Raw genomic sequence first — 56,035 nt, forward strand, 5'->3', positions numbered from 1 at the left:
CTGCAGCGCAAGGAAAGCCTGTGGACCCCGCAATACCGCGCCGCCTTTGAGAACAGCGAACAGCAGACACGCAGCCTGTTGATCGACCTGCTGCAACAGAGTAGCCCGGCCCAGCGGCAGTATCTTGAGCAGCGGCTGGCCAAGGTGCGTACCGACTTCAGTGAGCTCAAGTGCCTGAAGGGCTAGGCAGGCAGCCCGGCAACCCGCCTCAGCGCCCTTTGCGCCGATACGGGAACACATCGATCACCTTGCCTTCGCGGATGGACGCCTGCAGCCCCTTCCAGTAGTCCGCGTCGTACAGTTCCCCATGCAACTTGCTGAATAAACGCCGCTGGCCCATATCGGCAAACAGAAACGGCGGGAACTCCTCCGGGAACACATCGTGCGGCCCGATCGAATACCACGGTTCCCCCGACATCTCGTCCTCCGGGTAGCGCGGCGGTGGGATATGGCGAAAATTCACCTCGGTCAGGTAGCTGATCTCGTCATAGTCGTAGAACACCACACGACCATGGCGGGTAACCCCGAAGTTCTTCAGCAGCATGTCCCCCGGAAAGATGTTGGCTGCGGCCAGCTGCTTGATGGCCAGGCCATAGTCCTCCAGCGCTTCGTGTACCTGGGCTGCGCTGGCCTGCTCCAGGTAGAGATTGAGCGGGATCATGCGCCGTTCGGTCCAGCAATGGCGGACCAGCACCGTGTCGCCCTCCACGGTCACGGTGGACGGTGCCACCTCCAGCAGCTCGGCCAGGCACTCTGGCTCGAACTTGCCCCGGGGGAAACGAAAGTCGGCGAATTCCTGGGTATCGGCCATGCGCCCGACCCGGTCGACACTCTTCACCAGGCGATACTTGTCGATCACCGTGGCGCGGTCGACCGTCTTGGAGGGCGAAAAGCGGTCCTTGATGATCTTGAATACGGTATTGAAGCCCGGCAGGGTAAACACACTCATGACCATGCCGCGCACACCGGGTGCCATGATGAAACGATCGTCGGTACTGGCCAGGTGGTTGATCAGGGCGCGGTAGAATTCCGACTTGCCATGCTTGTAGAAGCCGATCGAGGTATACAGCTCGGCAATGTGCTTGCCTGGCAAGATGCGCTTGAGAAAATTGACGAACTCCGCCGGCACCGGCACGTCGACCATGAAGTACGAACGGGTGAAGGAAAAGATGATCGACACCTCGGCCTCGTCGGTGATCAGCGCATCCGCTTCGATGCCATGGCCGTCGCGGTGCAGCAGCGGTATCACCAGGGGCCACTGCTCATCGCTGTTGTACAGCCGGCCCACCAGGTAGGCACCCTTGTTGCGGTACAGCACCGGCACGAACAACTCAACGGCCAGCGCCGGGTCCTTGCACACCCAGTCAGGCAGGCAGTCGCGCAACTGCTCTTCAAGGCGTGACAGGTCGCTCTCCAGGTCACCGTAATCGAACGCATAGGCGCAGAAGATAGACCGCAACAGGCCCTTGAGGCTGCCGTCGGGTCTATAGGTGTGGGTCTGTGCGGCGCGCTCGTGGCTGCGTATCGAAGGCCGGGTGGTATGGATGAACATGCAGCCGTCGTTGATCTGATCATGGCTGAACAGGCTGCAGAACAAGGAGTTGTACCAGGTCTCCGACAGCTCATCGTCCAGCCGTGGGTCGATCAGGCGTATATAGGCACTTTTCACCAACGGCCACTGCTCGACCTCCAGCAGCACCTCCTCGTCGAACCCGTCCCGCAGCCAGCCGTTGACCTCACCGACCTTCTGCTCGTAGAGGTTGATCCGCGCCGCTGCTGCCCGCTGGATATCCTGCCAGCGCGCCTGCTCGAAGCGCTCGCGGGCGCCCAGGGTGATGCGGCGAAAGTGTTCGCGGTAGTCATCGAAGCCATCGAGGATCATTCGGGCGATTTCGCCGGCCGGCCAGTGCTGGGTCATGCAGGACACCTCGGTGCGGGGTGAGATAGACAGCTTAGCCGCCGGTGGAACTTTGCGACGCCTCTACCGGCTTACAGCGCAAGAAAGGACAAGAACAGCCCGAGCGCCATCGCGTACACTCGCGCCCTGCCCTGTACCCGGAGACCACCGTGAGCCCCATCGCCCTGACCCGCCTGCTGACCCTTGCCGCCGTCTGGGGGGCGAGCTTTCTGTTCATGCGCATCATCGCACCTGAACTGGGCACCGTACCTACCGCCTTCTTTCGCGTCTCCATCGCCTGCCTGGGCCTGATCGCCATACTTGCAGCAGCGCGCGTACGCTGGAACTTCGAGGGCAAACTCGGCGCTTGCCTGGTGCTGGGCATGATCAACTCAGGCATCCCCGCCACCTTCTATTCGGTGGCAGCCCAGGTACTGCCGGCAGGCTATTCGGCGATCTTCAACGCCACCACGCCCCTGATGGGTGTGCTGATCGGCGCACTGTTCTTCCGCGAGGCCATGACCCTGCCCAAGCTGTGCGGCATCTTCCTTGGCCTGTTCGGTGTCGGCATTCTCAGTGGCGCGGGCCCGGTGGCGCTGGACCTGGCACTGCTGCAAGGCGCCCTGGCCTGCCTGGCGGCAACCACCTGTTATGGCTTCGCAGGCTTTCTGGCGCGGCGCTGGATCAGTGGCCTGGACAGCCGCCTGTCAGCGCTCGGCAGCATGCTCGGTGCCACCCTGATGATGACGCCCCTGTTTGCCTGGAGTGCGCTGACCCAGCCGCCTGCCAGCTGGGGCGGCTGGCAGGTATGGCTGTCGCTGCTGGGCCTGGGCCTTGTGTGCACGGCCTTCGCCTACATCCTGTATTTCCGTCTGCTGGCCGAGATAGGGCCGGTCAAGGCCAGTACCGTGACCTTTTTGATTCCGGTTTTCGGTGTGCTGTGGGGTGCGTGGCTGCTGGACGAATCGCTGTCGATGGGCCACCTGTATGGCGGCGTGCTGATTGCAGCCGCCCTCTGGCTGGTCCTCAAACCCACGCGCCGCGCCCAGGCCTGAGAAAGAGCTACTGCCTTGCTCAACTTCTAAAAGTTGGCGCGATCCCGGTGGGAACAGCTGTCTTGCTCAACCTCTAAAAGTAAAAGCTGGCGCAATTCAAGTGGGAGCCGGCTTGCCGGCGATGGGCCGCAACGCGGACCCAGATGCTCGCTGGCCCAGTCGAGCGCGCTCGGGGTATTACAACTCCGCTATGGGGGCTGCTGCGCAGCCCATCGCCGGCAAGCCGGCTCCCACCTCGATCGCGCAGCTCTTCAGACCTGCGCTTTACCTGTGGAAGCAACTGTCTTGGTCAACTGCTAAAAGCTAGCGCGATCCCGGTGGCAGCCGGCTCGCCGGCGATGAACGCAACACCGTTTCACCTGTAAAACCACACAGTTTCACGTTACCGAAAATGCCCGGCAACTACGCACGAAGCCAACTCATGCGCAGTTGCTGGGCATTTTTGTGCCACATAGAAAACTACGTTTCATATATAAAACAAAGCAAAACATATCAGAAATTCGCAACTCATTAATAAATAAACACTTTCATATTTAACTTTGGAAATTTCTCACCTGGCATTGTTCATGCACTAAACGGCGTATCACCTATAAAACAGACCAGAGACCGCGCCCATGGCTGTGAAAGAGATGTACGCAATCGCCCCGCAATGGCATGAACTGCAGCGCAACGAACACCCGGCCCCCACGGAAATCGAATTCCGCAATGTCGGCAAGGCGTTCCCCGCCAAGGGCCAGGCCGATGCCCCGTTCGCCATTCATGGCGTGAACTTCCAGATCCGTCGCGGCGAAGTGGTGTCGATCATCGGTCCTTCAGGCTGTGGCAAGAGCACCATCCTCAACATGGGCTCGGGCCTGTACCGGCCCACTGAAGGCGAAGTGCTGGTCGGCGGTGAAGCCGTCAACGGCCCGGTCCCGAAAGTCGCCTTCATGCTGCAGAAAGACCTTTTGATGCCGTGGCGCAGCATCCGCCGCAACGTCGAGCTGGGCCTGGAAATCCAGGGCATGCCTGCCAGCCAACGCAAAGCCATCGCCGAGGATCTGCTCAAGCGCTGCCACCTGCAAGGCTTCGCCGACCACTACCCATTCCAACTGTCAGGTGGCATGCGCCAGCGCGCCGCGCTCGCCCGCACCCTGGCGATCGACCCGCAGGTACTGTTTCTCGACGAACCGTTCTCGGCCCTTGATGCGCAGACCAAGATGATCCTGCAACAGGACCTGGCGCAAATGCTGTTCGAGGAAAACAAGACCGCCCTGTTCATCACCCACGACCTGGTCGAGGCCATTGCGCTGTCCGACCGCCTGCTGGTGATGAGCGCCCGCCCCGGCACGATCATCGAAGAGATCGAAATCGACCTGCCCTATCGCAACAACCCGCTGGAACGCCGAAAGCTGCCGGAAATCGGCCCGCTGGCCGGCCGCCTGATGGATCTGCTGAAGGTCGGCGAAGACCTCGACCTGCACTGACCGACGCCCCACTCACCACTCGGGAGTTAGCATGTTCACCACACACCTCAAGCGCATGGCTCATACCGCCCTGGCAGCCTTGGCACTGAGCCTGGCAGCCCAGGCCCAGGCCGAGCCGACAAAGGTCACCTACCTGCTGCCTGCACCACCCAGCCTGCCAGCGTTCGCGCCGTGGATCATCGCCAAGGAGAAAGGCTACTACCAGGCCCAGGATCTGGACCTGACTTTCATCGCCGCCAAAGGCGGCGTCGACGTGGCCAAGCAGATCGGCGCCGGCAACGCCCTGGTTGGCGGCGCCATCGGTGATACGCCGATCATCGTGCGCCCCAATGGCATCCCGGTACGTGCAGTGGCGGTGCTCGGTGGCGGCGGGGTGACCATGATCGCGACCAACGCCGGCGAAAACATCCACTCGGTCAGCCAGCTCAAGGGCAAGACACTGACGGTGATGTCTTACTCCGACACCACCTACTACGCCCTGCTCGCTTCGTTGCGCAAGGCTGGTTTGAGCAAGGACGATGTGGATATCCAGGCAGCCGGCCCCTCGGGCGTGTGGCAACTGTTCTCGGCCAGCAAGGCCCAGGCCATGGCCGGGGTACCGGACTGGGTGGTCAACGCTGAAGACGCCGGGCTCAAGTACGCGCTGATTCCACGCGAGCAGGTGTTCGAAAGCATGGCCCAGGCGATCCTCGCTTCAGACGATGCCATCGAACATCACCCGCAGATCGTTCGCGGTGTGGTTCAGGCCACCCTGCGCGGCCTGCAGGACATCATCGATGACCCCAAGGCCGCCGCCGCCACCTTCGCCCGTGCAGTCCCGGCTTACGCCGGCAAAGAGGCCTCGCTGGAAAAGACCCTGCGCCTGTACGTGGAATACGTGTACGCCGGCCAGCCGGTACTCGGCCGCATCGACCCGGTGCGCCTGGACACCGTGCGCAAGTTCTACGTCAGCGAGGGCATCGTCAACCGCGAACCCAAGCTCGAAGAGCTCTACAGCAACCAGTTCATCGAAACCCGAACCGCGGCCCAATGACGGCCCGGCAATGACAAGGTAAGCGCCCGATGAGAAAGCTCAACCCTTCCGTGGCCGGCAGCATCGCCCTGCTGGTCTTGTTCCTGGTGCTCTGGCAATGGGGCCCGGGGCTGGTCGGCATGCCCGAGTTCGTCATGCCGCAACTGAGCCGGGTGGCTCAGGAAAGCGTGCTGATGTGGCATTCCGGCGGCCTGCTGGAACACACCCTGATCACCGCCTTCGAAATCATCGTCGGCTTCGCCCTTGGTGCTCTGCTGGGGGTCGCTATCGGCGTCTCGCTGGGGCTGTCGCCCTCGGCCGAAGCGATGCTTTCACCTTACATCCTGGCGCTGCAGATCGCGCCCAAGGTGGCCTTCGCCCCGCTGTTCGTGATGTGGTTGGGCTACACCATCTACCCGAAGATCCTCATCGCCATCCTGATCGTGTTCTTCCCGGTGATGATCAACGTGCTTTCGGCCATCCGCACCGTCGACCCCGACATGATCAACCTGGTGCGCACCATGAACGCCAGCCGCTGGCAGATCTTCCGCCTGGTGGAGTTCCCTTCGGCCATGGCCGCGTTGTTCTCCGGCCTGCGCATCGCCTCGACCCTGGCCGTGATCGGCGTCACCGTCGGCGAGCTGGTGGGCGGCAACCAGGGCCTGGGCTTCCTGCTGGTGGATGCCGAAGGCCAGGGCAACACCGCAGGCGTGTTCGTCGCCATCGTCATGCTCACGCTGATCGGCGTACTCGCCTACGGCGCCGTGGTGTGGGCCGAGAAGCGCGTCCTGCACTACCTCCCCAAAGCCATGCTGAGTAGCCAATGATGAGCAGCTTCAACAACCTTCTCCAGGGCCGCCGCGTGCTGGTCACAGGTGGTGCCCGCGGGCTGGGCTATGCCTTTGCCCAGGCCATAGCCCAGGCCGGCGCACGGGTGGTCATCGCCGATGTGCTCGCCGGGCGTGTGCAACAGGCTGCCTGCGAGCTGAGCGGTATGGGCCTGGATGTCAGCGGCGTCAGCCTGGACCTTGCCAGCCCCGAGTCCATCGAGACCTGCATCGAGCGCACGGTCAAACGCCTGGGCGGCCTGGACGGCCTGGTCAACAACGCCTCGATCACCAATTCCGGCGGCAAGAGCTGCGAGGAACTGGACATCGAGACCTGGGACCAGGTCATGCAGGTGAATGTGCGCGGCACCTGGCTGATGACCCGCGCCGCCCTCCCGGCACTGCGCGAAAGTGGCCGTGGCGCGGTCATCAACCTGGCGTCCGACACCCCCCTGTGGGGTGCACCGAACCTGCTGGCCTATGTCGCCAGCAAAGGGGCGGTGATCGCCATGACCCGCAGCCTGGCCCGCGAGCTGGGCAACGCCAACATCACCGTCAACGCCATCGCCCCCGGCCTGGTGCTGGTCGAAGCCACCGCCTATGTGCCCGAGGCCCGCCACCGCCTGTACACCGAACAACGGGCAATCCAGCGCCCGCAACTGCCCGACGACGTCAGTGGCGCGGTGCTGTTCGCCCTGTCCGACTTGTCGCGCTTCATCACTGGACAAACCCTGCCGGTCAACGGCGGGTTCGTCATGCCCTGAGCAAAGGAGACCTTCATGACCGACCTCTCTGTGCAACACGACGCCCCCAAGACCTGGGACCGCCCCGCCGACGCCGACCTGGCCAGCTGGATGCAGACGCGCATCGCGCGCTATGAAACGCGCCGCTACGACTGGGATGCGCTGAAGTTCCAGGCCGACTACGACCCCAAGTACCGCCGCGCGCAGATGCGCTACGTGGGCACCGGCGGCACGGGCGTTGGCAGTGACATGAACACTATTGCCTCCGAGCACTTCACCTTCTCCACCATGGTCATCCCAGCCGGCCACGAAGGCCCGCCCCACCTGCACACCGACGTCGAGGAAGTGTTCTTCGTGCTGCGCGGCAAGCTCAAGGTGATCATCGAAAAAGACGGCGAGCGCTTCGAAACCATCCTCACCGACCGCGACCTGATCTCGGTGCCGCCAGGGGTGTACCGCGAAGAGATCAATGTGGGTGACGAGGACGCACTGATGTGCGTGATGCTCGGTGCCAAGAAGCCGTTGACCCCGACCTATCCACCAGCGCACCCGCTGGCCTCGATCAAGCGCGGGTAAGCCGATGATGCCGATCACCCTCATCGCCCCCTTGCTCAGCCTGCTCGAACAGCGCTTCGCCGAACGCCTGCTACGCCTTGGCCAGGGCCTGCAGGCAGTACGTGAAGCGGGCAGCGGCGCTGCCATCGTGCTGCTGCATGGCATCGGCTCGGGCGCGGCCAGCTGGTTGCAAGTGGCCTTGAACCTGAGCGAGCGGGCACGGGTGATCGCCTGGGATGCCCCCGGCTATGGCCAGTCCACGCCACTGCCCAAGGCTGTGCCGGGCGCCAGCGACTATGCCGGGCGCTTGCTGCAGACACTCGACGCCTTGGGCATTGAGCGCTGTGTGCTGGTCGGCCATTCCCTGGGGGCGCTGACTGCCGCCGCGTTCGCCCAGGCCCACCCGCAGCGGGTCAAGCGCCTGGTACTGCTCAGCCCGGCACGCGGTTACGGCGCGCAACCGGCGCAAGGGCTGGCCGTGCGCAGCAAACGCCTGCACAGCCTGGCGCACCTGGGCATCGGGCAAATGGCCCGCGAGCGCAGTGCACATTTGCTCTCGCCAGACGCAGGTGCCCAGGCGCTGGCCTGGGTGCAGTGGAACATGGCGCGGCTACAGCCGCACGGCTACCGCCAGGCCATCGAGCTGCTGTGCGGCGACCAGCTGTTGCGCCACGCGCCGCTGGCAGTGCCCTGCGAAGTGCACTGCGGCAGCGCCGACAGCATCACCCGCGCCGACGACTGCCAGGCCTTGGCCGACGCTCTGGGCGCCCCTTTCTACCTGATACCCGGCGCTGGCCATGCCTGCGCCATCGAACAACCCGACACGGTGACGGGCCTGCTGGCCCGCGCCCTCGACGCCTCTCTCACAGGTAGCGCGCTATGAACGAAATGGATCCGTCGAAGGAAAACCAGGACAAGTACATTGTCCCGGGCCTGGAACGCGGCCTGCTGCTGCTGTGCGAATTCAGCCGGCAGAACCGTACCCTGACCGCCCCCGAGCTGGCCCGGCGCCTGTCGCTGCCGCGCTCGACCATCTTCCGCCTGCTGACCACCCTGGAAACCATGGGCTTCGTCACCCGCAGCGGCAACGAATACCGCCTGGGCATGTCGGTGCTGCGCCTGGGCTTCGAATACCTGGCCTCGCTGGAGCTGACCGAACTGGGCCAGCCACTGCTGGCACGGCTGTGCGATCGCCTGAACTACCCAAGCAACCTGGTGGTGCGCGACGGCCGCTCGATCGTCTACGTGGCCAAGGTTTCACCGCCCTCGGTGTTCTCCAGCGCAGTCACCGTCGGCACACGCCTGCCTGCCCATGCCACGGTGCTTGGGCGCATCCTGCTGGCCGACCTGAGCCTGAGCGAGTTGCGTGAGCTGTATCCCGAAGAACACCTGGAGCAGTTCTCGCCGTGCACGCCCAAAACCGTGCTGGAGCTGTTCGACCTGGTCCAGGCCGATCGCCTGCGCGGCTATGTCAGTGGCGAAGGCTTCTTCGAGTCGACCATCTCCACGGTGGCTGCCCCCGTACGTGATGACAGCGGACAGGTAGTCGCCGCGCTCGGCCTGACCATCCCGACCGTGCAGATCGGCCACGTCAATTTCGACAACCTGCTGGGCCAGGTACGGGGCAGCGCCGATGAGTTGTCGCGGTTGCTCAACTACACGCCCAACACCGGTCACCACCGCGTCACCGCGCTGATGAGGGACTGAGATGAACCCCTACCCACTTCAAGACAGCACGGTGATCGTCACCGGCGGCTCGTCCGGCATCGGTTACGCCTGTGTCGAGCTGCTGCTCGAAGCCGGCGCCCGCGTCGCCTTCTGCGGGCGCAATGAAGACCGCCTGCGCAGTGCCGAAACCCGGCTGCGCCAACGCTTCCCCGAGGCAGGCCTGCTGGCCCAGGTGTGCGACGTGCTCGATGCCGAGTCGGTACGGGCCTTCGCCGCCGCCAGCCAAGCCGCGCTGGGCCCGGCCCAGGCGCTGGTCAACAATGCCGGCCAAGGCCGTGTGTCTACGTTTGCCGACACCACCGACCAGGCCTGGAACGACGAGCTGCACCTCAAGTTCTTTTCGGTCATCCACCCGGTACGCGCGTTCATGGCGCAACTGCAGGGCCAGCCCAACGCCTCGATCGTGTGCGTCAACTCGCTGCTGGCCAGCCAGCCCGAACCGCATATGGTCGCCACCTCGGCCGCCCGTGCCGGGCTGAAGAACATGGTGCGTTCGATGGCGTTCGAATTCGCCGAACACGGCATCCGGGTCAACGGCATCCTCATCGGCCTGGTCGAGTCCGGGCAATGGCGCCGCCGCTTCGAAGCCCGCGAGGAGCGCGACCTGGACTGGTCGCAATGGACCGCACAGCTGGCGCAACGCAAACACATTCCCTTGGGCCGCCTTGGCCTGCCGAAGGAAGCGGCGCAGGCGATCCTGTTCCTGGCTTCGCCTCTGTCGGCCTACACCACTGGCAGTCATATCGATGTATCCGGAGGCCTGTCCCGTCATGCGTAACGAAAATACTGTCACCGTCGGTGCCGTCATCACCGCGTTCCTGGAGCAATGCGACGTCAGGGCGGCGTTCGGCGTGATCTCGATTCACAACATGCCGATCCTCGATGCCTTCGCTGTGCGCGGCAATATCCGCTTCGTCATGGCCCGCGGCGAAGCCGGGGCGACCAACATGGCCGATGCCTATGCCCGCAGCATCGGCGGCCTGGGCGTGTGCCTGACCTCCACCGGTACGGCTGCCGGCAACGCCGCCGGGGCCATGGTCGAAGCGCTGACCGCCGGTACCCCACTGCTGCACATCACCGGGCAGATCGAAACCCCCTACTTGGACCAGGAGCTGGCCTACATTCACGAGGCCCGCGACCAGCTGACCATGCTCAAGGCCGTGTCCAAGGCAGCGTTTCGCGTGCGCAGCGTCGAAACCGCGCTGAGCACCTTGAAGCTGGCCGTGCAGACCGCACTGACCGCCCCAACCGGCCCGGTCAGTGTAGAGATCCCGATCGATATCCAGTCAGCTTTCATCCCCATGCCGACCGACCTGTCGCCACTGCCTATCCCGGTCGCCGCACCTGCCGCCGAAGCCCTCGACCTGGTTGCCGAACGCCTGGCCAGCGCCACCCGCCCACTGCTGTGGCTGGGCGGCGGTGCCCGGCATGCCGGCGCGCAGGTCAAGCGCCTGCTGGACATGGGCGTCGGCGTGATCACCTCGACTCAAGGCCGTGGCGTGGTCAACGAAGACGATGAGCGCTGCCTGGGAGCCTTCTCGCAGAACAAGCTGGTCGAAGGCTTCATGCAGACCTGCGATGCCCTGGTAGTAGCGGGCTCGCGCCTGCGCAGCAATGAGACCTTCAAGTACGCCCTGAAGCTGCCGCGCACGACCCTGCGCATCGACGTCAACCCGGCCATCGAAGGCCGCAGCTACCCCAGCGACCTGTTCATCTGTGGCGACGCCGCGCTGGCCCTGCAGGGCCTGGCCGACCGCCTGCAGGGCCGCCTGAACATCGACCCAAGCTTCCTGCCCGAACTCAAGGCCGTGCGCGAGCAGGCACGCAAACAGCTGGTCGCCGACCTGGGCCCGTACGCATCGCTGGTGGAGCAGTTGCAGGCGCAGACTGGGCGCAACTTCACCTGGGTGCGCGACGTGACCCTGTCCAACAGCATCTGGGGCAACCGCCTGCTCAACCTCTATCACCCCCTGTCCGGTGTGCACGCGCTCGGCGGTGGCATCGGCCAAGGCCTGGCGATGGGCATCGGCGCTGCCGTGGCGGCGGCGCAAACGGCACCGGAGCGCAAGGTGTTCGCCCTGGCTGGCGATGGTGGCTTCATTCTCAACCTGGGTGAGCTGGCGACCCTGGTGCAGGAGAACGCCAACGTGGTCATCCTGCTCATGAACGACCAGCGCTATGGCGTTATCCGCAACATCCAGGACGCCATCTACGGTGCCCGCCACGCCTACGTCGAACTGCACACGCCGAACTACAGCAAGCTCTCGGAATCGCTGGGCCTGCGCCATGGGCTGGTCAGCGACCTGAAGCAGTTCGGTGAGGTGCTCGAAGGCGCGCTGGGCGCGCAAGGCCCGTTCCTGCTGGAAGTGGACATGCTCAGCGTGGGTGGCTTCGCTACCCAGTTCGCCGGCCCGCCCAACAGCGAAACCAAGGCGCAGAAGGCCACGGCCTGAGGACCCCGCCATGTTGCATATCACCATGATCGGCTGCGGTGCCATTGGCGTCGGTGTGCTTGAACTGCTGGAGAAAGACCCGCTGCTGTGCGTCGATGCGGTGATTGCCTCGGCCGGCTCTGAAGCGCTGGTACGCCAGCGACTGGCGAGCTTGCGCCGGCCACCGCAGGTCCTCACCGCCCTGCCGGCCGACGCGCGCCCTGACTTGCTGGTCGAATGCGCCGGCCACAAGGCGATCGAAGAGCACGTGCTGCCAGCGCTGGAGCGCGGCATCGCCTGCCTGATCGTCTCGGTTGGTGCACTGTCCGAGCCTGGCCTGGTCGAGCGCCTGGAAGCGGCAGCGGCACACGGCAACACGCGAATCGAGCTGCTGCCCGGCGCCATTGGCGGCATCGACGCACTGTCGGCCGCCAAGGTCGGCGGCCTGGACGCAGTCAGCTACACCGGCCGCAAACCGGCACAGGCCTGGCAAAACACACCCGCCGAGCAGGTCTGCGCGCTGGACGCCCTCACAGAAGCGACCGTGATCTTCGACGGCAGCGCCCGTGAGGCGGCGCGGCTGTACCCGAAAAACGCCAACGTCGCGGCCACCCTGTCACTGGCCGGGCTGGGCCTCGACCGCACCCGTGTGACCCTGATCGCCGACCCGCTCAGCGAAGAAAACGTGCACAAGGTCGAAGCCCGCGGCGCCTTCGGCCGCTTCGAAATGAGCCTGCGCGGCAAACCGCTGCCGGCCAACCCGAAGACCTCGGCACTGACCGTCTACAGCGTGGTACGCGCCCTCGGCAACCACGCCCATGCCATTTCCATCTAGGGGACTGCCAATGACTCTGGAACAGACCTTACCGATCTGCATCGCCGGCACCTGGCGCCTGGGCGGCGGCGAGCGTTACGCCTCGTGCTACCCGGCGACCGGTGAGCCCGTCGCCTGGCTCAATGCCGCCAGCCTCGAGGATGTCGAAGCCGCCGTACAGGGGGCCCACCAGGCCTTCCTGCACAGCGGCTGGGCCCAGCGTAAGCCGCACGAACGTGCCGCGGTGCTGTACCGCATCGCCGGCCTGATCCGCGAGCGCGCCGAAGAGCTGGCGCAACTGCAACGCCAGGACAACGGCAAGCCGATCAACGAAACCCGCGCCTTGGTCGCCAGCGCGGCAGGGACTTTCCAGTTCTTCGCCGCGGCCTGCGAAACCCTGGAGGAAACCATCACCCCATCGCGCGGCGATTTCGTCAGCATGAGCGTGTACGAGCCGATGGGTGTAGTCGCGGCGATCACGCCATGGAACTCGCCTATCGCCAGCGAGGCGCAAAAGGTCGCCCCGGCCCTGGCCGGTGGCAATGCAGTGGTGATCAAGCCGGCGGAAATCACCCCGCTGCTGGCCCTGCAGCTGGCCCGCATCTGTGAAGACGCCGGGCTGCCCAAAGGCCTGGTCAGCGTGCTGCCAGGCAAGGGTTCATTGCTGGGTGACGCATTGACCCGCCACCCGCTGGTCAAACGTGTGTCCTTCACCGGCGGTACCCGCACCGGCAAACACATCGCCCATATCGCCGCCGACAAGATGATGCCGGTGTCGCTGGAGCTGGGCGGCAAGTCGCCGACCATCGTCCTTGATGACGCCGACCTCGACCATGCCGTTGCCGGTGTGCTGTACGGCATCTTCAGCTCCTCGGGCGAGGCATGCATTGCAGGCTCCCGGCTGTTTGTCGCCCGTGCCCTGTACGAGCCGTTCATGGCCCGGCTGACCACTGCCGCCGCGCAACTGCGCCTGGGTGACCCGGCTGACGAGCGCACGCAGATGGGCCCGCTGATCAGTGCTGGCCACCGCGCGTCGGTGGAGCGCTACGTGGCCCTGGGCCTGGCCGAAGGTGGCCGCCTGCGCCTGGGCGGTGAGCGCCCGAGCGGCGGCCTGTACGACCAGGGTTACTTCTACCCGCCGACCATCCTCGAAGGGTTGGGCAACCACCAGCAGGTATGTCAGGAGGAGATCTTTGGCCCGGTACTGGTGGCCCTCCCGTTCGACAGCGAAGAAGACCTGCTGGCCCAGGCCAACGACAGCCTGTACGCCCTTGCCGCCGGTATCTGGAGCCGTGACTACAAGCGTGCCTGGGCGCTTGGCCGCAAGCTTCAGGCCGGTACGGTGTGGATCAACACCTACAAGCAGTTCTCCATCTCGACGCCGTTCGGCGGCTGGCGGGACAGTGGCCTTGGCCGAGAAAAAGGCCGCCTGGGCATCCTGCAGTACATGGAACAGAAAAGCCTCTACTGGGGCATGAACCAACAGCCGCTGGCCTGGGCCGGCGTGGAGGCAGGGCAATGAGCGTACTGGGCATCGACGAAGTCACCTATGGCGTGGAGGACCTCGCCACCTGCGTCCGCTTCTTCACCGACTGGGGCTTGAGCAAGGTCAGCGATCAGCCTGACGAGGTCATCTTCGAAACCCTCAATGGCTGCCGCGTGGTGCTGGCCGCCCTCGACAAACCCGGCCTGCCGCCAGCCATCGAGCCCGGTTCGACCGTGCGTGAAGTGGTGTGGGGAGTGGCAAGCCAGGCGGACCTTGCCCTGTACAGCCAGCGCATCGCCAACGACCCGGGCTTTGTCGAAGGCAATGGCCGCATCGGCTGCACCGACCCCAACGGCCTGGCGATCCGCTTGCAGGTCACCCGCAAACGCACGCTGGACATCGAGTGCAGCGGCCACAACACCTGGCAGACCAAGGGCCGGATCAACAAACCGGCGCCGATCTACGACCGCGCCACGCCCATCGAAGTGGGCCATGTGGTGTTCTTCGTCAAGGACGTGAACGCCTGCGAGGCTTTCTACCACGAACGTTTCGGCTTCCAGGCATCGGACCGTTACCCCAACCGCGGCGCCTTCCTGCGCACCGCCGAGGAAGGCGGCCACCACGACCTGTTCATGCTCCAGCTGCCAGCCCCGCGCGCCGGCCTCAACCACGTGGCGTTCACCGTACGTGACCTGCACGAAGTGTTCGGCGGCGGCATGCATATCTCCCGCTGCGGTTGGGCCACCGAAATCGGCCCGGGCCGCCACCCGGTTTCATCGGCATTCTTCTGGTACTTCAAGAACCCGGCCGGGGCGCTGGTCGAGTACTACGCCGACGAAGACCAGCTGACCGGCGACTGGCAGCCACGCGAGTTCGAACCCGGCCCGACGGTGTTCGCCGAATGGGCGATTGCCGGCGGCATCGACGGCAACACCCGGCGCCAGCAGCACGCAGAAGCACCGCAAGGCAAATTCCTCACCGACAAGCCCAAGCACAACTGAGGTCGATCCCATGAGCACACCCGAGGTTTACCTGCAGCCGCATCAGGCACGCAAACGCCCCAACACACCGTTCGAGGACCTGCTCGGCGACTCCATCGAGCGCGCCTACGGCAATGGCGTGAGCGAGCTGGCGCAATTGCTCGCCCACCTCAACCTGGCCGGCCCGCCTTGCCCGCTGACCAGCGGAGAGTGGACTGAAGACGCCTTTGTAACCCTGATGGCACGGCTGGGCGAATGAGCCTGCGGAGAAGAACAAGATGAACATGCATATAACCGTCGACCCTGTTGAACAACACTTGGCCAATGGCCTGAAAGACCTCTGGTTCCCGGTGCTGCCATCGGAACTGTTGAACGAAAAACCCCTTTCCATCCGTCGCCTGGGCTACAAGATCGCCCTGTGGCGCGACAACGATGGCCAGGTGCACGCGCTTGAGGACCACTGCCCGCACCGTGGCGCGCCGCTGTCCCAAGGGCCGGTGCTGAGTGATCGCCTGCAGTGCCCGTACCACGGCATCGAGGTGCGCTGCGACGGCACTGTCACCAAAGTGCCCGGTAGCCCAGGCTGCAAACTCGAAGGCAGCCGCCCTACACGGATGTTCCACACCCGCGAGGCTGCAGGGGCGATCTTTCTGTTCAACGCCGCCGACCCGCACCTGGACACACCACCAGAGCTGGTATTGCCCGAGCAGCTGACCTCGCCCCAGTGGAGCAGCTTCCTTTGCTACACCGAATGGAAAGGCGACTACCGCTACGTGCTCGACAACGTCATGGACCCGATGCACGGTACCTACTTGCACAAGATGTCCCATTCCATGAGCGAGGGCGAAGCCACCGCCAGGTTCGTCACCCGCGATACCGAACAAGGCTTTGTCTTCGAGAAAGAAGGCCAGCGCGGGGTCAACTTCGACTGGACCGAATTCCTCGACAATGGCTGCCACTGGCTGCGCCTGGAAATCCCATACCCCAAGACCGGTGGCCCAGGCGGCAACTTCACCATCATCGGCAGCTACACGCCGAGCAGCCGAGCGTTGTCGGCCGTGTTCCACTGGCGCGCGCGGCCGCTGACCGGCTGGCAGCGCGACACCTGGCGCTTCCTCTACAAGAACCGCCTGGAAGCGCGCCACTGGGCGGTGCTGGAGCAGGACCGGGTGCTGCTGGAGTTCATGGAGTTCGACGCCAACCAACGGGAAAACCTCTACCAGCACGACCTTGGCGTGGTGCGCCTGCGCCGCTACCTCAAGGGCAAGGCCAAGGAACAGTTGGCCCTGATCGAAACCCAGCAACTGGCCTGAGGTGCCCGATGTCCAACTCCTCAACCATCAGCGCACGGGTGCACACCCTGCGCCATGAAGCCGAAGGCATCATCAGCGTCGAGCTGCGCCCCTGGGGCGACACGGTGTTCGCGCCGTTCGATGCCGGTTCGCACATCGACCTGCACCTGCCCAATGGCCTGGTACGCAGCTACTCGCTGCTGAACGCGCCAAGCGACCAGGGCCGTTATGTGGTCGGTATCCTGCGTGACCGGGCCAGCCGCGGGGGGTCGCGCTATGTGCACGAGCAACTGCGCGTGGGCACGCAACTGCAGATCTCCCAGCCACGCAACAACTTTGCCTTGGACACTCGCGCCAGCCACAGCGTACTGGTGGCGGGTGGCATCGGCATTACGCCGATCTACTGCATGTTCCGCCAGTTGCTGGCGCTGGGGCGCTCGGCCGAGCTGATCTACTGTGCACGCTCGCGTGCCGAAGCCGCACTGCTGGAGGAAATCAGCGGGCTTGGGGCAAAAGTGATCTACCACTTCAACGACGAAAAAGGCGGCCTGCCGGACCTGGCCGGCTACCTGGACGGGCGGCCTGCAGACACGCACTTCTACTGCTGTGGGCCGACGCCGATGCTCGATGCCTTCGAGCAGACCTGCGAACGCCTGGGTTACCCCCATGCGCATATCGAGCGCTTTACCGCAGCCGAGGTGACGGCCTCGGACGATGCCCAGGCCAGCTACAGCGTCGAGCTGAGCCGCTCAGGCAGGACGGTCAGCGTCGAACCTGGGTTGAACCTGCTGGATGTATTGCTCGAAGCCGGTTGCGATATCGAGTACAGCTGCCGTGAGGGGGTGTGTGGCTCTTGCGAGACACGGGTGCTGGAGGGGGATGTGGACCATCGGGACGGGGTGCTGACCAAAGCTGAACGGGCAACGAACCAATCGATGATGGTGTGTGTTTCCGGGTGCAAGAGCCGGCGGTTGGTGCTTGACCTGTGAACCGAGCATTTGCTCACGCGTAAACTTGACCGGCCTCATGGGCCGGTTTTTTTTGACCTGATTTTATTACGGTTCATTCCTTATCGGCGATTTGCCAGCGACAAGGCAGCTACTGATACAACCCAAGACAAAATAGTGCACCGACGCACAGTGCCTGGGCATAACAGTAACCAAACTTTCAGCCTGTTCCAGATACGGTACAAACAAGGCCGTTTCAAATATAAATAATTGTTATTGATACACTTTTATTTAACAAGAGAACTTGGCACAGAACCTGCTCCATCTCCTTCGTCAAACAACATCTCACCCATAAAACAAAATACCCGCAGACCGGGCGACGCTCCCCTTTTGCCTGCGGAAAACTTCCCAACCTTGCAGGGCATGGCATGAAAAGATATGTGATAAGCCTCGGTCTGATTCTCGGCAGTTGCGCAAGTTTCGCGTCCGAACCCGGCCCCGCCACCCCGGACCAGCCACCCACGGCGAAAAAGCCTTTCCCGCACATCGCCTGGCGCAGCGAGGACGGCCAGAGCAGCCTGGATATCGGTGGCGCCCTGCGCGTCAACTACCGCGACGAACACTGGGACACCACCGAAAACGACGGCCGCTTGCTGTTCGATACTTTCCGCCTCGACGTGCAGGCCAGTCATCGCCAGCTGTTCAGCGATATCGGCTACTGGTTCCAGGACGACGGCAAGCGTTCGATCGACCGTGGCTACATCGGCTACCGCTTCAGCGCCCAAGCCAACCTGCAAGTCGGGGCGCCGTTCAAACCGTTCGGCCTGGAGCCGTACCCACAGTTTGGCTGGAGCTATCACATACCGTTCTTCATGGGTTACGGCGTCAGCGCAGGCACAGGCCTCAAATACAGCTACAAGGATGCGCAGTGGGATCTGCAATTGGGTTACTTCCCGCGCATGCTGCCTTCAAGCCTGCGCTACTCACCAGAAGTCGGGCGTTATGCCGACCTGGACGACAATGCCGTGCCGTTTAGCCAATCGCGCCAGGACAACGAGAAACACAACCAGGTCAACGCCCGTGTCGCCCGTACCTTCAGCGGTGATGGCTGGAAGACCGAAATGGGGGCCTCGCTGGCGGCTGCCGAGCTGTACAACGCCACCACCCATGACGATGGCGATTACTGGGCAGGCGGGGTCCACGCGCTGCTCAACACAGGCCCTTGGACGATCACGGGCCAGGCGATCCGTTATGAGTACGATCCGAAGAACCCGGCGGGCGTCAGCAATGACGCAGTGCTGATGGGCGGTAACGGCCTGACCCCTGCCTACCTGATCGCCGCCAAGGCCACCCTCGCAGCGGTCAACGTCGGCTATGACGTACTGACCCCGAAGCTTGGGCAGCTTAAGAAAATCAAGCTCTATACCGACTACAGCCGGATGATGAAGGATGAGCATGGCTGGGATGATTCGCAGATGTTCACTGTTGGCGCGCAGTTCCTGGCCATGCCGATCATGGCCTGGGTCGACCTGACCTGGGCGCGCAACGCCAACCCGTTTGGTGGGGCGGAAAATGGCACAGGCTGGACCAGCATCAGCTCGGTGGGCAGCAATGACTGGTATTACCGAACCAATATCAATATCGGCTATTACTTCTAACCGCCTTGGTTGCCTGCGCCGGCGATGGGCCGCAAAGCGGCCCCAGATGCTCGCTGGTCCCATCGAGCACGCTCGGGGTATTACAGCTCTGCTAGGGGGCTGCTGCGCAGCCCATCGCCGGCAAGCCGGCTCCCACCTCGATCGCGCAGTTCTTCGGGTCAGCGCTTCAACTGTGGAAGCAACTGTCTTGCCCAATTTCTGAAAGCTGGCGCAATCCCGGTGGGAGCCGGCTTGCCGGCGATAGGGCCAGTACAGACAACACCGCCAAAGGGCATTACGATAAGCAGCCCTCAAGACACGTAATGCCCATGCCCCCCGAGCAAACCCCAGCCTACAAGATCGTGCTCTGGCGCCTGGAGCAGGATGCCCAAGGCTATCCACCCGCATCGGTCGAAGGCCTGTGGGCAAAACGCACCGCGGCTGGCTACCAGGTCGACAGCCTCCCGTTCTATGCCTACGGCATCGCACCCGGCGATACCATCAGCATCAGCGAAGAGGGCGAGCAATCCTGGTTCGAAGGCTTGCTGCGCAGTGGCGGCGCTTCGGTATTTCGCATTCTTGTGAAAACAGCCGGCGACCTTGAGCAGGTGCGTGCAGCACTCGAAGAGTTCGGCTGCACCAGCGAAGTCGAAAAAGCGGTCAGGATGCTGGCCGTCGAAGTCCCGCCCTCGCGCTCACTCGACACCCTGCTCTACTACCTGCTGACACAGCGCGAGGCCGGCAACCTGGACTTCGAGGAAGGCGTGCTGCGCCACCCCATCCCCGAAGAGTTTCGCTGACGGCCTAGGCTCGGGCCAGACGACTGGCAGGCTTGCCGAACACGAACAGCAAACCGACCACGATGAGCCCCATGCCCAGCAGGCTGAGCGGTGCCAGGCGGTTGCCGAAAATCAAGAAATCCATCACCGCAGTAACCGCCGGCACCAGGTAGAACAGGCTGGTGACATTGACCAGGTTGCCCTTGGCGATCAGCCGGTACAGCAGCAAGGTCGCCAGCAGCGAAACCACCAACCCCATCCACAGCAGCGCACCGATAAAACTGCTGGCCCACTCAATGTGCAGCGGCTGCAACGGCGCGAACACCGCACACATGGCAAACCCCGCCAGGTACTGCAGCGGCAGGGTGCCCATGGGGTTGTCGGTGATGCGCTTCTGCAGGATCGAGCCGAAAGTCATGCTGGCCAGCGCCAGCAAGGCAAACAGCATCCCGGCCAGCGACACGCCGCCGAGATTGATGCCCTGATAGACCACCATCACCAGCCCGCCAAGCCCAAGGCCCAGGCCAAACAGCCGGCTCCACGAGCGCTGGCGCTCCATCAGCACGACGGTGAGAATCGGTTGCACACCCATTACCGTGGCCATCACACCAGGGGTGACATGGGTATTGAGCGCCAGCAGGTAGAAGATCTGGTAGGCACCAAGCAGCACGCAGCCGGTGCCCAGGGCCCGCAACATCGCCCCCCCGGTACGCGGCCAGCGCAGGCCCAGCAACGGGCCGATCAGCAACAACCCGGCCAGGGCCAGCGCCGAGCGCAACAGCAGGAAGGCGAAAGGGCTGGCATGGGCCAGGCCGAGTTTGGAAACGATGGCGCCACTGCTCCACAGCAGGACGAACAGGCTGGTAGTAGCCGCAGAGGCCACGCTAGCTTTGGAAAAGACAGACATGGTTGCACCTGTATTCGGGCAAAGAAGCCGAACGGTGGGCGTGAACTTCAGCAGGGAAGTAGCCGACCGTGTTCAGTGGGTTGCGCGTGTGAAGGGATGCGGCCAGAAGCCGATCAGCCCAGCACGACCACGCAAGGAGGCGGAGCTACGCCGCCTAAGACGCCACTTACAGGTGGTGGGTAATGACTGATCATGGCCGGCTGCTGGCTGCCACGCACGACCGTGCCCGCGACTGGCGCGAAGGCAAAGCTTGTGGTGGAAGGGGTGGCTGGCATTACCGGATCTTCAAAAGACATTGACGAACTGGACTATAGCCCGGCGCTTAGCGGCTGACAATTGCTGCCTGATCTTTCGTAGAACGCGCGGTACTCCTCCTTTTCCTTCCACAGTGAATAGCGAAGCAGCCTGAGACCCAGGCTTTGCTCGCCGAGCCTTATGTCATCGATTGAGTGACCTTCACCTCTGAACGCCAAGTTAATTAATTAAGTGCAATAAAATAGCGCAAAAAAACTAGCATTTTTGCCAGTTGGCGCAGATTCAGCGCAGTCCTAGCATGGGCCTCAGTTTCAAAAACCGGGATGGAAACCGCTATGAAAGACATGAAAACCGGGTTTGCCTCGGCCGTTATAGTACCTCTGTTTTTCTTTACCACAATTGCTGACGCTGCGACATGCGAAGGTGTTGCCAGGGAAATTACTAACTGGTATTCCGACACAAGATCGACGTGCGGTGTAGATCCGGCAGTCGACTGCAGTGGCGTCATGTTAAGGGCTACTCATCGATGGGATGAAAGGTCAGGTAACCCTGAAAAAATCCCCGCGCCCACGGATCCACTTAAATACTACGTTTGGAATCCCAGCCCCGCATCGGTGCAATCCGGAGGCGTATCGGTGTCCTGGATGCGGAGTGACCGTATCGCCTTTAAAGATCCGGGCTTGAGCGCAAATAACGGGATCATATTTACGCCACGCCAATTCGTTAACGATAGGAAAAAAAAATTGAATGTAGTCTGTGCGTTTCCGATCGACGCCTGGACAGACTTTCGAAGTGGAAGAGGATGCTTGGATAATTCGCGCACTGTAGAAGTGGAAGATAGCTGCCAAGCGCTGGGGGTCAACAATGCTACGAATTGGACCCAACACTACAATTCATTAAACGCGAGTAGCCGCAATTCGCGGCATAGAAAACAATGTGGCTTTAGCCTGCACAGGAACCTGACACGTGCACAGCGCACGCAGGCGTTTGAACACTTCATTGCTGCCCGCCAAGCAATCGCCGATACCCCAGAGGCGAAGGAGATACAGACAGAGTTGCGCGTTGTCACCTGGGAAAAGGACAAAGCTCCAGTAGCAGCCTTTTTCTACAGCATTCAAACTGGGAAAAAGCAAGCAATGAAAAACCAGTTTGACTATTACCAGCAGACCGGGCGATGGGTGCCGGTAATCAAAATGGACTTCCCGCGGGACGCAAATAGCAGAGCGGGGTTCTCCTGCGAGGCTGACGCGCAGCATCGAGACCTGCCGCGACCGATCAACAAGACTTCTCCCGCGGGCTACATTCAGAGCGCAACATGGATCCAGCGTGACGATCCTCATTTGGGTAATGGCGTCTGGACGCTATCGGTTACCCCCACGGCGCATGCACGAACCATAGGAGCGGATGAAACTGAAGCCATGTATGCAGAACTGCTGAGAAAATATGGTGATGATCCACGTTGGAGCGGTGACAAGTATGGTGGCGGCATGCGCAGGCAACTGGTCTGTCATTTGGCCGGTACTAACAACGGTCGACCAATACGAAATAAACCAACATATAACCTGGAGCCGGTGCGACCCGATGCCAGCCATCGGCAATCTATAGCTGAAGGGTGCAATACTTGGCCGGCAGTCCCCTACCTGTAATAAATGCCGGAGCAAGGCATCAAGCCGCTAACGAACATCTCACTACACGCGCCAAGGAGTCGAAGATGAGTCCTGTATTGCTGCGAACCTGCGGCTTAGCCTTGCTCTGCCTGTTCACTCTTGATACCTGGGCCATGAGTGGTGCCGAAACCGCTGATGCGCTCAATTTACGCCTGGCCGATACACCCGAGCAATGCGCGGCCAATCAACCCGATTATGCCTGCAGCGGGGTACTGGCCCGGCCTTTGCCGCAAACTCATGCGCAAAACTTCTGGGAACACGATGCGGCAGCCAGCCAGCGGGGCAGCGAAACATTCAACTACCTGCGCAGTGATCTGCCCGCGGCATCGCTGCAGGAGAAAACCGGCTTTATCCTGATGAATCGTTTTGAAGCGATGGCTCAGGAAAAAGAATATGACGTGCATGCAAGACCGCAACCGGACACCGTAGAAGTGCGTAACTGGGATGCTACGGTGCCAGGGAAAGTAGCCATCCAGGCGTTGTATTACCGGTTAGGTGCACCGGGCGCATTATGGCGCGGGCAAAGGCACCAACTGGCGTGGTACCAGGCAACAGGGGAGTGGCTACCGCTACTTCGCTATTTGCCGGACGACACGCTGACGCCGTTCGGTTTTGCCCAACGAGAACAGCTATTTGAAGGCTATGAAGTGGCGTCACGCATCAATGCGCGCTTCGCTGATACAGCACCCACCTGCGACGATGGTACGAGCCGCTATAACTGCAATGGGGTGTGGGTTCGTGCGACGGGTCTGGGGAATTTCAGGGCGTGGAATCCGAGCCCTGATTCAATCAGGGGAAACGGGGTATCTTTTAGTTACTTTGCCGCCGACATGAATGTTACTCACGTTTTATTCCGCCAAGGTTTCATATTGTTAGCCTCTGGTACCCCGACGCAACAACGGGTTTCATTACGCTGCATTTACGCCAACAACAACAGCACTACGAACTCGGCAGACAGGTGTACATTTAGAGGCACTTGCGCCGCCCAGGGAATTGCAACTGCTCAACAATGGCTGAATCGGTATCGTAATACTAAGAACTATGCGTGTGCTTTCGGAACAGACGCTTCCTCATTTCAAACCATCGCCGATATCAGGGCGAACTACAACATGCCTGGGGGTACCGCGTGGAATGAAGCGCTGATGGCAGCCTGGCCTAGCAATGTTCCTGCCAGCCTGCCATTGGAAGCCTTTTTCTCAAGATTGGATGAGGGCCTGGAAGGCGGAAGGCGTTATCAGCGCGAATACCATGCAGATACCGGCACTGGGTATCTGCCACTGCTTCGAATTAATGGGGCGGCTCCAAATGGGGAATTGGTTACCTATCGACCTGAAGATCAGTACTTCGAATAACAACCCGCAATAGGTTAGCGCTAGTCGTCTCAAAGATGAACAGTGAGCACAAAGGCGTCTATCCCTTGCAAACTTTCATATCGACGCCACCCCTACATTACATATCTCATGCAACGGCTGAGGAATAGGGTAATGACTGACACGACTACCGAAAATGGCCTCCAAACTGATATCGATGATTTCATCGAGTACCTGAGAGGGCTTGACCCCAACAACGTGACTGCAGGAACGCTGAGCCATATCTACATTCCGGACGCTGTGCGACCGCTCAAGACCAGGGGCGCAGAAGTGGGTGTCAGTGGTGATCTGATAAACGAAGGCAGTGCCGGCCTGCCGGTGGTTGTCCAGGCGTATCCGAACATGCAGGTGCGCGATGTCATCAAGGTCTACTGGGGTGACGATCTGGTCGGGACTGACACGGTCAGTGAGCCCGGCTCTCCACTAACGCTGAACATCCCGCCAGAAAATATCCCAGAGGGCATCAATGAACTGCACTACGGCCTTACGCGCACAGGCACCGATAGCGAAGAACAGTCCGCACGCCTGAACGTGCTGGTGCGGTTCAATTATCCAGGTGAAGATGCCGCCAATTCGGATGAGCTGGCGGCGCCCCAGGTGTCCCATACCACGATCGAGTTGGATAGCAGAAACGTAAAAGTAACGATTGCGCCCTACACCAAGATGCGTCGACACGACCGCATACACCTGAGCTGGTCGGGGCACGAGCTTGGGCACGAGGTCAAGCCCAACGAAGTTGGCAGAGCGGTGGTCATCGACATTCCCCAGGATGCGGTCGAGGGAGCCTCGGATGCAAACGTGCAAATCAGCTATTACGTAGTTGACGAGGTGGGTAACGAGTCCGCTGACTGGTCGGCCGACACGGTCATCCCGAACGGTCAGGTAACAGGGTTGCCAGCGCCCTTCGTAGTCAATCCGCAAACGGGAAGAAACGTCTTGCGCCTCAGGTCGGGCGAACCTGGCAGTAGCGGGCTGAGTGTGGAGGTAGACCCACCTGCAGAGGGTTTTGAGCCGGGTGCGCAGGTCCACATGACCTGGACGGCAGAGACCGCACAAGGCGTGATCACCGTGGTCGACCTGGGCACACAGTGGGTGGTGCGGCGCAACCGTACGTTGGTGTTCGACCTGCCTGCCGAGCACCTGCAGCCGTTATGGGGCGGGCGTGGGACGGCCAGCTACGAAGTCATCCAGGGCGGCCAGGTGGAGCGCTCCAGGCGCACCCGGGTCAACTTCGTAGGCGCCCCACTCCGTTTGCCGCCGCCACAGCTCAACGGCATCAGCCAAGGCTATGTGGACGCCGACCTGGATCCGGTCATCGTGGTGATTCCAGCAGCCGCGCAACTGCAGCCCAACGATATAGTCAACCTGACATGGCGCGGTATGCGGCCAGACACCACACTGCTGCTGATACAGCGCACTGCGTTGCCTATCAGCCGGGCCGGGGAGGATGTAGAGTTCCGGCTCGACAGGGCAACGGCGCTGCTGCCGCTGGATGGCGGTACGCTGGACATTTCCTATACCGTGACCCGAGGCAACGCGCGCCTCCCGTCCGAGTCGGCTTTACTGGATGTCGGTGAAACGCCAGAAACCCTGGCGCCGCCATCACTCGATCCAGCGCCCGAAAATGGCGTGCTTGACCCGTCACTGCCGGAATATGCCGCAGGCGTCGATCTGGTGGTGACGCTACCCGGTACAGTCGCCGTACCCTATGATGTGGAAATCGAATGGAGCACATCCAGCGGCGGGTTCCACCACGACACGCAACGCGTTAGCGACGCGAACGCCACTAGCATAAGGTTTCGGATTCCGCGGGCCCAGCTCGTGGGTGGCCTGACCCAGGCCGAGGACGTGACAGCCTACTACCGCATCGTACGGCCCAACCAACCCGACCAGATCTCGTACGATCTCGAACTGGTGCTGGGCGCACAACCGCAGTTGGACCTGGCGCTGCCTACTGTCAATGAGCTGCAACAGAGCACGCTCGACCCTTCCACCCTCACCCATGGCGCGACAGTGACCATCCCGGCGTCCGCGGGCCTCGCTGCCGGTGACAAGGTGGTGGTCTACTGGGATGGCGATCACGCGAACAGTGTGACCGAGGTACATGACTCGGTCGCCCGCGGAGAGGAAGGCAGGCCGCGCACCTTGCCGATTGACCTGAGTTATGTACTTGCCAGTGAAAACGGCGAAGTGGATGTTCAATATGAAATTATCCGCTTCGATCGCAGGCGCCCTTCGGACTGGTCGGGCGTGGTCACCTTCCGGGTACAACGCGGTCCTTTGCCGTTGGCCGTGATCAATGAGGCGATGCAAGACAATATCAACCCATTCGACCTCCAAGGCCAGGCGACGGTCGTCATTGCCGCAGCTGCCAGGCTGGCCCTTGGCGATATAGTGGTGGTGCAGCTGGTAGGGCTGGTTTCCAATCATGTGGAACACTTCACTCACCCCGTGCAAAGTGGCGAGGAAAATCGAGCCTTGCATGTGGTGGTCCCGACCGCCGTCATCACCGCCAACCTCAATCAAGGTTTGAAGCTCAGTTACCGCATCATACGCTCCCTGGATGGTCGGGAGGAGCAATCAGCCGAGCGACTGTACTCGGTCAACCAGGAGATCAGCGCTGCACCGTTGCGGGTCATGGGCGCGCGTTACAACGTCGATGGAAGGGCAGATATCACACCCCCACAACGGCTTACTGCGGTCCATGCGTCGACATCGGTGCCGTTACTCGCCGAATGGCGCTACAGCGGAGATGCCGATTGGACGCCTGGGCAGACTTGGCGCGATACGCAGCCTGAACGGCTGCTCGAGGTCCGCAGCCGCGCCAACAGTGTAGTGCTTAACGTCGCGAACGTGATAGGCAATGCAGATGGCGTCACGGCCCTGGCCGACACATCGACCCCGGGTGCCTACAGCGCCCATTCCTGGGGGAGCATAGGTGTTGCACCGGTGCTCGATGACATAGTCGATCTATCCGTCACTCTCTTGGCGAGGGCAGCCAGGCGGCTCAACGGTGCGATTACGTGCTGGGGACACGCGGGCTACGGCGGCACCATGAGGCCTGAAGACATCGCCAGGCGGGACTTCCTCAAGGTGCGCTCCAACCACGGTGCTTTCGTCGCGTTGTATGGCAGTGAGGCTGGCGAACGTCGCCTGACCGGCTGGGGTCAGCCGACGCGCGGCGGGAGGATACCGCAACAGATTCTCGACCTGCGCGATGTGACTGACGTAGCCGCGAGTTCGTATGCTGTCGCAGCATTACGCAGTAATGGCCGTCTGGCTTGCTGGGGGCATCCGGATTATGGCGCTGTTCTTCCCCAAGCCTACGCGGCATTTGACGATGTGGTCGAAGTCCAAGGCAGTAGCAGAGGTTTCATTGCCCGGCGAGTGACAGCGGATGGGCGCAAGAAAGTGTTCTCCTGGGGTAACGTATCCGGCGCTGGCAACATGCCCGCCGCCATCCAGCAGCGGGAGGACATCGAGTCGATCGAAGCGCATGGCTATTATGCATACTGCCTGTTGACCAGTCAGGGTCAGGTCCTGGCGTTCGGACACGCAGGCCATGGCGGTGCGGTACCTGTCGAAATAGCCAGGCTGACCGACATCGTAGAAGTGACGGCCACAACGACCGCCTTCTGTGCTCGCCGTAAAAATGGCCACATCGTAGCGTGGGGGCACCCGTCCAACGGGGGCACCCTTCCAGCCGACATCGCCAGGCGTGCAGATGTGATTCAGGTCACCGCTAGCGGTAGGGCATTCGCGGCCCTGTTTGCCGACGGCTCGGTCAAAAGCTGGGGGAATGCAGCGACAGGTGGCAACTCAAGCGCTGTGACGGGGCAGTTGATCAACGTCAGGGCTATCTATGCCACCTACTACGCGTTCATCGCCCTGACCGACGATGGCAGGGTTGTGACCTGGGGCGACAGCCGTTATGGCGGCAACAGCCTGCCTTTACAGGCCCAGCTGGTGCAGAAGCTGCGCGCTCAACGTAGGTAACAGGGCCAACAACAAGGCCGGCGCTTCAAAGAAAGCGCCGCGGCCTCAACAGGAGACACCGCATGAGCAACCTCAACGCGCCAAGTTCCCAACACACCGTCGCCGGCTGGCTGGACCCTGAAAGGTTGCCGCCGCAGGGCGCTGCGATCGACATCCAGCTCGACGCTGAGTATGCAGGCCAGGAACTCACCGTAGTGTTGGCCAAAGCAGATGGGACGCAACTGGCAAGCAAAAGCCTGCCGGTCAACCATAACGACCAGGCCATCACCCTGCGCTTTGCCAACCAGTATTTCACCCGGGGCAGCGGTAGGCTGCAGGTCTATTACACGGTAGGCCAGGATGGCCCAAGCGCGCCCTTGAACCTCGACATCAGTGACGGCTTTTCCGGTGTCCACGCGGTGGATCTGTCAGCCCAGCGTTTGCCGGTTTTCTATCACAATGGCGTGATCAAACTGCCCCAGAACCTTCCCGCGCAAATGCATTTTGCCCGGCCGCTGACGGGTGCCACTGGCTACACGAGCAGTAACGCGAGCGTCGCGACGGTAGACAGCGCGGGCAATGTCAGCGTGTTGCGCAATGGGAACACCACCATCACCGCCACCCTAGCGGGTGGCGTCACGAGGCAGTACGCGTTGAGCGTAGCCGGCCTTGTGGGGCTTGAAATGCTCGCTAGCAGTGCGACCTTCAGCAGAGCTGAGACACTGTGCAGGGGGCTGGGTATGCGTGTACCGAGTCAGTCCGAGTTGGCGTTGTTCAAAAGCACATACGACAGCCAGATGAGCCAGTGGCTACCTGATCTGGCCATCTGGGGGCAGGCAATCGGTGCTAACACCGCATGGACCTTCCACCCACATACCGCCGTGATCACGGGCGAATCGACCGCCACGGGCACCCTACGGCAGGTAGCGGGCATGAGCTGAAGCATGCTGGCTGGCCGGCGCCGATGAAGGCGCGCCGGCCAGCAGGAGACGGTCCCAGGCTTACTCGTTGAAGGCTCAGCTGGAACAACGGGGCACCACGCCCCTGAGGCCAGCCTCAGAACAACCAGTGATACAGCAGGTAGGCCACCACCACCGCCAGCACCGGCCGCAGGATGCGGTAGGCCTTGGGGTTGGCGCGTTTGAACTGCTTCACGCGGGTGCTGATCTTGTTGCTGAAGCGCTTGCTCCAGGCATACGCCTGGTTGATCCCGCCCACGCGCTCGTCGTCGGTGTTCTGCGGCGCGGTGGCGCGGCCGAGGAAGGCACTGACCTTGCGGTTGATGCGGGTCATCAGCGGGCTGCTGAGCGGGCGCTCGATGTCGCAGAACAGGATCACCCGGGTGACGTCGGTTTCGTTCTTGACCCAGTGCACGTAGGTTTCGTCGAACATCACGTCTTCGCCATCACGCCAGGCGTAAGCCTGGCCGTCGACGTAGATGCGGCAATTGTCGGAGTTCGGCGTGGACAAGCCCAAGTGATAACGCAGCGAACCGGCGAAGGGGTCGCGGTGCGGGTTGAGGTGGCTGCCGCCAGGCAACAGGGCAAACATCGCGCCTTTGACGTTGGGAATGGCGCTGACCAGTTCGACGGTCTTGGGGCACAGCGCCTCGGCCGACGGCAGCGGTTTGTCGTACCACTTCAGGTAGAAGCGCTTCCAGCCCTTCTTGAAGAACGAGCCGAAGCCTGCGTCGTTGTCTTTTTCAGCAGCGCGGATGTAGCCCTCATCGAACAGGCGCATGGCCTCCTCACGGATCTGCTGCCAGTTGTCCTTGAGCACGTCCAGTTCAGGGAAGCGCTGGCGGTCCAGGTAGGGCTTGGACGGCACCCCGGAGAACAGGTACATCAACGCGTTGTAGGGGGCGAACAGCGCGGAATGGTTGACGAACTGGCGCAGGACCGGCAACCGAGCCTTGCCGCGCAGGTGAACGAACAGCACGCTGCCGAAAAAAACCAGCAGGACACCTGCCTTGGCGACGAAGGAAAAGGTCATGCAACACTCCTTGGAGAGGGCGCAGGCCAGCGCTGCCTGCCCCCAATAAAAATCATCCGGCCATCATAAACCCATCACGCCCAGGTAAAAACAACCCGGGCGAGAACTCACTCATGAAGATTTTGCAATAAACGAAAGCTGCAAGCTGCAAGCCGCAAGCCGCAAGCCGCAAGCCGCAAGCTTCAAGCTTCAAGCTTCAAGCCTCAAGCGAAAGGCCCCCACAGTCCGCTTTAGCTTGCAGCTTGCCGCTTGCCGCTTACTGCTGATTCTCCTGCTCGCTGAACATGTCGGCGAACAGCATGCTCGACAGGTAGCGCTCACCGGAGTCGGGCAGGATCACGACGATGGTCTTACCCTGCATCTCCGGCTTTTCCGCAAGCCGCACCGCCGCCGCCATCGCCGCGCCACAGGAAATGCCGCAGAGGATCCCCTCCTCCTGCATCAGGCGGATGGCCATCGCCTTGGACTCGTCATCGGTCACGGTCTCGACCTGATCGACGATCGACAGGTCAAGGTTCTTCGGCACAAAGCCGGCACCGATGCCCTGGATCTTGTGCGGGCTGGGCTTGAGCTCTTCGCCGGCCAGGGTCTGGCTGATCAGCGGCGAGGCCACCGGCTCCACCGCCACCGACAGGATCGACTTGCCCTGGGTGTGCTTGATGTAGCGCGACACACCGGTAATGGTGCCGCCCGTGCCGACGCCGGCCACCAGCACGTCGACAGCGCCGTCGGTGTCGTTCCAGATTTCCGGGCCTGTGGTCTTTTCATGGATGGCCGGGTTGGCCGGGTTGTCGAACTGGCCAGGCAAAAAGTACTGCGCCGGGTCCGAGGCAACGATCTCGTTGGCCTTTTCGATCGCGCCTTTCATGCCTTTGGCAGGCTCGGTGAGCACCAGTTCGGCACCCAGGGCCTTGAGCACCTTGCGCCGCTCCAGGCTCATCGACGCCGGCATGGTCAGGACCAGCTTGTAGCCACGGGCGGCGGCAACGAATGCCAGGCCGATACCGGTGTTGCCCGAAGTCGGCTCGACGATGGTCATGCCGGGCTTGAGCTTGCCGCTGCTTTCGGCGTCCCAGACCATGTTCGCACCGATGCGGCACTTGACCGAGTACCCAGGGTTGCGCCCTTCGATCTTGGCCAGGATGGTCACCCCGCGCGGGGCGATGCGGTTGATCTGCACCAGCGGCGTATTGCCGATGGAATGGGCGTTGTCTGCGTAGATACGGCTCATGGCAGGGTCCTTGGCATGAAGTGGCAGGGAAAGACTTAAAGGGTAAGCCTGCCCCGTTGGCCCGTAAAGTCCGTTCGAACTCGCCCAGGCGGCGTGCGGTCAACCGCACCACCCGCCTTGGAGATTGCTGCGATGAAAGCGCGTTATCGCTGGCCACTGGTCGGCCTGGCCAGCCTGGTCGTGCTGTTGGTGGCACTGCACCTGGCGCTGCCTTACCTGGTGCGCGACTACCTCAACGACAAGTTGGCAGATATGGGTGAGTACCGTGGCCAGGTCACGGACGTCGAGCTGGCCTGGTGGCGCGGTGCCTACCAGATCAATGGGCTGAAGATCGTCAAGACCAGCGGCAAAGTCCCGGTGCCGCTGCTCGATGCGCCACTGATCGACCTGTCGGTGAGCTGGCACGCGCTGTGGTACGACCATGCCGTGGTGGCCGAAGTCACCTTCCTACGCCCCGAGCTCAACTTCGTCGACGGCGGCGACAAGCAGGACTCGCAGACCGGCCAAGGTACCGACTGGCGCCAACAGCTGGAGAAGCTGCTGCCGATCACCCTCAACGATGTGCGCATCGATGACGGCACGCTCACGTTTCACAACTTCAACTCCAAGCCGCCGGTCGATCTCAAGGCCACCCGGCTCGACGCCACCATCCGCAACCTGACCAACGTACGTGACGAAAAAGGCCGGCGTGACGCCAGTTTCGAAGCCAAGGCCCTGCTGCTGGGCGACGCCAAGGTCGAGAGCCGCGCGACCTTCGACCCGTTCAGCGACTTCGATGATTTCGAATTCCGGCTGCGCGCAACTGGCATGGAGCTGCGCAGGCTGAACGACTTCGCCAGTGCCTATGGCAAGTTCGATTTCAATGCCGGGCACGGCGATGTGGTGATCGAGGCCCAGGCGGAAAACGGCCGGCTCAACGGCTACATCAAGCCATTGCTGCGCGACGTGGACGTGTTCAACTGGCAGCAGGACATAGAGGACAAGGACAAAGGCTTTTTCCGCTCGGTGTGGGAAGCACTGGTCGGGGCCAGCGAAACGGTGTTGAAGAACCAGCCGAAAAACCAGTTCGCCACCCGTGTGGAGCTCAGCGGCAGCGTGCACCAGCAGAACATCAGCGCCTTCGAGGCGTTTTTGCAGATTTTGCGCAACGGCTTCGTCCAGGCGTTCAACGCACGCTATGAGCAGCCTGCGCCTAATTCCGACTGAGCAGGCGTGACGAGCCATTCAGGGACTGAATACCCGGTCTGCGTTTGCAGCCGCCTGGGGCCGGGGTATAGTCGCTGACAAACGATAAACATGTGTTGCCTGTACTGGCCCTATCGCCGGCAAGCCGGCTCCCACAGGAGCCTCCCTGAGCTCAAGGGCGATGGGTACCTGTAGGAGCCGGCTCGCCGGCGACAGGGCCTCAACAGGCACCCCGCAGAGGACATTCCCGATGAAGTTCGAAGGCACCCGCGACTACGTCGCCACAGACGACCTGAAACTGGCGGTCAACGCGGCCATCACCCTCGAACGCCCATTGCTGGTCAAGGGCGAGCCAGGCACCGGCAAGACCATGCTCGCCGAACAGCTGGCCGCCTCGTTCGGCGCGCGCCTGATCACCTGGCACATCAAATCCACCACCAAGGCCCACCAGGGCCTCTATGAGTACGACGCGGTCAGCCGCCTGCGCGACTCGCAGCTGGGCACTGAAAAAGTCCACGACGTGCGCAACTACCTGAAGAAGGGCAAGCTCTGGGAAGCCTTCGAGGCCGAAGAGCGGGTCATCCTGTTGATCGACGAGATCGACAAGGCCGATATCGAGTTCCCCAACGACCTGTTGCAGGAACTCGACAAGATGGAGTTCTACGTCTATGAGATCGACGAAACCATCAAGGCCAAGCAACGCCCGATCATCATCATCACCTCGAACAACGAAAAAGAGCTGCCCGACGCGTTCTTGCGCCGCTGCTTCTTCCACTACATCGCCTTCCCGGACCGCGACACCCTGCAGCAGATCGTCGATGTGCACTACCCCAACATCAAGCAATCGCTGGTCAGCGAAGCGCTTGACGTGTTCTTCGACGTGCGCAAGGTGCCGGGACTGAAGAAAAAGCCCTCCACCAGCGAGCTGGTCGACTGGCTCAAGCTGTTGATGGCCGACAACATCGGCGAAGCGGTATTGCGCGAGCGCGACCCGACCAAGGCCATCCCGCCGCTGGCCGGGGCCCTGGTGAAAAATGAGCAGGACGTTCAACTGCTCGAACGCCTGGCCTTCATGAGCCGGCGCGGCAACCGCTGACAGGAGCCGGCCATGCTGCTCAACCTGTTCAACGAAATGCGTGCGGCCAAGGTGCCGGTATCGGTGCGCGAACTGCTCGACCTGCTCAACGCCCTGCAACAGCGTGTGGTGTTCGCCGACATGGACGAGTTCTACTACCTGGCACGGGCCATCCTGGTGAAGGACGAGCGCCATTTCGACAAGTTCGACCGGGCGTTCTCGGCTTACTTCAAGGGCCTGGAGAACCTCGACCGGCATCTCGAAGCGCTGATCCCGGAAGACTGGCTGCGCAAGGAGTTCGAGCGCTCGCTGACGGATGAGGAGCGGGCGCAGATCCAGTCGCTGGGCGGCCTGGACAAACTCATCGAGGAATTCAAGAAACGCCTCGAAGAGCAGAAGGAGCGCCACGCCGGTGGCAACAAGTGGATCGGCACCGGCGGTACCAGCCCGTTCGGATCTGGCGGTTTCAACCCTGAAGGCATCCGCGTGGGCGACGCCGGCAAACGTCAGGGCAAGGCGGTGAAGGTCTGGGACCAGCGCGAGTACAAGAACCTCGACGACCAAGTGGAGTTGGGCACGCGCAACATCAAGCTGGCCCTGCGCCGGCTGCGCAAGTTCGCCCGCGAAGGCGCCGCCGAAGAGCTGGACATCGATGGCACCATCGACCATACCGCACGTGACGCCGGGCTGTTGAACATCCAGATGCGCCCTGAGCGGCGCAACACGGTCAAGCTGCTGTTGCTGTTCGACATCGGCGGCTCGATGGATGCCCATGTCAAAGTCTGCGAAGAGCTGTTTTCGGCCTGCAAGACCGAGTTCAAGCACCTGGAGTACTACTACTTCCACAACTTCGTTTACGAGTCGGTGTGGAAGAACAACCTGCGGCGTACTTCGGAGCGCTTCTCCACCTTCGACCTGCTGCACAAGTATGGCGATGACTACAAGGTGGTGTTCGTCGGTGATGCGGCCATGGCGCCTTATGAGATCACCCAGCCCGGTGGCAGTGTGGAGCACTGGAACGAAGAGGCCGGGTATGTGTGGATGCAGCGCTTCATGGAGAAATTCAAGAAGATCATCTGGATCAACCCGTACCCGAAACAGGCATGGGATTACACCGCATCGACACACCTGGTGCGTGACCTGATCGAGGACAAGATGTATCCGCTAACCTTGCAAGGGTTGGAGGATGGGATGCGGTATCTGTCCAAGTAGTTTCGCCTGTACCGGCCCTATCGCCGGCAAGCCGGCTCGCACATGGATTGCGCCGGTTTTCAGAAATTGCGCAAGACGGCTGCCTGGCGCAGGCCTGAAGAACTGCGCGGTCGCGGTGGGAGCCGGCTTGCCGGCGATTGGGCCGGTCGGGTCACCGCCACCGGTTCAGACAAGCCTGCTGCTCCCGCCAAGCCTCTTCCTGCACCACCGCCCTGAACCGCACCGACGCCCCCGGCATGCACTGCGCCAGCTGCGCCAACGCCAACGGCGTCAGCGCCCCCAGCCGCGGATAGCCACCTATGGTCTGCCGGTCATTGAGCAGCACGATCGGCTGACCATCCGGTGGCACCTGCACCGCCCCCAGCGCAATACCCTCCGAAATCATCGGCGCGCCCTGATAAACCAACTGCGGCCCGAGCAACCGAATGCCCATACGGTCTGCTCGGCTGTCCAGCGTCCAGTCACGGTTGAACGCCTCGAACAGGCTGTTACCGCTGAAATCACCGATCTGCGCGCCAATGACCAGATCGAGCACGGGCTTTTGTGGATAACAGGGCCGCAGCACCTCCGGCACTTCGCGCAGGGCTGGCTGCGGGCCGGCGAACGCCAGCGATTGCCCTTTGCCCAGCGCCGCCCCTCGCCCATCGATGCCACCCAGTGCTTCACGCACAACAGTGGCGCAGCTACCCAGCACGGCTTCACCTTCGAACCCGCCCGGCGCCGCAAGGTAAGCCCGCACGCCCTGCCGGGGTTGTTTCAAGGTCAGCCGCTGGCCCTTGGCCAAGGCAAAGCTGCGCCAGGGTGCCAGCGGCTGGTCATCGACGCGAGCATCCAGGTCGGCACCGGCCAGGGCCAGCACGCAATCCTGTGCGGCCACCACGGTGAAGCCGCCCAGCGCCACCTCGACCACAGGCGCGCCCAGCGGGTTGCCCAGCAGCCAGTTGGCCCACTGCATCGCCACCCAGTCCAGCGCCCCGCCTTGGGTTACCCCCAGGTGCCGCACGCCAAAGCGCCCGGCGTCCTGCAACTGGCACAAGGCAGTGCTGGCTTCGATCTTCAACAGCGTCATGCCTGTGCCTCCAACGGGCTGTCATCGCCGCCCAATGCCAGGAACTCGGCATGGGACACCGCCACGAAACGCACCCGATCACCCGGCTGCAGCAGGCTGTAGCCTTCACGCTCGCGATCGAACAGGCGAACCGGGGTACGCCCGATCAGGTTCCAGCCGCCCGGCGACACCGCCGGATAGGCCGCTGTCTGGCGCTCGGCAATGCCGACACTGCCGGCCGCCACGCGCTTGCGCGGAGTACTCAGCCGCGGGGAGGCCAGGCGTTCGTCCACCAGCCCCATGAAACCGAACCCGGGGGCGAAGCCAAGGGCGAACACCGGGTACTCGCGCTCGCTGTGCAAGCGGATCACCGCTTGCTCGCTCAAGCCACTGCGTGCGGCCAGCAACGGCAGCTCAGGGCCCACAGAGGCGTCGTACCACACGGCAATCTCGTGCCGGCGGCCGCTGGTGCCCGAGCCTGGCTGCAGCCCCTCCAGCGCCTGGCCGATCAACGCCCTCGCCTGCCCTGGCGGCATATCGAACTGCACCATCAGCGTGGTATAGGACGGCACCAGGTCCACCAGATGCTCACCGAAAGCGGCACTCAAACGTTGGCTCGCCGCGAGGAGCCACGGCATGTTGGCCTCGTCGATACGGTCAAACAGGCGCACCATCAGGCTATCGATCGCGACCGCCTCGATACGCAGCTTCATGCCGACCCCAGCGCATCGAGCGCCTGGCGGATCTGCCGCACCGCCGCTACCGAGCTGTCATTGTCACCGTGCACGCACAACGTACTCGCCTGCAGGCGCAAGGCACTGCCATCGTCGGCCACCAGCGTTTCACCACGGGCCAGGCGCAAGGCCTGCTCGACCACCAGGGCCGAATCGTGATGAACCGCACCCGGCAGGCGCCGCGACAGCAAATGGCCGCTGGCGGTGTAGGCGCGGTCGGCGAACGCCTCGAACCACAACGGCACGCCAACCTCGTCACCCAAGGCCCGTGCTGCGCTGTCGTCGGCAGTGGCCATGAGCATCAAGGGCAAACTGGGGTCATACCCTGCCACGGCTTCGAGCACGGCACGCAGCTTGAGCGGGTCGGCCATCATGTCGTTGTAGAGCGCGCCGTGGGGCTTGATGTAGGCCACGCGGCCACCCTGGACCTTGCAGATACCGTCGAGAGCACCGATCTGATAGTGCAGCAGGTCGCGAATTTCCTCGGTACTGCAGGCCATGGAGCGGCGACCGAAGCCGACCAGGTCCGGGTAGGCCGGATGGGCGCCGATGGTCACGCCATGCTGCAGGGCCAGCGCCACGGTCCGGCGCATGGTGCCGGGGTCGCCGGCATGGTAGCCGCAGGCGATGTTGGCGCAGTCGATGTAGGGCATCACCTCGGCATCCAGGCCCATGCGCCAGCTGCCAAAGCTTTCCCCCATGTCACAATTGAGTAGCAGGCGTTTCACCTGGCGAGCTCCCGTGTCGATGTTCATGTGCCTACCTTAACGCGCCTGAAGGTGTTTGCCGCGTGTTTCCGGCAGGCTCAAGGCCGCCAGGATCACCACACCGTACGACACCGCGGCAAACCCGCCAATGCCCAGCCCCAGCGGCACCTTCTGGCCAAGCAGGCCGATCAGCAAGGGGAACATCGCGGCGATGATCTTGCCGACGTTGTAACAAAACCCCTGCCCCGAGCCACGGATGCGGGTGGGGAACAGTTCGGTGAGGAAGGCCCCCATGCCGCTGAAGATGCCCGAAGCGAAAAAGCCCAGCGGGAAACCCAGCCACAGCATCACGCCATCGCTGACCGGCATCTGGGTATACAGCAGCACGATGATGAACGAGCCCACAGCGAACAGGATGAAGTTCTTCTTGCGCCCCAAAATGTCAGACAGGTATGCGCTGACCACATAGCCGATGTAGGAGCCGACGATCACCATCGCCAGATAGCCACCGGTACCCAGCACACTCAAGCCGCGCTCATTCTTGAGGAAGGTCGGCAGCCACGAGGTGATGGCGTAGTAACCCCCCAGCGCACCAGTGGTCAGCAGGGATGCACGTACGGTGGTCCAGAGCATGCCGGGGGCGAAGATCTCGTAGAACTGCGAGGGCGCCTCGCTGCTCTGCACTGCCTTGGCCTGGCGATACACCTCAGGGTCTTTGACCAGGCGGCGGACGAATATCACGAAAATGGCCGGCACCAGCCCCAGCAGGAACAGCGCGCGCCACGCCTGCTCCGCCGGTAGCCAGGAGAACAGCAGGGCATAGAGGATAGCCGTGAGGCCCCAGCCGATGGCCCACCCGGACTGCACCATGCCCACCGCCTTGCCACGGTCCTGGGCGCGGATCACCTCACCGATCAGCACCGCGCCGGCGGTCCATTCGCCGCCAAAGCCGAAGCCCATCAGGGTCCGGGCGATCAGCAGCTGTTCGTAGTTCTGGGCGAAGCCGCAGAGGAAGGTGAAGAAGGCGAACCACAGCACCGTCAGTTGCAAGGTGCGTACGCGGCCGATGCGATCGGAGAGGATACCAGCGACCCAGCCGCCGATGGCCGACGCGATCAGGGTGCTGGTGTGGATCAGCCCGGCTTCGGTAGTGCTGATGCCCCACAGCATGATCAGCGTGGGGATGACGAAGCTGAGCATCTGCGTGTCCATGCCGTCCAGGCCATAGCCGATCTTGCAGCTCCAGAACGTGCGCCGTTGCTGGGAGTCGATGTCGCGGTACCAGGCGAACGGCCCGGTCGAAGGTGGGGATTGCACCTGTTGCTGCACGCCGCTTGGGTTCATGCTTGCCTCGGCTTGTTGGTATTGTTTTATGGGCGACGTCTGGCGTCGCGGCCTGGGCGTCATGTTCAGAGCCCGCAGCGCCCGAGTCCAACGAGAAAAACCGCCGGTCTGGAACAAGAAAAACTGATCATGAACCTACGCTTCCTCGAAACCTTCGTCTGGGTCGCCCGGCTCAAGAGCTTCCGCCTCACCGCCGAAAAACTATTCACCACCCAGGCGTCGGTCTCCAGCCGCATCGCGGCGCTGGAAGCCGACTTGGGCGTCAAGCTGCTGCTGCGCGATTCACGCGGCGTCAGCCTGACCCCGGAGGGCAGCAAGGTGCTGGAGTATGCCGAGCGCATGCTCGATACCGCCAAGGCCATGAAGCAGTCGCTGGACAGCGACCGGGCCAAGGTCGGGCGCATCCGCCTTGGCGTGATGGACACCGTGATCCACACCTGGATGAGCGCGCTGGTGGCCGAGTTGAGCGAACGCTACCCGCAGGTGGAAATCGAGTTGGTGGCCGATACTGCGCTGAACTTGCGCGAACAGCTGCAAAAAGGCTTTATCGACGTGATCCTGCAAACCGACCTGCTGCGCGAACAGTCGATCCGCAGCCTGGACCTGGCGCGCTATCCGATGGGCTGGGTGGTGGCGGCAGGGTCCGCCCAGCACCGTGACTACGCTTCGTTGGCCGAGCTTGGGCGTGAGCGGATCGTCACGTTCTCGAAGAACTCACGGCCGCACCAGGAGGTGCTCAGCCTGTTGCAGGCCGCTGGCGCCCAAACCCCGCGGCTCAACTGCGTGAACTCGGTGGCGGCGATCACACGGCTGTTGCGCGACGGCTTCGGCATTGGTGCGCTGCCGCCCGCGCTGGTGGACGCTGAACTGAGCCGGGGGGAGTTGGTGCTGCTCGAAGGGTTGCAACCACCGCCGAGCCTGGAACTGGTGGTGGCCTGGCAGACTGGGGTAGCGCTGGTGGATGAAGTGGTCGGGGTGTGCCGGCAAGTGCTGGAGCGCTATGCGCGGGATGTGGGGGGGGCAGCGGATTGTGCTGGTCTGAGAAATGCTGGTCCCTGTACCGGCGTTCACAGCGCTACCAGGCAGGCAACTGTCTTACCCAACTGCCAGGAAGTTGATGCAAGTCCTTTGGGAGGCGACCTGAGGTTAATGTTAGGCAATTCGTGTGATAAGGGCTGCTTGCGCAGCCCATCGCCGGCAAGCCGGCTCCCACCCCGACCGCGGAGTCCTTAAGGCCTGCGCTGGACCTGTGTAAGCAACCGTCTTGCCCAAGTTCCATAAGCGGGCGCAATCCATGTGGCAGCCGGCTTGCCGGCGAAAGGGCCGGGCCTGACACAGCGTGATCAACGCCAACTCTCTTTAACCACCTTACGCCGCCCACCAAGAATCACCCAGCCAATTCCCAGCAACAGGCTTTCGACGACAAACGCCAGCACAAACCCTGCCCCCACGCCCCAGCCAATCGCCTCCGGCACCAGGAGAATCTGATAGCTGTACCCCTTGAGCGTCTCGTCGCGCATCTGCGGATCAGGCTGCACCAGCACATGCCAGGTGCGGCTGACCCACGAGCCTTGCAAGGCCTGCCATTCGTCCTCGAGCATCTGGTTGCGGATCAGCAGGCTTTCGATGCTGTTGGCATCGCTGTTGAACACCACATCGTCACTGCTGCGGTAATGCCGCACCAGCGCCTGCAAATCGCCCTTGAAGAAACGTTCGGCGGTCTGTTTGAAGCCATCGAGTGCCTGGCGCGATTCGAACAGGTGCGCCTCGACCCGCTGGCTGTAGTCCTTGACCAGCCCAGGCACCTGGATACCGGCCAGCAGGCCGAAGGTGAACAGCAGCAACCGCAGGTAACTTCTGAACATGCAGCGTCCTTAGCTCTGGCCTTGCGTAACGCACTCTCCGTGCCGCCACAGGCCCCATTGGCCCGGTTCGTAGCGCCGCCAGGTCTCGTTCTCGGTCAAGGCCTCGGTGGCAATCACCGTGACCACGTCATTGGGGGTGGTTTGGGTGTGAAAGTCGACGATCAGGTCGACATCCTTCAACCGCGCCGCGCCAAAGGGGGCGCGACGGGTAATGTGTACCAGCTTGGTCGAACAGAAACAGAACAGCCAGTCACCATTGCTGAGCAGGCAGTTGAACACGCCCTTGCCGCGGTACTCGGCACAGGCTTCGACCAACACCGGCAGCAGCTGTTCCACCGCGACCGGCTCAGGGAAAGCGGCACGGATGCGGTTGAGCAAGTCGCAAAAGGCGGCTTCGCTGTCGGTGTCACCCACTGGCCGGTAGAAGGTTGCCTCACCCTGGAACGCCCCTAGCTGGCCGTTGTGGGCGAAGCACCAGTTACGGCCCCACATTTCGCGCACGAACGGGTGCGTATTGGACAGGCACACCTGGCCCACATTGGCCTGGCGGATATGGCCAATGACCACTTCGCTCTTGATCGGATAACGCTGCACCAGGTTGGCGACTTCCGACTCGCTGCTCGCTGCCGGGTCCTGGAACAGTCGCAGGCCGCGACCTTCGTAGAAACCGATGCCCCAACCGTCACGGTGCGGGCCGGTGCGGCCGCCACGTTGCATCAGGCCGGTGAAGCTGAAGACGATGTCGGTGGGGACGTTGGCGCTCATGCCCAGCAGTTCGCACATGGTGCTGCCTCCGCTTACAGACGTGGCTCGACCCGGCCACCAGAAGCCGCGGCAGGCGGTGGGTCATTGCGGTAACGGTCACCGCGTTCGGCGGCCAGCGGTGCCCCGACGCCCACTGGGTCGTCCTCGGCAGCCAGGCGCTTGGCTGCGGCCTCCTGCTGCTCGCGACGCTCGCGGGCACGCTTTTCCAGCGGCCAGCGCAGCAGCACGAAGGCCAGGTACAGGCCAAAGGCGATCAGGCCGTACATGGCAAAATCCGATACCGCGCGCCAGGCGTTGTTGCCCACCTTGAAGGCAACGTCCAGGGCAGTGATGGCGATGGCCGGGGCCATGGCATCCTTACCGGGGTCAACGACGGTCGGGGTCAATAACAGGACCGCGAGGATCACCCGCAGCGGCTCGCGCAGCCAGCGCCACATCCAGCCAGTGAGTTTGAAACCCACCCAGAGACAACCCAGGGCAGCAACAGCGTAAAGGCCCCAGGCGAGGGTATAGTCGTTCTCGGTCATGGTGATCGTGCAAGCCAGGCAAAGAGTTGCCTATGATAAACACTTTTCCGGGCGCAGGCGCCCCCCCAGCCAAGAGATCCCCGATGCCCAACGCGCTCCAGCCCCCCATCGCCCGCCAAGACCAGGCCGCCGACCCCTACGCCTGGTTGCAACAGCGCGACACCCCTGAGGTGCTTGAGTACCTGCAGGCCGAAAACGCCTACCAGCAAGCGTGCCTGGCCGACCAGGCGCCCCTGCGCGAACAGCTGTTCGAAGAGATCAAGGGCCGTATCCTGGAAACTGACCTGTCATTGCCCTCCCCCTGGGGCCCCTACCTGTATTACACCCGCACCACAGCGGGCGATGAGTACCCGCGCCACTATCGCTGCCCACGGCCTGCCGATGACAGCAACACAGTGGACGAACGCCAGGAACAGCTGCTGCTCGACCCCAACGCCCTGGCCAACGGCGGCTTTCTGGCCCTTGGCGGCTTCAGCGTCAGCCCCGATCACCGCCTGCTGGCCTACAGCCTCGACACCAGCGGCGACGAGGTCTACAGCCTGTACGTCAAGGACCTGGCCAGCGGCAACCTGACCGCCCTGCCCTTCGACGACTGCGACGGCAGCCTGACCTGGGCCAATGACAGCCAGACGCTGTTCTTCGCCGAACTGGACGATACCCACCGCCCGTGGCGGCTGCGCCGTCACACGCTGGGCGAAACCGGCGCGCCGACCGTATTCGAAGAGCCGGACGGGCGTTTTTTCCTGCACTGTTACCGCGCCAGCTCCGAGCGCCAGCTGGTTTTGCTGCTCAACAGCAAGACCACCAGCGAAGCCTGGGTGCTGGACGCTGAAACGCCGCGGGCGGCATTCACCTGCCTGGCACCGCGCGCCGAGGGCCACGAGTACTTCCCCGACCACGGCCAGCTCGATGGCCAGTGGCGATGGTTCATCCGCAGCAATCAGGACGGTATCAACTTCGCGCTGTACCAGGCAGCGGCAGACCAGGTGCCCACCCGTGAGCAATGGCAGGTGCTGGTACCACACCGCGACGAGGTCATGCTCGAAGGCCTGAGCCTCAACGCCAGCGCCCTCACCTTGAGCCTGCGTGAAGGCGGGCTACCGATCATCGAAGTGCGCCCGCAAGGCACGCCGGCCTACCGCGTCGAACTGCCTGACGCGGCCTATAGCCTGTACGTGCAGGACAGCCTGGAGTTCGCCAGCACGCGCATCCGCCTGCGCTACGAGGCGCTCAACCGCCCGGCCCAGGTGCGTCAGCTGGATCTGGCCACGGGCGCGCAGGCGGTGCTCAAGCAAACCCCGGTGCTGGGCGATTTCGATGCCGGTGACTACGTCAGCGAACGCCTGTGGGCCACCGCCGCCGATGGCACCCAGGTGCCGATCAGCCTGGTACGCCGCAAACAAGACCAGGGCAAGACGGTACCTCTGTACCTGTACGGTTACGGTGCCTACGGCGAGAGCCTCGACCCGTGGTTCTCGCATGCCCGCCTGAGCCTGCTGCAACGCGGTGTAGCCTTTGCCATCGCCCATGTGCGCGGTGGCGGCGAGCTGGGTGAAGCCTGGTATCGCGCCGGCAAGCAGGAGCACAAGCCCAACAGCTTCAGCGACTTCATCGCCTGCGCCGAGCACCTGATCGCCCAGGGCGTGACAGCCTCCGACCGCTTGGCCATCAGTGGCGGCAGCGCCGGTGGCCTGCTGATCGGTGCCGTGCTCAACCTGCGCCCGGAGCTGTTCCGCTGCGCCATCGCCGAAGTGCCGTTCGTCGACGTGCTCAACACCATGCTCGACCCCGACCTGCCATTGACCGTCACCGAGTACGACGAATGGGGCAACCCGCAAGAGCCACAGGTGTACGAGCGGATCAAGGCCTACGCGCCCTACGAGAATGTCAGCGCCCAGGCCTACCCGGCCATGCTGGTGGTCGCTGGCTATAACGACAGCCGCGTGCAGTATTGGGAGGCAGCCAAGTGGGTGGCGCGCCTGCGTACACTCAAGACCGACAGCAACCTGCTGCTGCTCAAGACCGAGATGGGAGCCGGCCACGGCGGTATGAGCGGGCGCTACCAGGGGTTGCGAGACGTGGCACTGGAATATGCGTTCGTCTTCAATGAGCTGGGCGTGGTTTAAAACGCGCTTTTCGTTGTCATAGCTTCGAGGGCCAATGGCCCTGATTGCCGGCAAGCCGACGATCAGGGCGGCCTCAGAACTTTCGGACAACACCCGCCAAGAAGAACGACACATGCCCGACCAGACCCATCTCAGCGCCGAAATCCGCGACATGCTCATGGACTGCGACCTGTTCGATACCTTGCAGCCCGGTGACTTCCATACCGCCGCAGGCTACTTCAGCCTCGCCACCCTGGTCGAAGGCGAAACCATCTTCAACGAAGGCGATGCCGGCACCTTCATGTGCATCCTGCACCGGGGGGTGGTTTCAGTGCGCAAGACCGACGCCCACGGTGCCCAAGTGGAGATCGCCACGCTGCGCAGTGGCCGCGCCTTCGGCGAAATGGCTGTGCTGGACGGCGAGCGCCGCTCGGCCAGTTGCATGGCTGCCAGCGACTGCCTGCTGCTGACCTTGGGCAAGGATTCGCTGGAAAAGATGCTCAACGAAGCCCCACGCATCGCCGCACGGATCATCCGCGCATTGGCCGTAGCCTTGTCGAAACGCCTACGGATGCAGGACGGGCAGCGCCTGGCGCTTTAATTATCCTTCGCAGCCGGCTTGTCAGGTTCGGTGCGCAACCCAGGCAGTGGCTGATCCTTCGGCGGCCCTGGCAGCGGAATGGGCGGCAGCAGCGGCGCGCCGGGCTGCCTGTCATAGGCCTTGGGGGCAGTGCTCGGGGTAATCTGAGGGTACGGCGTGGGCGTTGCTGTGCCAGGTGCTCCCGGCACCGGTGTGGTGATACGTGGCGGCGTGCCGGCGGCATGCACCAAGGGCAGGCCGGCTAAAAGCAGCGCGGCGAGGATCGCACGAAACATCAGCAACCTCCTGTCTGAACATTTCTACAGGCTACGCCTTAATACGCGTTTTCGCCTGTCCGCTTGCCCCGCAAGCGCGCTAGACTCATTGGCATAACCGTTACCTGCCTGATCAGAACAAAGGAAACACCATGAGTTCGGCATCCACGTCCGCCGCCACCGCCCGCCTCGACCGTATCCTCGCCGACGCCAAGCGCGACAAAGAGATGGGCTACCGCGACAAAGCCTTGAGAATGTACCCGCACGTGTGCGGCCGTTGCGCCCGTGAGTTCGCCGGCAAGCGCCTGAGCGAGCTGACCGTTCATCACCGTGACCACAACCATGACAACAACCCACAGGACGGCTCCAACTGGGAGCTGCTGTGCCTGTACTGCCACGACAACGAGCATTCGCGCTATACCGACCAGCAGTACTTCAGCGAAGGCTCCACCAGCACCCCGAGCATTGCCAAGGCCACGCACAACCCGTTCGCCGGGCTGGCTGGCTTGCTGAAGAAAGACTGACTGTCGACAGAGCCCCCCGCTGCCGCCGGCGAGCCCGTATAATCGCGCTTTTTTTGCGAAGGGCCCCGGCACGTGGCTAACAAACGGTACAGTTGCATCGGCCTGTTCAACCCAAAATCTGCAGAGAACGTAGGCTCGGTGATGCGCGCAGCGGGTTGCTACGGCGTGAACTCGGTGTTCTACACCGGCAAGCGCTATGAGCGCGCCCGCGACTTCGTCACTGACACCAAGCGCGTGCACTACGATATTCCGTTGATCGGCATCGACGACCTGCAGCGCATCATCCCGCTGGGTTGCACACCCGTTGCAGTGGAGTTGGTGGAAGGTGCTCGGCCCTTGCCTGAATACACCCACCCTGATCGCGCCATTTACATCTTCGGGCCGGAAGACGGCAGCCTCGATGCGAACGTGCGCGCGTGGTGCGAAGAAACCATCTATATCCCCACCGAAGGCTGCATGAACCTGGCCGCGACGGTGAACGTGGTGTTGTACGACCGTTTGGCCAAGGGCCTCAATACCCGCTCGGGGCCCAAGTTCAAATAGCGCAGCGCCCTGCCGGCATGGGCACATGTGACCACCTGGCAAACCGACTGAACGTGTGCAGCAACCCTCTGGTCAGCTGCTTACACTTCAGATGGAGGGCTTGCCATGCTCGATATTCATTCCACTACGGCGTCACCGGACCATAACGTACAGGGCCTGGAGCGGGTCGGTTCACTGGCCGGTGGTGCGCTGATGTTCACCAAGGGTATGCGCCACGGCGGGCTGGTCGGGCTACTGCAGATGGTGTTCGGTGGCATTGCGGTGGCGCGCGGGGTCAGTGGGCATTGCTCGACCAAGGCCTGGTGGCAGAAGCATCGACAGGAATATCACCGTTTGCGCTCGGATATCGAACGCAGTGCCACCGAGCTCGAGGCGCTCAAACGCAGTGCCGAGGCGGCGACGGAGGGGGTGACGGTAACGGGGAAGGACCCGCTCACGGGTAGTTGATCAGCGGCTTGTACGGGCCCTGTCGCCGGCAAGCCTGCACCCACCCTCACTGCCCAGCCCGTTGAAACGGTGTGGCAGAAGTGGAAGCAGGCCTGCCGGCGACAGGGCCGGCTGAGCCAGCCTGGCGCTAACGCAACGCCTTGCTCTGCAACACTTCGGATCGGCGCCCCAGCACGTTCTCACTGATCTGCACGAATTCCTCGGTGCTCACCTTCGGCAAGCGCATGAGCGCCTGCGTCACATCATCCAGCGAGCGCTTGGCCTGGGTGTGGATGCGTATTTCCTTGTCCAGCGCCTGCAGCAGCAACACCCCACGGGCAACCTGGGCCGTACTTGCCCGCTCACCACGCAGCTGGCTGACCTTGGCACCCTGCTTCTGCAAACGCGCCTGCCACACCTGGTAGCGGTCATCGCTCACACCCCCCGCCCGGCGCAGCAACTCGTCGGCGTAATAATCGCTGAGGCTTTGGCCCAGCCAGTCGCTGTCAGCACTCACACGGATCTGCGCAAACAGCTGCACCAGTTCACGCAGCAACGGGCTGTTACCGCTCTCACTGACCATGGGCCGCGCGCTGTGCAGGTACAGCGAGCCCCGCGCTGACATTGCTCCGCGCCACATGCCATCGCGTGCCCCCACCAACAGCAACTTTGCCGGGTCGCGGGGGAATACGGCCTGCAGGTGCGGCCAGACGAAGGTCAACAGGGTGAGACTGTCCATGCGGCGCATGCCCTGCCCTACCGGTGCCGCCACCGTCACGTCCGTCTCGCCCAGGCGCGCACGTCGGCTGCCAAGGTCGCCGGCCAGCATCCAGCCAGTCGGGCGATCGAACAGGCGCGACACGTTGTCGATACGGAACTTGTCCTTGCCGATACGCGGCCAGGACGTTTCGATGCTTTTCCAGCCTTCAGGCAGGTCGACCGACAGGCGCGCCACCAGTTCGGTGCCGTCTTGCTGGTCGAGGCGTGCCGGTGGCACCAACTGGTCACCCAGGAACAACGCCCAGTGGGGCGTGATGCGTGAGGAATAGGCGCCGCTGCGCACCTTCTGGTCCAGCTTGACCCGGTAGCTGAGGCTGGTCTTGCCCGCCGCCGGGTGCCACACGCCGCGCTCCCCCTGCACCTGCCACTGGCCGTCCGCCTGGAAGCCGCTGTACGCCCCCTGCTTGCCCAGGTCGAAGTCCAGGCTACGCACGGCACTGCCGTCTGCCAGGGTCAGGCGCACTTCGGCCTGGCCATTGGCAGGCAGCAGCCGCACCTGATAGTCGAGGTCGACTTTCTTCGCCCAGGCCGGCGAGCAGGCCATAAGGCCCAGCAGGAGCAACAGCTGGCAACGCATACAGAAACTCCTTGTTCCCCAGAGGCGACGGAGGGTGCCGCTCAGCTGGCGCGAAAAATCAGGTGGTCTTCCCAGTCGTCTTCGTCCACATCCTGCTCCCTGAGCATACGCCCGGACTGGGAAATGCGCTGTTCATGCACCTGGGTGCGATCGCCACAGACCAGGTGGTGCCAGGCCGGCAGGTCCTTGCCCTCGCTGACCAGGCGATACCCGCAGGTGCTCGGCAGCCACTTGAACTGGTCAGCCTTGCCTGGGGTGAGCTGAATACAATCGGGCACCTGGGCGAAACGGTTGGGGTAATCGCTGCACTGGCAGGTGTTCATGTCCAGCAGCTTGCAGGCGATACGGGTGTAATAGACGCTGTTGTCGTCCTCGTCCTCGAGCTTTTGCAGGCAGCAAAGGCCACAGCCGTCACACAGCGATTCCCACTCTTGCGGGTCGAGTTGTTCGAGGGTCTTGCGCCGCCAGAACGGCGCGCTTTCAGCGATCATCACACGGGTTTCCTGCATTGGGCCTGCGCCAAGCTTCACGCTGGAGGCTCCAGGCAAATTGCGGCGCTTACGGCTTTGTTCTGTGGTTTTGAGCGTGGCGCCATGGCGGCGCCAGTCTAGAGCCTGGCCTTGGGCAATGCCAGACCGCCTGTCAGTGCCCTATGGCTGCAGTTCAATAGCCCCGCGCGAAATCCACTTCGCCACGCAAACCTTGCCCTGCCTGGTAGTGCCGCACGTTCTCGACAAACAACCGTACCATCGCCGCTGGCGAAGTCGGTGCCGAGCTGTGCCCGGTCAGCAACAACCCCCACGCGGTCCAGAACGGGTGACGCTGCGGCAACGGCTCCTGCCGGCACACATCGATCACCGCGCCCGCCAGGTCGCCCTGCTTCAGCGCCTGGACCAGGTCGGCATCGACCACCGCCACACCACGCCCGGCATTGATGAACAGCGCGCTAGGCTGGAAACACTTGAACAGTGCGGCATCATAAAGATCATGGGTTGCCGGCGTATCCGGCAACAGGTTGAGCACGTAATCGGCCTGCCCGACCATCCGCGGCAAATCAGCCAACCCGGCGACCTCGACGAACGGCGCCTGCTCGCGGGGCGTGCTGGCGATGCCATACAGGGTCATGCCAAACGGCAAGAGGCATTCGGCTACACGCTGGCCGATATCGCCGGTGCCCACGATCAGCACCTTGCGCCCTTCGAGCGTCCCCCCCGGGCGGTCGTCCCACCGGCGCTCTACCTGGCTCACCAGCCGAGACAGCACTTCGCGCTCGTGCCCCAGCATGTAGGTGAGCATGTACTCGGCCATCACTTGGCCAAAGATGCCGACCGCACGGGTCAGGCGGTAATCACGCGGCAGGCCATCGGCCAGCAAGGGCGTGATGCCGGCCCAGGTCGATTGCATCCAGGCCGGCTTGTGGCCCTGGCGCAGCAGGCTTGCCAGCAAGTCTGGCTGGCCCAGCCAGACCGAACACTGGGGTGCCTGCAAGGCCAGCTCGGCGGAATCGCCGCTGGTCAGGATTTCCAGGTCCGGGGCCGCGCCAGCCAGCAGCCCGGCATAGTTGGCATGATCCTGCTCAGCGATCAGAACGCGCATCAAAGTGACAACCTTGGCAGACAACGAAGGCGGCCCGGCATGCAGGCCACCTGAGGGTGTGGAGGGATCGTGGCCGGATCAGACCGGGTCGTTACGGCGCAGAAGCTCTTCCGGCAAATGTTCGATGTACTCGTCCTCGGCCGGTGGCATCTGCAGGTGGTAACCCTGGTTATCAAGATTGTCCAGCACCTTGGCAATGTCCTCGCGGGCGAGCTTGCGCTCGGGGCTCAGCACCAGGTCGAAGGCATGTACGGGCGTGCCGAAGAACGGCAGCAGCGCCTCGGGCACGCGCTCCAGGCCCTCGGCCTTGAGTACGTAGAGGTACATCTCGTTCTTGCGCGGGCTCTTGTAGATCGAGCAGATACGTTTCATCGGGTTTCTCCGGCGCCCGCCAGTTCGTCCAGCAGGGCCTGGCCCATCCGCTCACGGCGCCAGCCGCGCAACGAATCGGGCAGTTGATAGGGGCCATTGGGGTAGCCGCTCTTGAGCAAGGCTTCCAGGGCCTTTTTGCGCAGCATCAGCTCCGGGGCAATGCCCAGACGCTCGCCTTCGGCCTGGCCGATGGCGCGCAGGCGCTTGAGGATGCCGGCCGCTTCGATCGGAAGCGGCTCGGGCAGCGTCGCCGGCCATTGCTCAGGCGGCAGGCTGGCGGCCCGTTTGATCACCTCGACCAGGCAGGCGCCATCCTGGCGGATGGTGCGCGGATGCATGTCGTCGATCTTGGCCAGGGCCGACAGGTTGTCCGGCTGGTTCTTGGCCATCGGCCACAGCGAGTGCTCCTTGAGAATGCGGTTGCGCGGCACATCGCGGCTGCGTGCTTCACGCTCGCGCCAGGCGCACAGTTCCCGCAGCACCGCCAGTTGCTGGCGGCTCAGCTTCCAGGCCAGCTTCACATCGCGGTACAGGGTTTCGGGCTCGACCTCGCGGCGCAAGGCCGCGACCAGTTCGGCACCGTCTTCCAGCACCCACGCGTACTTGTCGTCCGACAGACGTGGGCGCAGGGCGGCAAACAGTTCGGCCAGGTGCACGGCATCTTCGGCTGCGTAGCTGATCTGGGTGTCCGACAGCGGGCGCTGCAGCCAGTCCGAGCGGGTCTCACCCTTGGGCAATTCAAGGCCCAGCACTTCCTGGACCAGGCGCGAATAGCCCATGGAGAAGCCCAGGTTCAGGTAGCCCGCGGCCAACTGCGTGTCGAACAGCGGCTGCGGCAGCTTGCCGGTCAGGCGCAGCAGCACTTCGAGGTCTTCGCTGCAGGCGTGCAGCACCTTGACCACACCGCTGTCTTCCAGCAGGTCGGCCAAAGGCTGCCAGTTGCCGATCAGCAACGGGTCGATGAGAAAAGCGCGCTCGCCGTCACCGATCTGGATCAGCCCAGCTTTCGGATAAAAGGTGTCGACCCGCATGAATTCGGTGTCGAGCGCCACGAAGGGCAGCGTGCGCCACCTCTGGCAGAGTTCGGCCAGGGTCTGGTCGTCACGGATCCAGTGTATTTCGATGGCCACGAGGCTCTCCCACAAACGTTGGCGCGCAGTATATACGGCGCGGGCACTGCGGGTGAAACCTGACTGACATCCGCGCCGGCCGCCGGGTAGCTCGCGCTGCCGGTCAGCCTGGCAAGCGATGCTTGGCGTAAGGCTCGCGGTCGATATCCAGCACTTCCACACACAGTTGCAGGTCTAGGCCAGCCTGCGCCGGTATGGCCTCACGCAGTACCTCCAGCAAGCTGGCGGACAATTGTTTCTTTACCTCCGCCGGGCGCCCGCTGAGGATGGCCAGGCGCACATGGGCGAACGCCCGCTCGGCTGGCGCAGTGCCCACCCGGTAATGGGCGAACGCCTGGGCGCGGCTTTTGATGTCTGCCTCATCGGCGAACTGGCCGCTGCCGACCAGGGCGTGATTCAGGCGCAGCAGCAGTACCTCGACATTGAGCTCGCGCAGGTTGTCGCTGTATTCCAGGTTCAGGTGAGGCATGGCACAGGTTCCAGGCGTTGGGGGAAGCGACAGCCTACCCCAGTCCCCTAGCCGCGCAAAGGCGGCTATCCTCAAAGGTCAGGACCTTACTGACAACCCTGACAGAGGTGAAGAAATGCCAGTTCCGCATGATCTGCTCGCTGACTTGCACGTTACCGCCGATGCATTCCAGGCACGGATAGACAAGGACCCGACGCTGCATGCCCTGCATAAGGAATACAACGCCAAAGACAAGGAGGTGGTGGCCGCCGAAGGCAATGGCACCAACGACGATGCCGTCAACCGCCTGCGCAAGGAGCGCCTGCTGATCAAGGACAAGATCGAGCGAATCATTCATCCGCCGAAATCCTGATGGCTTTCTGCTGAATCAACCGCCCTGTCGCCGGCAAGCCGGCTCGCTGGCGACAGGGCCTGCAACCGTTACATGCCAGCCGATGCGTTCAAGGCCCCGTCCAGATCTTCGATCAAGTCCCGGTAATCCTCGATCCCGATCGACAGCCGCAACACGCTCTCACTGATGCCCATCAGCCCCTTCTGTTCCGGGCTCAGTGAATTGTGCGACATGCTCCAGGAGTGGTTGATCATGCTCTCCACACCCCCCAACGAGTCGGCCAGGACAAATATCTGCAAGGCCTCCACCAGGCGATTGAGCGCCGCCCGGTCACCGTTCCTGACCTTCATGGCCACCACCGCTCCGCCAGCGCGCATCTGGCGCTTGCACAGTGCGTGCTGCGGGTGGCTTTCCAGCCCCGGGTAATAGACCTGCTCGATCTGCGGATGGCTTTCCAGGAAGCGTGCCACCTGCAGGGCATTGGCACACTGACGCTCCATGCGCACGTCGAGGGTTTTCAGGCCGCGCAAGGCCAGGTAACAGTCGAACGGGCCCTGGATCGCCCCCACGGCCATGCTGATCTTGCGCAGGCGCCCCAGCAATTCATCGTTGGCAGCCACCACCACGCCGCCGGTCAGGTCGGAGTGGCCGCCAATGTATTTGCTGGCCGAATGCATCACCAGGTCCACACCCAGGGTGATCGGCCGCTGGTTCCACGGCGAGCAGAAGGTGTTGTCGATGCAGGTGAGAATACCCCGCGCCCGAGCAAGGTCGCAGACCGCCTTGATGTCGACCAGGTGCAGCAATGGGTTGGTCGGCGACTCGATCCAGATCAACTGGGTTTCGGGTTTGATCGCCGCCGCTACGGCCGCCACATCGTTGAGGTCGACATAGGTGGTGGTAATGCCCGAGGTGCGTGCTCGGTAGTCTTCAAGAATGCGGAAGGTGCCGCCGTATACACCGTTCATCACCACCACATGAGCGTCCTTGGGGAGCAGCTCCAGCACCGTGGCGGTGGCGTTTACACCGGAGGCACATGCCACCGCGCCCACACCCTCTTCAAGTGCCGCGACACAACTTTCATAGGCATGCCGGGTCGGGTTGCCCACCCGGCTGTAGGCGTATTCCGGGTTGTCATCGAGGCTGCGCTTGATATACGAGCTGGCGGTGTAGATAGGCGGGAAGATCGCGTTGTCGGCGACACTGAACTGTTCACCGGCGTGAATGGTACGGGTGGCGAAATTGCGCGGCTTGTCGGACATGGTCAGGCCCATTTGGCAGATGTAAGTGCGCAACTATCGCACAATCACCTGCCGCCACAACGCCCGTGGTGGCGGGAATTTTTTCTATCGTTGGGGTAATCTGGGGAATATTTTACTGACCGCCAGCGGGTTTCCATGGACAGTTTCGACCAGCACATCCTCACCCTGCTCCAGCGCGACGCGTCGCTCTCGCTCAAGGATTTGGCCGAAGCCGTCAACCTGTCCACCACCCCCTGCTGGAAGCGGGTCAAGCGCCTGGAAGAGGACGGCTACATCCTCGGCCGCGTCGCCCTGCTCGACCCCGACCGCCTGGGCCTGGGCCTGACGGTGTTCGTCCAGCTCAAGACCCAGCGCCACGACAGTGCCTGGTTGGAGCAATTCGCCGAGACGGTGAAAGGCTTCGAGGAGGTGATGGAGTTCTATCGCATGTCCGGGGACTGGGATTACATGCTGCGGGTGGTGGTGGGCGATATCGCTGCCTACGACCGGTTCTATAAAAAGCTGATCACCAGCACCGACGGGCTCTCCAACATCACGTCCAGCTTTGCCATGGAACAGATGAAATACACCACGGCTTACCCGGTCCACAGGCCCTGATCGGTGCCAGCTCAGCACCCCTTCACTGCGCCGCCACCGCTTCGATCCGGTTCCCCGCCTTGGCCTTCTCGAGCCGAATCGCAATGAATTTGGAGGTCGGCGTATAGGTGCCTTCGCCGTAACTTTCCAGCGGCACCAGCGGGTTGGTCTCCGGGTAGTAGGCCGCCGCCTGCCCATCAGGGATGTCGTAGGGCACCAGGCGGAACCCCGACACCTGGCGTTCGACACCGTCCTCCCACAGCGACACCAGATCGACATGCTCACCCGGCTCGAAGCCCAGGCGGCGGATGTCGGCCTCGCTGACGAACACCACTTCCCGCAGGCCAAACACGCCCCGGTAACGATCGTCCAGCCCATACAGCGTGGTGTTGTACTGGTCGTGCGAACGCATCGTCTGCAGGATGAGGTCCGGCTTGTCGCCACGGGCGAGCACCTGGGCGTTGACCAGATGCTCGGGCAACGGGCTGGCACTGAAGCGCGCCTTGCCGGTTGCCGTGCGCCAGTTGCGCTCGGCAGCACTGTTGCCCAGGTGGAAACCACCTGGGTGCTGCAGCCGCTCGTTGAAGTTGGCGAAACCGGGGATGACATCGGCGATCATGCTGCGAATACGGCCATAGTCGGCCACCGCGTATTCCCAATCGATGGGCTTGTTGCCCAGCGTGGCCTTGGCCATGCCGGCGATGATCCAGGGTTCGGACCGCATGTGGGGTGAACGCGGGCGCAGCTGGCCATGGGAGATATGCACCATGCTGAAGGTGTCTTCCACGGTCACGCCCTGCGGCCCGCCGGCCTGCATGTCGATCTCGGTGCGCCCCAGGCAGGGCAGGATCAGCGCATCGCGGCCAGTGACCAGGTGCGAACGGTTGAGTTTGGTGGATATCTGCACCGTCAGCGCACAGTTGCGCAGGGCCGCGTGGGTGCGGGGCGTATCCGGCGTCGCCTGGGCGAAGTTGCCACCCAGCGCGATGAACACCTTGGCGCGCTGTTGCTCCATGGCCTGGATCGCCAGCACCGCGTTATGCCCATGGGCGCGAGGTACGCGGAACTGGAAGCGTTTTTCCAAGGCATCGAGCAACGCCGCCTTGGGTTTCTCGTCGATCCCCATGGTGCGGTCGCCTTGCACGTTGCTGTGGCCACGCACTGGCGAAAGGCCCGCGCCGGGCTTGCCGACGTTGCCGCGCAACAGCTGCAGGTTGACGATTTCCTGCACGGTAGGCACCGAGTGACGGTGCTGGGTGACGCCCATCGCCCAGCACATGATCACCCGCTCGGCCTTGCGGTACATGCGCGCCGCCAGCTCGATCTCGGCCAGGGTCAGGCCGGACTGCTCGACGATATGGTCCCACGAGGTGGCATCCACGGCCGCCAGGTAGGCGTCCACACCGCTGGTATGCGCGGCGATGAAGCCATGGTCGAATACCGCTGGTTCCCCCTTGGCCTGGGCTTCGCGCTCCCATTGCAGCAGGTACTTGGCAATGCCGCGCATGGCCGCCATGTCGCCGCCCAGGGCTGGGCGGAAGTAGGCGGTATTGGTCGGTTCGGAGCCGTTGCTGAGCATTTCGAACGGGTGCTGCGGGTGCTGGAAGCGCTCCAGGCCCCGCTCTTTGAGCGGGTTGAAACACACCACCTGGGCGCCGCGCTTGACCGCTTCACGCAGCGGTTCGAGCATGCGCGGGTGGTTGGTACCGGGGTTCTGGCCAATGACGAAGATCGCATCGGCCAGCTCCAGGTCATGGAACACGACCGTGCCCTTGCCTACGCCGAGGGTTTCCGACATGCCCACGCCACTGGCCTCGTGGCACATGTTCGAGCAGTCGGGGAAGTTGTTGGTGCCGTAGGCGCGGACGAACAACTGGTAGAGGAATGCCGCTTCGTTGCTGGCCCGGCCGGAGGTGTAGAACTCAGCCTCATCGGGCGATTCCAGCGCCTGCAAGTGCCGGGCGATCAAGGCAAAGGCCTCTTCCCAAGTGGTTTGCACATAGTGATCGGTGGCAGCGTCGTAACGCATCGGGTGCGTGAGGCGGCCTTGGTATTCGAGCCAGTAGTCGGTCTGGTCCTTCAGCGCGCTTACGCTGTATTTGGCGAAGAAGGCCGGGTCGACCGAGCGACCGGTCGCTTCCCAGTTGACCGCCTTGGCGCCGTTTTCGCAGAACTTGACCATGTCGCTTTCCGGCGACTCGCCCCAGGCGCAGCCGGGGCAGTCGAACCCGCCGTTCTGGTTGGTCTTGAGCATGGCCCGCAGGTTCTTGAAGGCGTTGTCACTGCCCAGCCAGCTCTTGGTCACGCTCTTGAGCGCGCCCCAGCCGGCGGCAGGCCCCTTGTAGTCCCTGATATGTTCGTCCTGGCTCATGCGGTCAATCCTCACGCGGGCATCGAATAGTGCAACGGATCGTGTCGTCCGCTGCTTTTTTCCAGCCTATGGAGACAGTCGGGGTGCCGTCCAATCGAAATGTCTTACGGGGTGATAGGCCGTTTCGATGATGGGGTGCACTTGGCGCCATGCACCGCGGTGGGCCGTGATAGATGAGATTGATCAAACGGTCGGGCAAAGCAATTTGACGGCGAACACCGCAGGTTATAGCGTGGAACCAGTCCCCCTCCCTTGCCGAGCGCGAACGTGGAACAGAACAGCCGGGCCCTGATCGACGGCTTCAACCGGAAAATCGACTACCTGCGGATGTCGGTCACGGACCGCTGCGACTTCCGTTGTGTCTATTGCATGGCCGAAGACATGCAGTTCCTGCCGCGCCAGCAGATCCTCAGCCTTGAGGAACTGTTCCAGGTAGCCGAACGCTTCGTCGCCTTAGGCACCCGCAAGATCCGCCTTACCGGTGGCGAGCCGCTGGTACGCCAGGGCATCGTCGACCTGTGCGGGCGCATTGCCGCCCTGCCCGGCCTGCGAGAGCTGTGCATGACCAGCAACGGCTCGCAGCTCCCGCGCCTGGCCCAGCCGCTGTTC

54 protein-coding genes and 1 pseudogene (2 of these 55 cut by a window edge) are annotated in these 56,035 nt (G+C 62.9%); 35 read left to right on the top strand and 20 right to left on the bottom strand.

Features of this window, described 5'->3' with window-relative positions; all coding sequences use genetic code 11:
* Positions 1-186, top strand: the final stretch of a protein-coding gene (locus OSW16_RS20215) for a DUF6279 family lipoprotein (RefSeq protein WP_267817977.1). The gene continues 675 nt to the left of window position 1, outside the view; only the last 186 of its 861 coding nucleotides appear in the window; its start codon lies beyond the left edge, outside the window; it ends in the stop codon at positions 184-186.
* 22 nt (positions 187-208) lie between these two features.
* On the opposite strand, the gene aceK is transcribed toward OSW16_RS20215, so the two are convergent.
* Complete coding sequence (gene aceK, locus OSW16_RS20220) at positions 209-1,918, bottom strand: bifunctional isocitrate dehydrogenase kinase/phosphatase (RefSeq protein WP_267817979.1); 1,710 nt, start codon at positions 1,916-1,918, stop codon at positions 209-211.
* Between the two features lie 149 nt (positions 1,919-2,067).
* Between aceK and OSW16_RS20225 the strand changes: the two genes are divergently transcribed.
* The 18 genes from OSW16_RS20225 to OSW16_RS20310 all read left to right on the top strand — a co-directional run bounded on the left by OSW16_RS20225 (position 2,068) and on the right by OSW16_RS20310 (position 19,671).
* Positions 2,068-2,952 carry a DMT family transporter gene (locus OSW16_RS20225; RefSeq protein WP_241806051.1) on the top strand — a complete coding sequence of 295 codons (885 nt, stop codon included), beginning with the start codon at positions 2,068-2,070 and terminating at the stop codon, positions 2,950-2,952.
* Between the two features lie 629 nt (positions 2,953-3,581).
* The gene (locus OSW16_RS20230; protein ID WP_267824058.1) at positions 3,582-4,418 is read left to right on the top strand and encodes an ABC transporter ATP-binding protein; all 837 of its coding nucleotides are present in this window, start codon (positions 3,582-3,584) and stop codon (positions 4,416-4,418) included.
* Positions 4,419-4,473: 55 nt separating this feature from the next.
* Positions 4,474-5,451 carry an ABC transporter substrate-binding protein gene (locus tag OSW16_RS20235; RefSeq protein WP_241806134.1) on the top strand — a complete coding sequence of 326 codons (978 nt, stop codon included), beginning with the start codon at positions 4,474-4,476 and terminating at the stop codon, positions 5,449-5,451.
* A 29-nt stretch (positions 5,452-5,480) separates the two neighbouring features.
* Positions 5,481-6,257 (top strand): ABC transporter permease, encoded by a 777-nt coding sequence (locus tag OSW16_RS20240; protein ID WP_241806050.1) that lies wholly within the window; start codon positions 5,481-5,483, stop codon positions 6,255-6,257.
* Entirely contained in the window at positions 6,254-7,021 is a 768-nt protein-coding gene (locus OSW16_RS20245; RefSeq protein WP_267817980.1) for an SDR family oxidoreductase, read from the top strand. The genes OSW16_RS20240 and OSW16_RS20245 overlap by 4 nt, the downstream gene beginning before the upstream one ends.
* 15 nt (positions 7,022-7,036) lie before the next feature.
* Positions 7,037-7,576 (top strand): cupin domain-containing protein, encoded by a 540-nt coding sequence (locus OSW16_RS20250; protein ID WP_241806048.1) that lies wholly within the window; start codon positions 7,037-7,039, stop codon positions 7,574-7,576.
* Between the two features lie 4 nt (positions 7,577-7,580).
* Complete coding sequence (locus OSW16_RS20255; RefSeq protein WP_267817982.1) at positions 7,581-8,438, top strand: alpha/beta fold hydrolase; 858 nt, start codon at positions 7,581-7,583, stop codon at positions 8,436-8,438.
* A 5-nt stretch (positions 8,439-8,443) separates the two neighbouring features.
* Positions 8,444-9,262: an IclR family transcriptional regulator gene (locus OSW16_RS20260; RefSeq protein WP_241806133.1), complete on the top strand. Its 819-nt coding sequence runs from the start codon at positions 8,444-8,446 to the stop codon at positions 9,260-9,262.
* 1 nt (position 9,263) lies between these two features.
* The gene (locus tag OSW16_RS20265; RefSeq protein WP_267817984.1) at positions 9,264-10,061 is read left to right on the top strand and encodes an SDR family oxidoreductase; all 798 of its coding nucleotides are present in this window, start codon (positions 9,264-9,266) and stop codon (positions 10,059-10,061) included.
* Positions 10,054-11,736 (top strand): thiamine pyrophosphate-binding protein, encoded by a 1,683-nt coding sequence (locus OSW16_RS20270; protein ID WP_241806045.1) that lies wholly within the window; start codon positions 10,054-10,056, stop codon positions 11,734-11,736. Before OSW16_RS20265 ends, OSW16_RS20270 begins: the two co-directional genes overlap by 8 nt.
* A 10-nt stretch (positions 11,737-11,746) precedes the next feature.
* Positions 11,747-12,550 carry an aspartate dehydrogenase gene (locus OSW16_RS20275; RefSeq protein WP_241806044.1) on the top strand — a complete coding sequence of 268 codons (804 nt, stop codon included), beginning with the start codon at positions 11,747-11,749 and terminating at the stop codon, positions 12,548-12,550.
* A 10-nt stretch (positions 12,551-12,560) separates the two neighbouring features.
* Positions 12,561-14,051: an aldehyde dehydrogenase gene (locus OSW16_RS20280; protein WP_267817987.1), complete on the top strand. Its 1,491-nt coding sequence runs from the start codon at positions 12,561-12,563 to the stop codon at positions 14,049-14,051.
* On the top strand, positions 14,048-15,016 hold the full coding sequence (locus tag OSW16_RS20285; RefSeq protein WP_241806042.1) for a VOC family protein: 969 nt from the start codon (positions 14,048-14,050) through the stop codon (positions 15,014-15,016). Before OSW16_RS20280 ends, OSW16_RS20285 begins: the two co-directional genes overlap by 4 nt.
* A gap of 10 nt (positions 15,017-15,026) precedes the next feature.
* The gene (locus OSW16_RS20290) at positions 15,027-15,254 is read left to right on the top strand and encodes a recombinase-like helix-turn-helix domain-containing protein (protein ID WP_241806041.1); all 228 of its coding nucleotides are present in this window, start codon (positions 15,027-15,029) and stop codon (positions 15,252-15,254) included.
* Between the two features lie 19 nt (positions 15,255-15,273).
* Positions 15,274-16,308, top strand: a complete 1,035-nt coding sequence (locus OSW16_RS20295; RefSeq protein WP_267817990.1) for an aromatic ring-hydroxylating oxygenase subunit alpha — start codon at positions 15,274-15,276, stop codon at positions 16,306-16,308.
* Between the two features lie 8 nt (positions 16,309-16,316).
* Positions 16,317-17,276 (top strand): PDR/VanB family oxidoreductase, encoded by a 960-nt coding sequence (locus tag OSW16_RS20300; protein WP_267817992.1) that lies wholly within the window; start codon positions 16,317-16,319, stop codon positions 17,274-17,276.
* 386 nt (positions 17,277-17,662) lie between these two features.
* Entirely contained in the window at positions 17,663-18,892 is a 1,230-nt protein-coding gene (locus tag OSW16_RS20305; RefSeq protein WP_267817994.1) for a hypothetical protein, read from the top strand.
* Between the two features lie 308 nt (positions 18,893-19,200).
* Positions 19,201-19,671, top strand: a complete 471-nt coding sequence (locus OSW16_RS20310; RefSeq protein WP_267824061.1) for a DUF4265 domain-containing protein — start codon at positions 19,201-19,203, stop codon at positions 19,669-19,671.
* 4 nt (positions 19,672-19,675) lie between these two features.
* Here OSW16_RS20310 and OSW16_RS20315 read toward each other — a convergent pair whose 3' ends face one another.
* Positions 19,676-20,557: a DMT family transporter gene (locus tag OSW16_RS20315; protein ID WP_267817996.1), complete on the bottom strand. Its 882-nt coding sequence runs from the start codon at positions 20,555-20,557 to the stop codon at positions 19,676-19,678.
* 590 nt (positions 20,558-21,147) lie between these two features.
* Between OSW16_RS20315 and OSW16_RS20320 the strand changes: the two genes are divergently transcribed.
* The 4 genes from OSW16_RS20320 (at position 21,148) to OSW16_RS20335 (ending at position 28,765) form a co-directional block, all read left to right on the top strand.
* On the top strand, positions 21,148-22,458 hold the full coding sequence (locus OSW16_RS20320) for a DUF2599 domain-containing protein (RefSeq protein WP_267817998.1): 1,311 nt from the start codon (positions 21,148-21,150) through the stop codon (positions 22,456-22,458).
* Positions 22,459-22,523: 65 nt separating this feature from the next.
* The gene (locus OSW16_RS20325) at positions 22,524-23,831 is read left to right on the top strand and encodes a hypothetical protein (protein WP_267818000.1); all 1,308 of its coding nucleotides are present in this window, start codon (positions 22,524-22,526) and stop codon (positions 23,829-23,831) included.
* Positions 23,832-23,963: 132 nt separating this feature from the next.
* Positions 23,964-27,845, top strand: a complete 3,882-nt coding sequence (locus tag OSW16_RS20330) for an RCC1 domain-containing protein (protein ID WP_267818002.1) — start codon at positions 23,964-23,966, stop codon at positions 27,843-27,845.
* Between the two features lie 62 nt (positions 27,846-27,907).
* A complete protein-coding gene (locus tag OSW16_RS20335) occupies positions 27,908-28,765 on the top strand; it encodes an Ig-like domain-containing protein (RefSeq protein ID WP_267818004.1) in 858 nt (285 codons plus the stop codon).
* 115 nt (positions 28,766-28,880) lie between these two features.
* Here the strand turns inward: OSW16_RS20335 and OSW16_RS20340 are convergent, their stop codons facing one another.
* Positions 28,881-29,816 (bottom strand): aspartyl/asparaginyl beta-hydroxylase domain-containing protein, encoded by a 936-nt coding sequence (locus OSW16_RS20340; RefSeq protein ID WP_267818006.1) that lies wholly within the window; start codon positions 29,814-29,816, stop codon positions 28,881-28,883.
* A gap of 256 nt (positions 29,817-30,072) precedes the next feature.
* On the bottom strand, positions 30,073-31,047 hold the full coding sequence (cysK, locus tag OSW16_RS20345; protein WP_267818008.1) for a cysteine synthase A: 975 nt from the start codon (positions 31,045-31,047) through the stop codon (positions 30,073-30,075).
* 132 nt (positions 31,048-31,179) lie between these two features.
* Between cysK and OSW16_RS20350 the strand changes: the two genes are divergently transcribed.
* The 3 genes from OSW16_RS20350 (at position 31,180) to OSW16_RS20360 (ending at position 34,519) form a co-directional block, all read left to right on the top strand.
* Positions 31,180-32,253, top strand: coding sequence for a DUF748 domain-containing protein (locus tag OSW16_RS20350; RefSeq protein WP_267818010.1), 1,074 nt, complete (start codon positions 31,180-31,182; stop codon positions 32,251-32,253).
* Between the two features lie 229 nt (positions 32,254-32,482).
* Complete coding sequence (locus OSW16_RS20355; RefSeq protein ID WP_012315697.1) at positions 32,483-33,328, top strand: AAA family ATPase; 846 nt, start codon at positions 32,483-32,485, stop codon at positions 33,326-33,328.
* A gap of 12 nt (positions 33,329-33,340) precedes the next feature.
* Positions 33,341-34,519, top strand: a complete 1,179-nt coding sequence (locus OSW16_RS20360) for a vWA domain-containing protein (RefSeq protein WP_012315698.1) — start codon at positions 33,341-33,343, stop codon at positions 34,517-34,519.
* Between the two features lie 151 nt (positions 34,520-34,670).
* Here OSW16_RS20360 and OSW16_RS20365 read toward each other — a convergent pair whose 3' ends face one another.
* Genes OSW16_RS20365 through OSW16_RS20380 form a run of 4 tightly spaced genes read right to left on the bottom strand, consistent with a single transcriptional unit; the run spans position 34,671 to position 38,352 of the window.
* Positions 34,671-35,588, bottom strand: coding sequence for a biotin-dependent carboxyltransferase family protein (locus OSW16_RS20365; protein WP_267818013.1), 918 nt, complete (start codon positions 35,586-35,588; stop codon positions 34,671-34,673).
* Positions 35,585-36,280: a 5-oxoprolinase subunit PxpB gene (gene pxpB / locus OSW16_RS20370; protein ID WP_267818015.1), complete on the bottom strand. Its 696-nt coding sequence runs from the start codon at positions 36,278-36,280 to the stop codon at positions 35,585-35,587. Before pxpB ends, OSW16_RS20365 begins: the two co-directional genes overlap by 4 nt.
* Complete coding sequence (locus OSW16_RS20375; protein ID WP_267818017.1) at positions 36,277-37,056, bottom strand: 5-oxoprolinase subunit PxpA; 780 nt, start codon at positions 37,054-37,056, stop codon at positions 36,277-36,279. The genes pxpB and OSW16_RS20375 overlap by 4 nt, the downstream gene beginning before the upstream one ends.
* A 9-nt stretch (positions 37,057-37,065) precedes the next feature.
* A complete protein-coding gene (locus OSW16_RS20380; RefSeq protein ID WP_267818019.1) occupies positions 37,066-38,352 on the bottom strand; it encodes an MFS transporter in 1,287 nt (428 codons plus the stop codon).
* Positions 38,353-38,481: 129 nt separating this feature from the next.
* On the opposite strand from OSW16_RS20380, the pseudogene OSW16_RS20385 reads away from it, so the two are divergent.
* Positions 38,482-39,369, top strand: a pseudogene (locus tag OSW16_RS20385) (LysR family transcriptional regulator); the annotation flags it as partial.
* A 326-nt stretch (positions 39,370-39,695) separates the two neighbouring features.
* Here OSW16_RS20385 and OSW16_RS20390 read toward each other — a convergent pair.
* The 3 genes from OSW16_RS20390 to OSW16_RS20400 are packed head-to-tail and all read right to left on the bottom strand — an operon-like array spanning position 39,696 to position 41,509.
* Entirely contained in the window at positions 39,696-40,217 is a 522-nt protein-coding gene (locus tag OSW16_RS20390) for a DUF2937 family protein (protein WP_267818021.1), read from the bottom strand.
* Positions 40,218-40,226: 9 nt separating this feature from the next.
* A complete protein-coding gene (locus tag OSW16_RS20395) occupies positions 40,227-41,000 on the bottom strand; it encodes a class II glutamine amidotransferase (RefSeq protein WP_241806024.1) in 774 nt (257 codons plus the stop codon).
* 14 nt (positions 41,001-41,014) lie between these two features.
* Positions 41,015-41,509: an MFS transporter gene (locus tag OSW16_RS20400; RefSeq protein WP_267818023.1), complete on the bottom strand. Its 495-nt coding sequence runs from the start codon at positions 41,507-41,509 to the stop codon at positions 41,015-41,017.
* A gap of 83 nt (positions 41,510-41,592) precedes the next feature.
* Here OSW16_RS20400 and OSW16_RS20405 point away from each other — a divergent pair, with 83 nt between their 5' ends.
* Together OSW16_RS20405 and OSW16_RS20410 are read left to right on the top strand one after the other, a co-directional pair.
* Entirely contained in the window at positions 41,593-43,635 is a 2,043-nt protein-coding gene (locus tag OSW16_RS20405; protein WP_267818025.1) for a S9 family peptidase, read from the top strand.
* Positions 43,636-43,747: 112 nt separating this feature from the next.
* On the top strand, positions 43,748-44,215 hold the full coding sequence (locus tag OSW16_RS20410) for a cyclic nucleotide-binding domain-containing protein (protein WP_241806021.1): 468 nt from the start codon (positions 43,748-43,750) through the stop codon (positions 44,213-44,215).
* Here the strand turns inward: OSW16_RS20410 and OSW16_RS20415 are convergent.
* Complete coding sequence (locus tag OSW16_RS20415) at positions 44,212-44,490, bottom strand: hypothetical protein (RefSeq protein ID WP_267818027.1); 279 nt, start codon at positions 44,488-44,490, stop codon at positions 44,212-44,214. The two genes, OSW16_RS20410 and OSW16_RS20415, sit on opposite strands and share 4 nt — an antisense overlap.
* Positions 44,491-44,621: 131 nt before the next feature.
* Between OSW16_RS20415 and OSW16_RS20420 the strand changes: the two genes are divergently transcribed.
* From OSW16_RS20420 to OSW16_RS20430, 3 genes are all read left to right on the top strand, one after another.
* Positions 44,622-44,993 carry a YajD family HNH nuclease gene (locus OSW16_RS20420; protein ID WP_012315716.1) on the top strand — a complete coding sequence of 124 codons (372 nt, stop codon included), beginning with the start codon at positions 44,622-44,624 and terminating at the stop codon, positions 44,991-44,993.
* A 72-nt stretch (positions 44,994-45,065) separates the two neighbouring features.
* Positions 45,066-45,536, top strand: a complete 471-nt coding sequence (locus OSW16_RS20425) for an RNA methyltransferase (RefSeq protein ID WP_039602101.1) — start codon at positions 45,066-45,068, stop codon at positions 45,534-45,536.
* A gap of 105 nt (positions 45,537-45,641) precedes the next feature.
* A complete protein-coding gene (locus tag OSW16_RS20430) occupies positions 45,642-45,983 on the top strand; it encodes a DUF2892 domain-containing protein (protein ID WP_267818031.1) in 342 nt (113 codons plus the stop codon).
* A gap of 127 nt (positions 45,984-46,110) precedes the next feature.
* On the opposite strand, the gene OSW16_RS20435 is transcribed toward OSW16_RS20430, so the two are convergent.
* The 6 genes from OSW16_RS20435 to OSW16_RS20460 form a co-directional block, all read right to left on the bottom strand.
* Positions 46,111-47,319 (bottom strand): hypothetical protein, encoded by a 1,209-nt coding sequence (locus OSW16_RS20435; RefSeq protein WP_267818033.1) that lies wholly within the window; start codon positions 47,317-47,319, stop codon positions 46,111-46,113.
* A gap of 41 nt (positions 47,320-47,360) precedes the next feature.
* Positions 47,361-47,810 carry a YcgN family cysteine cluster protein gene (locus OSW16_RS20440; protein ID WP_241806017.1) on the bottom strand — a complete coding sequence of 150 codons (450 nt, stop codon included), beginning with the start codon at positions 47,808-47,810 and terminating at the stop codon, positions 47,361-47,363.
* A gap of 172 nt (positions 47,811-47,982) precedes the next feature.
* Positions 47,983-48,915 carry a D-2-hydroxyacid dehydrogenase gene (locus OSW16_RS20445; RefSeq protein ID WP_267818036.1) on the bottom strand — a complete coding sequence of 311 codons (933 nt, stop codon included), beginning with the start codon at positions 48,913-48,915 and terminating at the stop codon, positions 47,983-47,985.
* Positions 48,916-48,993: 78 nt separating this feature from the next.
* Entirely contained in the window at positions 48,994-49,287 is a 294-nt protein-coding gene (locus OSW16_RS20450; protein ID WP_241806015.1) for a YcgL domain-containing protein, read from the bottom strand.
* Positions 49,284-50,417, bottom strand: coding sequence for a ribonuclease D (gene rnd / locus OSW16_RS20455; protein WP_267818038.1), 1,134 nt, complete (start codon positions 50,415-50,417; stop codon positions 49,284-49,286). The genes OSW16_RS20450 and rnd overlap by 4 nt, the downstream gene beginning before the upstream one ends.
* A 103-nt stretch (positions 50,418-50,520) precedes the next feature.
* Positions 50,521-50,886, bottom strand: coding sequence for a 5-carboxymethyl-2-hydroxymuconate Delta-isomerase (locus tag OSW16_RS20460; protein ID WP_267818040.1), 366 nt, complete (start codon positions 50,884-50,886; stop codon positions 50,521-50,523).
* A gap of 115 nt (positions 50,887-51,001) precedes the next feature.
* Between OSW16_RS20460 and OSW16_RS20465 the strand changes: the two genes are divergently transcribed.
* Positions 51,002-51,238: a YdcH family protein gene (locus OSW16_RS20465; RefSeq protein WP_267818042.1), complete on the top strand. Its 237-nt coding sequence runs from the start codon at positions 51,002-51,004 to the stop codon at positions 51,236-51,238.
* A gap of 68 nt (positions 51,239-51,306) precedes the next feature.
* Here OSW16_RS20465 and OSW16_RS20470 read toward each other — a convergent pair whose 3' ends face one another.
* Positions 51,307-52,491 carry a trans-sulfuration enzyme family protein gene (locus OSW16_RS20470; RefSeq protein ID WP_267824064.1) on the bottom strand — a complete coding sequence of 395 codons (1,185 nt, stop codon included), beginning with the start codon at positions 52,489-52,491 and terminating at the stop codon, positions 51,307-51,309.
* Between the two features lie 123 nt (positions 52,492-52,614).
* Between OSW16_RS20470 and OSW16_RS20475 the strand changes: the two genes are divergently transcribed.
* Complete coding sequence (locus OSW16_RS20475; RefSeq protein WP_267818044.1) at positions 52,615-53,076, top strand: Lrp/AsnC family transcriptional regulator; 462 nt, start codon at positions 52,615-52,617, stop codon at positions 53,074-53,076.
* A gap of 22 nt (positions 53,077-53,098) precedes the next feature.
* Here the strand turns inward: OSW16_RS20475 and OSW16_RS20480 are convergent, their stop codons facing one another.
* Positions 53,099-55,426 carry an FdhF/YdeP family oxidoreductase gene (locus OSW16_RS20480; protein WP_267818046.1) on the bottom strand — a complete coding sequence of 776 codons (2,328 nt, stop codon included), beginning with the start codon at positions 55,424-55,426 and terminating at the stop codon, positions 53,099-53,101.
* A gap of 267 nt (positions 55,427-55,693) precedes the next feature.
* Between OSW16_RS20480 and moaA the strand changes: the two genes are divergently transcribed.
* Positions 55,694-56,035: the start of a GTP 3',8-cyclase MoaA gene (moaA, locus tag OSW16_RS20485; RefSeq protein ID WP_241806009.1), read on the top strand. 663 nt of this gene lie beyond the right edge of the window; the window shows 342 of its 1,005 coding nt (coding positions 1-342); it begins with the start codon at positions 55,694-55,696; its stop codon lies beyond the right edge, outside the window.

The sequence above is a fragment of the Pseudomonas putida genome, from assembly GCF_026625125.1.
GTDB classification, from domain to species: Bacteria; Pseudomonadota; Gammaproteobacteria; order Pseudomonadales; family Pseudomonadaceae; genus Aquipseudomonas; species Aquipseudomonas putida_X.

Excerpts from the sequence above, each read along its gene's own strand:
- OSW16_RS20470 (WP_267824064.1), bottom strand. The coding sequence starts at position 52,491 with ATGGGCCTGACCATGTCCGACAAGCCGCGCAATTTCGCCACCCGTACC.
- OSW16_RS20320 (WP_267817998.1), top strand. The coding sequence starts at position 21,148 with ATGAAAGACATGAAAACCGGGTTTGCCTCGGCCGTTATAGTACCTCTG.
- OSW16_RS20435 (WP_267818033.1), bottom strand. The coding sequence starts at position 47,319 with ATGCGTTGCCAGCTGTTGCTCCTGCTGGGCCTTATGGCCTGCTCGCCG.
- OSW16_RS20265 (WP_267817984.1), top strand. The coding sequence starts at position 9,264 with ATGAACCCCTACCCACTTCAAGACAGCACGGTGATCGTCACCGGCGGC.
- OSW16_RS20475 (WP_267818044.1), top strand. The coding sequence starts at position 52,615 with ATGGACAGTTTCGACCAGCACATCCTCACCCTGCTCCAGCGCGACGCG.
- OSW16_RS20230 (WP_267824058.1), top strand. The coding sequence starts at position 3,582 with ATGTACGCAATCGCCCCGCAATGGCATGAACTGCAGCGCAACGAACAC.
- OSW16_RS20310 (WP_267824061.1), top strand. The coding sequence starts at position 19,201 with ATGCCCCCCGAGCAAACCCCAGCCTACAAGATCGTGCTCTGGCGCCTG.
- OSW16_RS20380 (WP_267818019.1), bottom strand. The coding sequence starts at position 38,352 with ATGAACCCAAGCGGCGTGCAGCAACAGGTGCAATCCCCACCTTCGACC.
- OSW16_RS20295 (WP_267817990.1), top strand. The coding sequence starts at position 15,274 with ATGAACATGCATATAACCGTCGACCCTGTTGAACAACACTTGGCCAAT.
- OSW16_RS20450 (WP_241806015.1), bottom strand. The coding sequence starts at position 49,287 with ATGAAACGTATCTGCTCGATCTACAAGAGCCCGCGCAAGAACGAGATG.
- OSW16_RS20430 (WP_267818031.1), top strand. The coding sequence starts at position 45,642 with ATGCTCGATATTCATTCCACTACGGCGTCACCGGACCATAACGTACAG.
- OSW16_RS20440 (WP_241806017.1), bottom strand. The coding sequence starts at position 47,810 with ATGATCGCTGAAAGCGCGCCGTTCTGGCGGCGCAAGACCCTCGAACAA.
- OSW16_RS20275 (WP_241806044.1), top strand. The coding sequence starts at position 11,747 with ATGTTGCATATCACCATGATCGGCTGCGGTGCCATTGGCGTCGGTGTG.
- OSW16_RS20245 (WP_267817980.1), top strand. The coding sequence starts at position 6,254 with ATGATGAGCAGCTTCAACAACCTTCTCCAGGGCCGCCGCGTGCTGGTC.
- OSW16_RS20355 (WP_012315697.1), top strand. The coding sequence starts at position 32,483 with ATGAAGTTCGAAGGCACCCGCGACTACGTCGCCACAGACGACCTGAAA.
- OSW16_RS20315 (WP_267817996.1), bottom strand. The coding sequence starts at position 20,557 with ATGTCTGTCTTTTCCAAAGCTAGCGTGGCCTCTGCGGCTACTACCAGC.
- OSW16_RS20325 (WP_267818000.1), top strand. The coding sequence starts at position 22,524 with ATGAGTCCTGTATTGCTGCGAACCTGCGGCTTAGCCTTGCTCTGCCTG.
- OSW16_RS20420 (WP_012315716.1), top strand. The coding sequence starts at position 44,622 with ATGAGTTCGGCATCCACGTCCGCCGCCACCGCCCGCCTCGACCGTATC.
- aceK (WP_267817979.1), bottom strand. The coding sequence starts at position 1,918 with ATGACCCAGCACTGGCCGGCCGGCGAAATCGCCCGAATGATCCTCGAT.
- OSW16_RS20360 (WP_012315698.1), top strand. The coding sequence starts at position 33,341 with ATGCTGCTCAACCTGTTCAACGAAATGCGTGCGGCCAAGGTGCCGGTA.
- OSW16_RS20255 (WP_267817982.1), top strand. The coding sequence starts at position 7,581 with ATGATGCCGATCACCCTCATCGCCCCCTTGCTCAGCCTGCTCGAACAG.
- OSW16_RS20285 (WP_241806042.1), top strand. The coding sequence starts at position 14,048 with ATGAGCGTACTGGGCATCGACGAAGTCACCTATGGCGTGGAGGACCTC.
- OSW16_RS20405 (WP_267818025.1), top strand. The coding sequence starts at position 41,593 with ATGCCCAACGCGCTCCAGCCCCCCATCGCCCGCCAAGACCAGGCCGCC.
- cysK (WP_267818008.1), bottom strand. The coding sequence starts at position 31,047 with ATGAGCCGTATCTACGCAGACAACGCCCATTCCATCGGCAATACGCCG.
- OSW16_RS20335 (WP_267818004.1), top strand. The coding sequence starts at position 27,908 with ATGAGCAACCTCAACGCGCCAAGTTCCCAACACACCGTCGCCGGCTGG.
- OSW16_RS20270 (WP_241806045.1), top strand. The coding sequence starts at position 10,054 with ATGCGTAACGAAAATACTGTCACCGTCGGTGCCGTCATCACCGCGTTC.
- OSW16_RS20395 (WP_241806024.1), bottom strand. The coding sequence starts at position 41,000 with ATGTGCGAACTGCTGGGCATGAGCGCCAACGTCCCCACCGACATCGTC.
- OSW16_RS20400 (WP_267818023.1), bottom strand. The coding sequence starts at position 41,509 with ATGACCGAGAACGACTATACCCTCGCCTGGGGCCTTTACGCTGTTGCT.
- OSW16_RS20340 (WP_267818006.1), bottom strand. The coding sequence starts at position 29,816 with ATGACCTTTTCCTTCGTCGCCAAGGCAGGTGTCCTGCTGGTTTTTTTC.
- OSW16_RS20305 (WP_267817994.1), top strand. The coding sequence starts at position 17,663 with ATGAAAAGATATGTGATAAGCCTCGGTCTGATTCTCGGCAGTTGCGCA.
- OSW16_RS20465 (WP_267818042.1), top strand. The coding sequence starts at position 51,002 with ATGCCAGTTCCGCATGATCTGCTCGCTGACTTGCACGTTACCGCCGAT.
- OSW16_RS20300 (WP_267817992.1), top strand. The coding sequence starts at position 16,317 with ATGTCCAACTCCTCAACCATCAGCGCACGGGTGCACACCCTGCGCCAT.
- OSW16_RS20410 (WP_241806021.1), top strand. The coding sequence starts at position 43,748 with ATGCCCGACCAGACCCATCTCAGCGCCGAAATCCGCGACATGCTCATG.
- OSW16_RS20460 (WP_267818040.1), bottom strand. The coding sequence starts at position 50,886 with ATGCCTCACCTGAACCTGGAATACAGCGACAACCTGCGCGAGCTCAAT.
- OSW16_RS20480 (WP_267818046.1), bottom strand. The coding sequence starts at position 55,426 with ATGAGCCAGGACGAACATATCAGGGACTACAAGGGGCCTGCCGCCGGC.
- OSW16_RS20280 (WP_267817987.1), top strand. The coding sequence starts at position 12,561 with ATGACTCTGGAACAGACCTTACCGATCTGCATCGCCGGCACCTGGCGC.
- OSW16_RS20445 (WP_267818036.1), bottom strand. The coding sequence starts at position 48,915 with ATGCGCGTTCTGATCGCTGAGCAGGATCATGCCAACTATGCCGGGCTG.
- OSW16_RS20235 (WP_241806134.1), top strand. The coding sequence starts at position 4,474 with ATGGCTCATACCGCCCTGGCAGCCTTGGCACTGAGCCTGGCAGCCCAG.
- pxpB (WP_267818015.1), bottom strand. The coding sequence starts at position 36,280 with ATGAAGCTGCGTATCGAGGCGGTCGCGATCGATAGCCTGATGGTGCGC.
- OSW16_RS20415 (WP_267818027.1), bottom strand. The coding sequence starts at position 44,490 with ATGTTTCGTGCGATCCTCGCCGCGCTGCTTTTAGCCGGCCTGCCCTTG.
- OSW16_RS20390 (WP_267818021.1), bottom strand. The coding sequence starts at position 40,217 with ATGTTCAGAAGTTACCTGCGGTTGCTGCTGTTCACCTTCGGCCTGCTG.
- OSW16_RS20365 (WP_267818013.1), bottom strand. The coding sequence starts at position 35,588 with ATGACGCTGTTGAAGATCGAAGCCAGCACTGCCTTGTGCCAGTTGCAG.
- OSW16_RS20260 (WP_241806133.1), top strand. The coding sequence starts at position 8,444 with ATGGATCCGTCGAAGGAAAACCAGGACAAGTACATTGTCCCGGGCCTG.
- OSW16_RS20290 (WP_241806041.1), top strand. The coding sequence starts at position 15,027 with ATGAGCACACCCGAGGTTTACCTGCAGCCGCATCAGGCACGCAAACGC.
- OSW16_RS20240 (WP_241806050.1), top strand. The coding sequence starts at position 5,481 with ATGAGAAAGCTCAACCCTTCCGTGGCCGGCAGCATCGCCCTGCTGGTC.
- OSW16_RS20375 (WP_267818017.1), bottom strand. The coding sequence starts at position 37,056 with ATGAACATCGACACGGGAGCTCGCCAGGTGAAACGCCTGCTACTCAAT.
- OSW16_RS20350 (WP_267818010.1), top strand. The coding sequence starts at position 31,180 with ATGAAAGCGCGTTATCGCTGGCCACTGGTCGGCCTGGCCAGCCTGGTC.
- OSW16_RS20250 (WP_241806048.1), top strand. The coding sequence starts at position 7,037 with ATGACCGACCTCTCTGTGCAACACGACGCCCCCAAGACCTGGGACCGC.
- OSW16_RS20330 (WP_267818002.1), top strand. The coding sequence starts at position 23,964 with ATGACTGACACGACTACCGAAAATGGCCTCCAAACTGATATCGATGAT.